We start from the raw sequence: 43,492 nt of genomic DNA, 5'->3' as shown, positions 1-43,492 counted from the left end.
CCCCCCCGCCCCCCCCCCCCCCCCCCCCCCCCCCCCCCCCCCCCCCCCGCCGCCGTCAGGAGCCCGGACCGCGCCCCGCCATCAGGAAGAAGGCGCCGGGCACGTGCGGCGCCTGCTGCCGGGCCAGCACGTCCAGGCCCGCCGTGGCGAGGAACTCCCGGATGCGCTCGGGGGTGTGCACCTGCCCCTCCTTGGTGGCGACCAGCATCAGCGCGGAGAAGAGGCGGGCGGCCCCGTCGCCGCGCGGGTCCGCACCGGTCGGCGCGATCTCCTGGATCAGCACCCGGCCGTCCGGCTTGAGCACCGCCGCGACCCGCCGCAGCAGTTCGCCGCAGGCGTCCTCGCCGATGGTGTGCAGCACGTTGTTCATCAGCACCAGGTCGTAGGGGCCCTGGTAGGGCACCGTACGGATGTCGCCGGCGATCTCGGTGACCCGGTCCGCGACCGCCAGCCGCTCGGCCGAACCGCGCCCGGCCGCCAGCACTTCGGGCCAGTCCAGCAGCGTCACGCGCGCCTGCGGGAAGTCGGCGGCGAGCCGGCAGCCGTACTGGCCGCTGCCGGCGGCCAGGTCCAGGGCGGCCAGTTCGCCGCGGCCCTCGGCCCAGGGCGCCAGCAGCCCCGTGGCGATCCGCCCGCCGAACTGCGCGATCTTCGCGCTGGCCTGGGCGAAGACCTGCCAGAAGGGGTGTTCGTCGGCGCTGTCGGTCTCGGCGATGACGCTGCCGCCCGCGCGCACCGCCTCGGCGAGCCGCCGGTCGCCCTCCCACAGGAAGTCGTGGGTGGTCGCGTCCGCCGTCTCACCGATGTAGCCGGGGCGGCCGGTGACCAGGAAGGCCTCGGACAGCGGGGTCAGCAGATAGCCCTTGTCGTCGTGGGCGACGACGTCCAGTGCGGTGAGCGCCTCCAGCAGGATGCCGGTGGCGCGCGCGTCGGCGTCGACGGCGGTGGCGACGGCGGCGGCGTCCAGCGGGCCCAGTGCCAGTGCGTCGAAGACCCGCAGCTGGATGGCGGCGCGCAGCACGGCCGAGCGGTGCGCGCCGGAGAGGATGTCGAGGAGGGGAAGGGGCGTGAGGGGAGCGTCGCCCGGGGCGGGCGCGGGGCTCGTGCGGCGGTGCTGCATCGTGGACCTCCCGAGTCGAGGAGCGAGGTGCAGTGGTCGCGCTGATCAGCGGGCGGGACACGGCGGCCGCACCGGCCGAGAGCCGGGGCGGGGGCGGCCGTGCCCGTCAGGGAGCGTGGTGGAGTGCGGGCAGCAGCACCTGGTCGACGACCGCCTCGATGGCCGCGTCGTCGGGGGCCGCGCCGGTGATCAGGTAGTGCATCAGGACCTGCGCGGGGCCGGTGCGCGCAGTGAGCGCGGTGACCGCCCTGGCGGGGATCTCGCCGCGGTCGGCGGCGCGCCGCAGTATGGCGCCGATGGCCTGAAGGCGGGGCTCGATGAGCCGGGCGCGGAAGACCGTGACGAACTCGGGGTGGCGCAGCACATCGCCCAGCAGCACCATCGCGGGCGGCCCGTCCTTGCCGCTGAGCGAGTCGGCCATGTTGCGCAGCGCCTGCAGGAGTTCGCCGCGCAGCTCGCCGGTGGCGACCGGCTCGACGGCGGGGAACACCAGGTTCTCCAGCGCGTCCAGCAGCAGCTCCTGCGGTGAGCTCCAGCGGCGGTACAGGCCCGCCTTGCCCGTACGGGCGCGCTGGGCGATGCCGCCGAGGGTCAGCCGGCCGAAGCCGACCTCGGCGCACTCGGCGATGGCCGCTTCGTAGATCGCCGTCTCCAGGGCCTTGCCCCGGCGGCGGGTGCGTACCGGCCTCTCGTTCCCCCTGGTCGTACTCACCGGACCTCCCCCGTGAATAAGGAACCTTTACGGACTCTATCAGGACGCGCTACGCTCGGGAATAAGAAACAGAATCGTTCTTTAAGCGGGCCGGCGACCGTCGGGCCCTCCTCCGCACAAGGGGCGGACAACCATGAACGGCACACCACAACGCACCCGCAACTCCGGCTTCCTGGGGCCGGTTCTCGTGATCGCCGGGGCACAGCTGATGGTGGTCCTGGACATCAGCATCGTGAACATCGCCCTGCCCAGCATCCGCGGCGACCTCGGCTTCGCCCGCTCCGACCTGCAGTGGGTCATCAACGCCTACACCCTCACCTTCGGCGGCCTGCTGCTGTTCGGCGGGCGGGTGGGCGACATCGTCGGACGGCGCCTGATGTTCGTCGTCGGCGTCAGCGGCTTCGCGCTGATCTCGCTGCTCGGCGGCTTCGCCGGCACCCCCGGCTGGCTGATCGCCGCCCGCGCCGCGCAAGGGGCCATGGGCGCCCTGGTCTCCCCGGTCACCCTGGCCCTGATCAGTACGACCTTCCCGGAGGCCAAGCGGCGCAACGCCGCCTTCGGGGTCTACGGCGCCGTCTCCGGCTCCGGCGCGGTCATCGGACTGCTGCTCGGCGGTCTGCTCACCGACGGCCTCTCCTGGCGCTGGGTGCTGTGGATCAACGTCCCCATCGCGATCGCCATCGTCATCGGCGCCCTGCTCGTGCTCAAACCCACCCCGCCGCACAAGGGCCGCCTCGACATCCCCGGCGCCATCACCGTCTCCGGCGGGCTCGCCCTGCTGGTGTACGGACTGGTGCGGGCCCCCACCCACGGCTGGGCCGACGGCTGGACGCTGGCCTGCTTCGCGACCGCCGCCGTCCTGCTGGCCCTGTTCTTCGTCATCGAGGTACGCGGCCGCCAGCCACTGCTGCCCCTGAGCATCTTCGCCGACCGCACCCGCAGCGGCGCCTACGCGGTGGCGGTGCTCATCGGCGCCTCGATGCTCAGCACGCTCTTCTTCCTCACCCAGTTCGTGCAGGACGTCATGGGCTACTCGCCACTGCGCAACGGCGTGGCGTTCCTGCCCAACGCCGCCTGCGTACTGCTCTTCTCCGGCGTCGCGGCACGCCTGGTCGCCAAGGTCGGCGCGCTGCCGCCGATGGTGGCGGGCGCCGCCGTCATGGGCAGCGGACTGTGGTGGCTGTCCGGGATGGAGGTGGGCATGAGCTACGCCACCGGCCTGCTGCCGGGACTGGTGATGTTCGGCTCCGGGCTGGGCCTCTTGTTCGTCCCCATGGCCATGGCGGGCGTCTCCGCCGTCGCCGACCGGGACTCGGGGCTCGCCTCCGGACTGCTCAACACCTCCCAGCAGGTGGGCGGTTCGCTGGGGCTGGCCGCCCTGAGCACCATCGCCACCACCGTCGCCAAGAACGAGACACCGCCCGGCCCCCCGGACCCGAAGAAGGCCCTGGCGGCCCTGGTGGAGGGCTGGGGCACGGCCATCTCGGTCAGCGTCGGCTTCGTGGCCCTCGCGCTGCTCATCACCGCCCTGGCCATCCGCGCCCGGCCCCAGTCCTTCCGCGGCCTGGGCCCGGCCGGCACGGAGGAGGTCAAGGCCGCCTCCAGCGGCTGAGCGCCGCACCACAGGGACCCGGGGTCCGGCCGGTCAGTGAACCGGGCCCCGGGCCTGTGCGAGCCCTGGCCGTCCCCTGAGCCCTCGCGTGCAGGCTCGTTGCGTCATCGAAGACGGGACGAGCCGCGGCGGCGCACCGGCCGCGCGGGACAGGAGGGGCCTTTATGGAACGGGTCGCGCTGAGTGTCGCCGTCCCCGCAGGCCAGGAGCCGCGGGTGGCACGGCTGTTGGCACGGGCGGGGGACAGCGAGGGGACCGTACCGGGACGCGGGAAGACCAGGACCGTGGCCACGTTCACCGCCCCGGGCCGCGTACTGCACATCACCGACGCCGCGGGCGGCCTGGACGACGTGGTGCACGCGATCACCGCCGCGCCCGGGGTCACCGACGGACTGCGGGCGAGCGGCGCGGTGCCCGAGCGCTCCTCACCGGCCGCGGTCGTCATACGGTCCCGGCTGACCCGCTGGGCCCACTACGCCCTGCCCTACGACGGCCCGCACCCCGTCCGGCGCCGCGCCCTGCTCTACCCGGTGCGGACCGGATTCGGGCAGGAGCTGCGCCGCGTACTGGCCGCCGGGGTCGCCCCGGGCACCCCGCAGCGGCTGGCCTCCGCGCTGATCAGCAGCACGGTCTTCGCCGCGGGGGACACCGTCGTGCGCTACTGGGAGGCCACCGCCTCGGCGGCGGAGGAGCTGGCCAACATCTCGCGCGTGGTGCCGTATTCGGGCCTGGGCGCCAAGCTCAACAAGCTCCTCGACTTCCCGCAGGACCTGACCACCGAGAGCGGGTTCCAGGCGTTCTTCACCGGCTGCGCCATGACCCGCCTGGACGGCGCGGACCTGCCCGCGCAGCCCTGAAGGGCCCGGCCCGCCCGTGCCGACGACTCGCCCCGCCCCGCCCCGCGTTCTCCCCAGTTCCGCCCAGTTGCCAGGAGGAAGTGTGTCCCCTCAGCCCGTGCGCGTCGTCTCGCTGGACGACGCCCAGCCCAACCGCCGGCGCGGCGGAGATCTGCGCATCCTGCTCAGCCCGAAGACCTCGGGCGCCACCTCGGGATTCCTGGGAGTGGCGATCATCGACCCCGGTGAGTACGTCGCCGAGCACTACCACCCCTACTCCGAGGAGTTCCTCTTCGTCGCCCGCGGCGAGATCGCCGTCGACCTGGACGGCGTACCGCACGAACTGCACGAGGACCAGGGCCTGATGGTGCCCATCGGGATGCGCCACCGGGTGCGCAACACCGGGTCCGTACAGGCCCGGATCGTCTTCCACCTCTCCCCCCTGGCACCGCGCCCGGACCTGGGGCACGTGGACACCGAGACGGTGACCGTGCCCGCCCGCGGGGAGGCCAGGTGAGCCGCACCGCCGTCATCACCGGCATCGGGGTGGTGGCGCCCGGCGGCATCGGCACCAAGGGGTTCTGGCAGCTGCTGACCGACGGGCGCACCGCCACCCGCCGCATCTCGCTGTTCGACCCGACGGGGTTCCGCTCCCAGATCGCCGCCGAGTGCGACTTCGACCCGGCGGCCGAAGGGCTCGGCGCGCAGGAGGTCCGCAGGATGGACCGGGCCGCGCAGTTCGCGGTGGTGGCGGCCCGCGAGGCGCTCACCGACGCCGGGCTGGGGTGCGGCGAACTGCCCGCCGAGCGCACCGGGGTGAGCCTGGGCAGCGCGGTGGGCTGCACCATGGGCCTGGAGGAGGAGTACGTCGTCCTCAGCGACTCCGGGCGGCTGCGCCTGGTGGACCACCGCTACGGCGTCCCGCACCTGTACGGCTACATGGTGCCCAGCACGCTGGCGGTGGAGACCGCCTGGGCGTGCGGCGCCGAGGGCCCGGTCAACCTGATCTCCACCGGCTGCACTTCGGGGCTGGACGCGGTCGGGTACGGGGCGCAGCTGATCGCGGAGGGCTCGGCGGACGTGATGGTCGCGGGGGCCACCGACGCGCCGATCTCCCCCATCACCTCGGCCTGCTTCGACGCCATCAAGGCCACCTCGCCCAACAACGACGACCCCCGGCACGCCTCCCGCCCCTTCGACAACCACCGCGACGGCTTCGTGCTCGGCGAGGGCGCGGCCGTCCTGCTGCTGGAGGAGAGCGAGCGTGCCAGGGCCCGCGGCGCGCACATCTACGCCGAGCTCGCGGGCTTCGCCAGCCGCAGCAACGCCTTCCACATGACCGGGCTCAAGCCGGACGGCCGCGAGATGGCCGAGGCCATCACGGTCGCCCTGGACCGGGCCCGCCTCGCCGCCTCCGACGTCGACTACATCAACGCGCACGGCTCCGGCACCCGCCAGAACGACCGGCACGAGACCGCCGCGTTCAAGCGCAGCCTGGGGCAGCGGGCCCGTGAAGTGCCCGTCAGCTCCATCAAGTCGATGGTCGGGCACTCGCTCGGCGCGATCGGCGCGATCGAGGTGGCCGCCTGCGCCCTGGCGCTGGAGCACCAGGTGGTGCCGCCCACCGCCAATCTGCACCACCCCGACCCCGAGTGCGACCTGGACTACGTGCCGCTCACCGCCCGCGACGCGCAGCTGGACGCGGTGCTCTCGGTCGGCAGCGGGTTCGGCGGCTTCCAGACCGCGATGCTGCTCACCCGGCCCGGGAGGCGGCCGTGACGGCACCGGTCGCATCGCCCGCGCCCGTCACCCGTACCGGCACCGCGCTGGTCACCGGGATCGGCGTGATCGCGCCCAACGGCATCGGCACCGACGCCTATTGGGCGGCGGCGCTGGCCGGGCAGAGCGGCATCCGCCCCATCAGCCGCTTCGACGCCTCCGGCTACCCGGTGCACCTGGCCGGGGAGATCCCCGCGTTCCGCACCGAGGAGCACGTGCCGGGGCGGCTGGCCGTACAGACCGACCGCTGGACCCACATGGGGCTGGCGGCGGCCGAGGCCGCGCTCGCCGACGCCGGGGCCGACCCCGCCCACCTGCCCGAGTACGAGATGGGGGTGGTGACCTCCTCGTCCTCCGGCGGCACGGAGTTCGGGCAGCACGAGATCGAGGCGCTGTGGTCGCGCGGGCCCCGGCACGTGGGCGCCTACCAGTCGATCGCCTGGTTCTACGCCGCCTCCAGCGGCCAGATCTCCATCCGGCACGGGATGCGCGGGCCCTGCGGGGTGATCGCCGCCGAGCAGGCCGGGGCGCTGGACGCGCTCGCGCACGCCCGGCGGGCGCTGCGCCAGGAGGCGCGGCTGGTGGTCGGCGGCGGCACCGACGCCTCACTGTGCCCCTACGGCCTGGTGGCCCAGCTCTCCACGGGCCGACTGAGCACCCGCGCGGACGCGGCACGCGCCTATGTGCCCTTCGACGCCGCGGCGTGCGGCTATCTGCCGGGCGAGGGCGGGGCGATCCTGATCCTGGAGGAGGCCGCCGCCGCACGGCAGCGCGGCGCGGCGCAGGTCTACGGCGAGATCGCCGGGCACGCCGCGACCTTCGACCCCGCCCCGGCCCCGGCGGCACCGGGCCGGGCGACCGCGCCCACCGGCGGCCTGCGCCGCGCCGTCCTGGGCGCGCTGGCCGACGCGCGGCTGACACCCGGGGACATCGACGTGGTCTTCGCCGACGCGGCCGCCGTGCCCGAGCTGGACCGGGCCGAAGCCGAGGTGCTGGCCGAGGTCTTCGGGCCGTACGGCGTACCGGTGACCGCGCCCAAGTCGCTGACCGGGCGGCTGTACGGCGGCGCCGCGCTGGACGTCGCCACCGCGCTGCTGGCCGTCCGGGACGACATCCTCCCGCCGGCCTCGGCCGCGATCGTGCCCGACCCCGGCCACCGCATCGACCTCGTGGTGGGCACCGCCCGCCGCACTGCGGTGCGCACGGCCCTCGTACTGGCCCGCGGCTTCGGCGGCATGAACGCCGCGCTGGTGCTGCGCGAGGCGGCCTGAACGCGGCCGGGACCCGCGCTCCCGCGCCCACGAACAGCTCAACGGCCGGGCATCACCGGCACCTTCACCGAGAACGGCACCGCTCCGGCCCAGGCCGGAGGGCACCGGCAACGAGAGGCGGACGAGCAAAGACCATGACCGAATTCACCATCGACGACCTCAAGCGCGTGCTGCGCACCAGCGCGGGCCCCGGCGACGGCGACCCCGTCGACGACCTCCACGACCACCTCGACACCGACTTCGCCGCCCTGGGCTACGACTCGCTGGCCGTGCTCTCGATCCAGTCGCGGATCGAGAACACCTACGACCTGACACTGCCCGACGACGCGCATGGACTGATGAAGACCCCGCGCGACACCATCGCCGTGGTCAACTCCGCCCTCGCCCAGGCCGCGCAGGGCGAGGCCTGCGAGCACGCGCGCACCGACAACTCCATCGTCATCAACGCCCCGTTCGAGCTGATCTGGAAGATGACCAACGACGTCGAGAACTGGCCGAGCCTGTACTCGGAGTTCGCCAAGGCGCAGATCCTCGAGCGCGACGGCGACACCATCCGCTTCCGGCTGACCATGCACCCGGACGAGAACGGCATCGCCTGGAGCTGGGTCTCGGAGCGCACCACGGACCTGGCCACCCGTACCGTCCGCTCGCGGCGCGTGGAGACCGGCCCCTTCGAATTCATGAACCTCTTCTGGGAGTTCACCGACGCCGAGGGCGGCGGGGTGCGGATGCGGTGGGTGCAGGAGTTCCACACCAAGCCCGACGCGCCCGCCGACGACGCCGCCTTCGTGCAGCACATCAACACCAACAGCAAGATCCAGATGGGGCTGATCCGGGACCGGATCGAAGCCCGCGCGGCCCAGGCCGCGGTCACCGAAGCCCGCTGACACCGGCCGGCCCGCGCGCCGCCAACGGAGGATCACCATGGCCACCACCTTGATCGTCGCCCGGCTCCGGGAACCGGGGAACCCCGAGAGCACAGCCGCCATCAGCCGGCTGTTCGCCGAGTCGGACACCACCGAACTCCCCGACCTCGTAGGGGTACAGGAGCGGTCCCTGCTCACCTTCCACGACCTGTACTTCCACCTCGTCCGGTCGGACCGGCCGCTGGCCGCCGGGCTCACCCCGCAGTACGCCAACCCGCTGTTCCAGAACCTCAGCAAGGCGATGGACGAGTTCGTCACCCCGTACCAGGACGCCTGGGGAAGCGTCCAGGAGGCCTCCGCCAAGCGGTTCTACCACTGGCAGCGCGGCATCGGCGTGGTCCGGCCCTGACACCGATCGGAAGGCGAGAACACCATGAGCGACACCGCGAACACCAGCACCAACACCGGTTCGGCGAACGGCACTTCGCACGCCTATGACGTCATCGTCATCGGCGGCGGACCCGGCGGCTCCTCCGCGGCGGGCCTGCTCGCCCGCGAAGGACACCGGGTGCTGCTGGTGGAGAAGGAGAAGTTCCCGCGCTACCACATCGGCGAGTCCCTGATTCCCGGCAGCCTGGGCGTCGTGGAGGACCTGGGCCTGTGGGAGCGGCTGGAGAACCTCGGATTCACCAAGAAGTACGGCGGCACCCTGCTGTGGGGCGCCACCGAGGGCACCTGGGACTTCCGCTTCGCCGACGGCAGCGGCTACGACTACTCCTTCCAGGTGCGGCGCGCCGACTTCGACGCGCTGCTGCTGACCCGCGCCCGCGAGCTGGGCGCGCAGGTGGTGGAGGAGGCCACCGTCAAGGACGTCGCCTTCGACGGCGAGCGGGCCACCGGCATCCTCTACACCCCCAAGGGCGCGGCCGAGCCGATACGGGCCACCTGCCGCTTCCTCATCGACGCCTCGGGACAGGGCCGGGTGCTCGGCCGCCGCCTGGGCCTGGTCGAGTGGCACGAGGACCTGCGCAACGTGGCGGTGTGGAGCTACTTCCAGAACTGCGACTACCTGGAGGGCCTCAAGGCCGGCGACGTGGTCATCGAGAACATGTGGCAGGAGGACAGCCCGCCCGGGTGGTTCTGGTTCATCCCGCTCAGCGACGGCACGGTGAGCATCGGGTACGTCACCCGTACCGCCCTGCTCCAGCGCTCCGGCCTGAGCACCGAGGACCTCTTCGAGCAGCAGCTGGCCGACTCGGTGGAGATCAAGCGGCTGACCCGTGACGCCCACCGTGTCTCGGCGTACCGCACCACCCGCGACTGGTCGTACGAGTGCACCCGCTTCCACGGTCCCGGCTGGGCCGCGGTGGGCGATGCCGCGGCCTTCGTCGACCCGCTGTTCTCCACCGGCGTCACCCTCGCCCTGCGCGGCGGGCAGACCCTGGCCAAGGCCGTCGACAAGCTGCTGCGCGACCCCGGGCAGGAGGCCGGGGTGATGAAGACCTACGAGGACGACTACCGCGAGTTCCTGGGCCACGTCCTGTCCTTCGTGCGGTTCTTCTACAACGTCAAGATGCGCAAGGAGCAGTACTGGGACGGCGCGCAGGCCATCGTCGACCCCGCGCAACTGCAGCCGCCCAAGCTCGACTTCGCCGCGCTGCTGTCCGGCATGACCGGCAAGGCGCCGGACGCGGCGGCGCTGCGCGCGGCGGCGGAGAAGACCGGCCTCAACATCCCCTCGCCCGGCGCATGAAGTCTGCGCTGCCGGTCGAGGAGCTCCTGCTGGTCTGCGGCGCCATGCTGCTGGTCGTGCGGATCGCGCACGCGCTGGCACGGCGGGCCAGGCAGCCCGCCGTCGTGGCCGAGCTGGCCGTCGGCATCCTGCTGGGCCTGGCGATCCCGGCGGGGCTGGAGGGCGAACTGCTCTCCGGCCCCGTCCGGGAGGGCCTGGCCGCCCTCGGCGGGTTCGGGCTGCTGCTGTTCCTGTTCGAGACGGGGAGCGGGGCCGCGCACGGCCCCTCGTCCCGGCAGGGGCGCAGTGTGCTGCTGGTCGGCGGCGCGGCCTTCCTGGTGCCGTTCGTGGCGGGGGTACCGGTGGCCGCGGCGATCGCCGGGGACCACGGCCCAGGGGCCGGCAAGACGGCGGCGTTCGTGCTGTTCCTGGCCACGGCCCTGGCCGTGACCGCACTGCCGGTGCTGGCCAGGATCGTCACCGACCTGGGCCTGGCGAAGACCAGGCTGGGGTCGCTGTCGGTGGGCAGCGCCGCGGTCTGCGACGGCCTGGCCTGGACGATGCTGGCCGTCGCGCTCGCCGTGGGCAGCGCCCGCGACCTGTGGAGCGGGGTGGGCGGCCCGATCGGCGCGCTGGCCTTCGTCGCCTTCCTGCTGACCGTCGTACGCCGAGGGGTGCTGCGGATCGCCGCGCGCGGACCCGTCGCCCGCTATCCGGCGGCGGCGCTGCTGTGCGCGGGCGTGCTGCTGAGCTCCTACGTCACGTCCTGGCTGGGAGTGCACGCGATCTTCGGCGCGTTCATCTTCGGCTTCGCCGTACGGCCCGCCGGTGACGTGGACCCGCTGGAGCCGGCCCGCGCGGTGCTGCGCCCGCTGGCCGCGCTGCTGGTGCCGATCTACTTCATTCTCAGCGGGATGGCCGTGGACCTGGGCGCGGTGGCCGCGGAGATCTGGCTGCTGGGCGCGCTGGGAGCGGTCGCCGTGGCCGGCAAGTTCGCGGCCGCGGCAGGAGCGGGCGCGCTGCTGGGCATGAACCGGCGCGACATCGCGCTGACGGGCGTGCTGATGAACACCCGCGGCATCACCGAGCTGGTGGTGCTCTCGGTCGGCTACTCCGCGGGCCTGCTGGACCAGGCCGTCTTCGGCGCGATGACCATCTTCGCGCTGCTGGCCACGGCGGTGACCGGCCCGGTGCTCAACCGGTGGGGCCCCAAGGGGACCCGTGCGGCGCCGGTCCTGGCGGAGGCGGCCCGCAGACCGGAAGCGGTAGGCGTCGGCATGAAGAGCACAGCACATACGAGTACTGCCGGGACAGAGGGGGAAGAGGATGGAGCTGGGACTACGGGACCGGGTGGCACTGGTCACGGGGGGATCGACGAACATCGGGGCCGCGACGGCGGTGGCGTTCGGCCGTGAGGGCGCCCGGGTGGCGCTCACCTACCACCGCCGCGAGGACGCCGCCGAGAAGGTGGCCCAGGAGGTCGAGGCGGTCGGCGGCCAGGCGCTGGTCCTGCCGTACGAACTGGCCGAAGCAGCCAGCGCCGATCGGCTCGTGGACGCGGTGCTCGCGCGCTGGGGCGCCCTGGACGTCCTGGTCAACAACGCCGCGTCCTGGGAAGGGCCGCCACCGGGCCCCAACTCACCGCCTTTCGAGGCAAGTTCGGGGTGGGAAGCGGTGCTGGACGCCAATCTCACGGGCCATCTGCGGCTGCTGCACACGGCCCTGCCCGCACTGCGGCGCAGCGACGCGGGCCGGGTGGTCAACGTCTCCAGCGTGATCGCGCTGCGCGGCGCCCAGGGCACCGCGGCGCTCGCGGCCGCCAAGGCGGGGCTGCACGGCGCGACCCGTTCACTGGCCTGGGAGCTGGGCCCGGACAACGTGCTGGTCAACGTGGTGATGCCGGGCCTGGTCCTGGACGGCAAGGAGGACCCCGACGTCCTGCCGCCACAGGTGCTCCAGGCCGTCCTGAGGGAACTGCCCACCGGGCGGCTGCCGTTGGCGCGGCACGTGGCCGACACCGTGGTGTTCCTGTGCTCCTCGGCCAACGGCAGCATCACCGGCGAGATCACCCGCGTCACCGGCGGGGCGTGAGATGCGGCACGGCACACCCGTACGGCGCGTACCGCCGGCGGCGACAGCGGCGTGCGGGGCACACGGCCGGATCAGGCATACGAGGCAGACAAGGCAGGTGTGAACGGCCGTGACGGAGACGGAATTCGCACCCGAGCTGCGCACCGCGGCCCGGGTGAAGGAACTGGCGATGGGGCACTGGGTCTCCGCCATGCTGATGACGGCGGTCCGGCTGCGGGTCGCCGACGAGATCGGCCAGGAGCCGGCCGAGGCGGGCAAACTGGCCGCGCGCCTGGGCGTGCACCCCGAGGCACTGGCCCGGCTGCTGCGCGCGCTGGCCACGCACGGGGTCTTCGAGGAGGTCGCGGAGGACCGCTTCGCGCACACCGCGCTCTCCCGGGTGCTGCGCGAGGACGACCCCGAGAGCGTGCGCTATCAGGTGCTGTGGACGGTGGACCCGTGGACCTGGCGGACCTGGCCGCACATGGAGGACGCGGTGCGCACCGGCGAGCCGGTGTTCGCCGCGCTGCACGGCAAGGAGTTCTTCGCGTATCTCTCCCAGGACGCCCCGCGCAGCGCGGAGGTGTTCAACCGGGCCATGACCCAGTCCAGCGGCTTCACCTCCGAGATGATCGCCGAGGCGCTGGATCTGACCGGGGTGCGGGTGGTGGTGGACGTCGGGGGCGGCCGCGGGCATCTGCTGCGCGTCCTGCTGGAGCGCCACCCGTGGCTGAGCGGCGTCCTGTACGACCTGCCGCCGGTGGTGGCGGGCGCGGACCCGGCGCTGCTGGCCGAGGGTGAACTGGCCGACCGGGCACAGGTGGTGGCGGGCAGCTGCCTGGACGCCGTACCGCCGGGCGACCTCTACATCATGAAGAACCTCCTGGAGTGGGACGACGAGCGCACCCTGACCACGCTGCGCAATGTCGCGGCGCGGCTGCGCCCCTGGCACCGGGTCGTGCTGGTGCAGAACCTCGTCGACGACAGCCCGGAGCCGAAGGTGACCACGGCGATGGACCTGATGCTGCTGCTCAACGTCGGCGGGAAGAAGCAGAGCCGGCGCCGGCTGTCCCGCCTGCTGGAGCAGGCAGGGCTGCGCATCAAGGACGTACGCCCCACCGCGAGCAGCCTGTTCATCATCGAGGCGGTGCGCGCGGGCGAGGCGGACGGGCAGTCCTGAGGTGCCGTGTCAGCCCTGAGGTGCCGTGTCCGGGCCCCGGCCGGGGTCCGGGCACAGGCTCCTGGACACAGCATCTGGGCCCGACGCGCCACAGGTGAAGGGCCCCGCGCCCGCCCTGAGCGGCGGCGCGGGGCCCTTCCGGGTGTGGGCTCAGTCGGCCAGCACCGCGAAGACCATCCCCTCCGGGTCGCGGATCACCGCGATGTCTCCGGCGGGGACGGCATACCGGCCGATGACGGCCCCCCCGTGCGCCGACGCCTTCCCCAGGGCGTCCTGGTCCGCCGCGCGGAAGCACACCGTCCACCCCACCCGCTCCTCGCCGGGCCCGGCGGCCCGTACCGTCGTACGGCCCGTCCGCCCCGGCACGGCGAAGTCCCGCCCCAGCACGCCCCGGTAGAACGCACGGGCCCGCCGCGGGTCGTGCGTCGTGAGCACGCTGTGCGCGAACGCGCCCGGCTCGTCCAGGACTTGGGCCCCCCGGTGGTCGCGCGCCTGCCACAGCCCCACCACGGCCCCCAGCGGATCGGCGATCAGCGCGAGCCGCCCCTCGGTGAGGATGTCCAGCGGCCCCAGCAGCAGCGCGCCCTCGTGCCGCGCCACCGCCTCGGCCGCCGCGTCCACGTCGTCGACGGCGAGATAGGTGTTCCACCCCGCCTGGAGCCCGCCGTGGCCGTCGAGATCGCCGATGCTGCACACCTGCCGCTTGTCCAGCAGGCACATGGAGTACGGGGCCGAGCCGTCGCTGGCCTGGTCGAAGTCCCAGCCGAACAGGGCGCCGTAGAACCGCAGGGCCCGGTCGCGGTCGGGGGTCAGCAGATCCACCCACGCGGGCTCGCCGTGCGGATGCTCCAGGACCCTTGCCTCACCAGCCATGCGAACCTCCCTGTCGGTGTGTTCGATAATCCCGCGCCCCTCTCAGGAAACGCCCAAGTCCCGCTCACGGACTGCTCATCGGCCCCTTGACGACCAGCCGGCAGCCGACTACCGCGCTGCGCCCGTCAAGCGCCCCGCCGGTACCACCCCGGCCCACCCTTGCGATCCGGCCGTGTCCGCCCAGTGTGTGGACACCCGACGACGACGGTGTGAGGCTCACAACCATGAGTGTGTGGCGGCGGCTGGACACCCGCGCGGGGCGCGCGGCCCAAAAGCCGGCCATGGCGCCGGCCGTGCGGAACCTCCGGTGAACGCGCGCGAGCGAGGCCGGGCGGCGCCGTGCGCCCCCGCCGGGACATGGCGGCGGGCCGCGCTGCTGGCCGTACGGGCACTGCGCGCGGCGGACGCCGGGCGCCGGGTGTGGGACCCCTGCGACTCCACCGGGCTGCGCGCCGCCGTACTCGCAGACGAGGGCTTCCATGTGACGGTCGGTCACGGCGCGGGGCCGCCCGTCGCGGCGGCGGCGCCCCTCTTCCCCGAGCCACCGCACAAGGTGGACGCCGTGCTGCTGATCGGACCCTCGTGGACGGCGGGCGAGGCGTTCCGCCACCGCCGGCTGCTGCGGGGACTGCGCCGCTCGCTCGCCCCCGGCGGCGTACTGATCGCGGCCGCCCCCCTGCCGTACGCGCCACCGCACCCCGGACTGACGGCCCTTGACCCGCTGGACGGCGGCGCGGCCCTGCCGGTGCTCGGCGGCGACCCGGCGCGCGGCCTGCTGACGGTACGCAACACCGCCGGGTGCCCGGACCCGGCCACCGAGAGCACCCCCTCCCCCGTCCGGCTGCGCGCCTACCACCCCTGCGAGCTGTACGACCTGCTGGAGGAGTGCGGGTATCTCCCGCTGGAGGAAGGTGACTTGAAGGGGTACGAGGAGTCCGTGGCCGGGCCGTCACTCGCCGCGGACACGGCGGACACCTGTCACCCCTCCGCCGAGGACCCGTACACCTGGGCGGTGGCCCGTGCCACCCCGCCCGAGTCCCCGGACGCGCCAGGGGCGGCGTACGCCCAGCTCCCCAGCGGGCTTCTGGACCTGCGCTGGACTCCGGACGAGGCCGACTGGCTGCGGCCCGATCCGCGCACCGTGTGGAGCGAGGTCATGGCGCGCGGGGCGCACCATCTGGCCGAGACCGCCCGCTCGTTCGCGGCCGAGGACCCGTTCGGCGGGGTGCGGGCCGCACCCGTCCTGTCCGGGCACTTCGGCCTGCCGGTCCGCCCCGGCCAGGTGACCTTCGGCGCCGGAGCCGCCTCCCTGCTGCGCGACCTGACCGCGCTGGCGGACGGCGGCCCGGTCCTCGTCGGCCGCTACTGCTCCCCCGGCCTGCCCGGCTGGGTACGCGGCGCGGGCAGCGCGCTGCGGGTCTTCGACGACGACGGCGACTGCCGCGGCTGGCCGGACCAACTTCAGAGCGTACGGCCCGCGTTGATGGTGATCGACCGCCCGACCCTCACCGGCACGGCACACCCCGTCCTCACCCTGGGAGCCGCGCTGGAGGCGGCCGAGCAGCTGGACACCCTGGTCGTCGTCAACGAGACCTACGCCAACTACCTTCCACCCTCGGAGAGTTCGGTCAGGCTCACCTCGCGCCACCGCAACGTCGTGGTGGTCCGCAGCCTGTCCAAGGGCTACTGCCAGGCAGGGCTGCGGGCCGGGTACGCGATCGCCTCCGCGGCACTGGCCCGGCGGATACGGGAGGCCGTCCCCGCCCTCCAGTGCGCCGAGCTGTCCCTGTACGTGGCGCTGCGGATGCTCGCGCTGCGCGACCCGGTGCACCTGCTGCGCCGCAGGGCCGCCATGACCCGCCCCCTGGTCGCCCGCCTCCTGCGCGCGAGCGGCATCCCGTCGGTGTCCGGGCACCCCTCCCTCCCCTGGCTCACCGGCCCCAACTCCCCGGGAACCTGGCGGCGTCTGGCCGACCGGGGCGTGCTCGCCCAGCGCGTTCCCGCGACGGCCGGCCCCGGCGAGCGGGCCGCCCCCGGCCTCCTCAAGGTCGCGGTCCCGCTGTCGGACCGCCGTATCCACGCCCTGCGGCAGGCGGTGCGGTGAGCGGCGATCGTCCCGTGCGGGCGCGGCGGCGCGGCGACGGCCGGTGCGGCGCCCCGCACCGGCGCGATCACGTGGCGGCGGCCCTGCGCTCCCATCCGGCCCGGTCCAGGGCGTACTCGACCTCGCCGTGCTCGGAGCCCTCGATGGCCTCCGGCCAGTCGCCGAAGTAGGTACGGACGCAGGCCAGGCCCGCCTTCTCCATCACACGGCGCGAGCCCAGGTTGACCGCCATCGTGTTCGCGGTCACCCGGTGCAGGCCGGGGTCGGCGAAGCCCTCGCGGATCAGGGCGCGGGCGCCTTCGGTCGCATAGCCGTTTCCCCAGGCCGATTCGCGCAGCCGGTAGCCGAGTTCGACCACGGCGCTGCTGTGCTCGTCCAGCGGGCAGAACTCGAACCACCCCAGGAACGCGCGGGTGGTCTTCTCCTCCGCCGCCCAGAACCCGGGCTCCCCGGTGCACGCCCAGCGGCGCATCAGCCGCGGCAGGACCCGGTCCCGTACCTCTTCGCGGGGCGTCGGGCGGCCGCCGTTGATGAACCGCATGACTTGGGGGTCGCTGTCGAGGCCGACGACATGGTCGAGGTCGGCCTCGGTGAACCGGCGCAGCGCCAGCCGGTCGGTCTCCAGGAAGTGGGGCATGCTCCGATCCTCCGCACGGCCGGGGCCGGCCGCCACCGGATATTCACCCTCGCCGTCCTGAGGCGTCCTGAGGCGTCCTGAGGTGGCGTCGCTCGCCAGGACCGCGGCGAGCGGCAGCGTCAGAACGCGGCGATGGACGACGGGGCGCGTTCGGCGCGGCTGAGGGCCCGGAGGACGGCGGTGGTGCCGTGGCGGCGTACGGCCAGCCGGGACAGCAGGCCGATCACCGTCCCGGCGGCGCCGGACGGCAGCGGCGGCGCCGGCAGACGCACGCTGACCGCCAGGTCGTCGCAGTGCACCGCCAGCTCCATCATGCGGGTGATGAGCAGATCGTGGAGCGTCAGCGACCACGGGCCCCACAGCGGGATGCGCACCGGCCGGTCCGCCGCGTCCAGAGTGCCCGCCAGCTCCCGCAGGGCGTCCTCCGCGCGCGCCACCAGCGCCGCCGGTCCCTGGGCCGCGATCCGCTCACCGCCCTGCCTGATGCGGACGTTGATGGCGTCCTCCAGGGCGGCGCCGATCCACTCCACCCGCTCGTAGTGCTCCAGGAGGGAGACGGTCCGCTCCTGGGGTACGGGGGCGGCCAGCGCCTCCTCGACGGCCAGGATCTGGTAGATCAGGTGGCCGGCGAGCGGGCCCACGCCGAACTGCGGCAGCGCGCTGGGCCCGTCCCAGGCGTCGGCGACCGCCGGTTCGCGCAGCAGGTCCACGGCCGAGCGGGCCATGGTCAGGAAGTCGTCCGCGGTGTCCGTCACCCTCGCCCCCTCCGCGTATGCGGGCAGGTAACCAGCCTGCCACACAAGGGAGTTGCCCCCGCACACGCCGACGAGCGGCTGTGGCGTACGAGGGGGCGAGGTTCACCGGCCGGGACTCAGCGGCGGGGCATCCGGCCCTCTCGGCTCACGGCGCCGTGCCGATGACGACGGTGGCGTCGAGTTCGTCGCAGGTGACCGTGCGCGGGCGCAGGCCGCCGCGGGCGAAGGCGTCGAGGGTCCGCGGCGCCTGGCGTTCGCTGGTCTCGATCAGGAGGCGGCCACCGGGCGCCAGCCAGTCGAGAGCCGCGGCCACCACACGGCGTTGCAGGTCCAGGCCGTCCGTGCCGCCGTCCAGCGCGATATGCGGTTCGTGGTCGCGGGCCTCGGGCGGCAACAGGCCGATCGCCCGGGTGGGGACGTACGGGGCGTTGGCGATCAGGACGTCGATACGGCCGCGGAGGGCGGCGGGCAGCGGGGCGTACAGATCGCCCTCGTGGACGTGACCTGCGGTGGAGGCGAGATTGCGGCGGGCGCAGCGCACCGCGGCGGGGTCGATGTCCGCGGCGTGCAGTTCGGCCTGCGGCAGGGCGGCGCCCACGGCGGTGGCCACCGCACCCGAGCCGCAGCACAGGTCCACGACGACGGGCCGGTCCGGTGCGCGCCGGGCGGCGGCCCGGTGGGCGAGGGCGGTGGCGTGGCGGGCGAGGAGTTCGGTGCGGCGGCGGGGTACGAAGACGCCGGGGTCCACGGATATCCGCAGGCCGCAGAACTCGGCCCAGCCCAGGACGTGTTCCAGCGGCAGGCCGCAGACCCGGCGCTGCACCAGGGCGTCCAGTTCGGCCGGGGAGGACGCGGCGGTGATCAGGAGGTCCGCCTCGTCCTCGGCGAAGACACAGCCGGCGGCCCGCAGACGGGCGACGAGAGCGGCGGGGAGAAGCGACGCGGGGGAAACAGGAGAAGCAGAAGAAGCAGGGGAAAGCTGAGAAAGCGGGGAAACGGAAGACGGTGAAACCGACATGGGAGCCTTTCGGGATGCCGATGGGCGCTCCCGCGGTCACCTACGCCGGGCGGACCGCACAGACTCGAAGGGAGAGCACCCAGCCTGAACTGGCGTTAATGGGTCTCACCTCCTAGGTCGTGCACTGCCTGAGCAATCCACCTTACCCGATCCCCCCGGTGCGTGATCACCGGTTTTCGGTTGATCCCCGAATACGGCTATCGCGGCCATTACTGCCATTTCCGCCATTGCCGCTATTACCGCCATTACGGCTACGGCGCATCGGTGCAGCGAAAACCTCTCGCGGAGCACACCGGACCATAGGTAAGAATGTCTCCGCTTCACTACGCACCAGGAGATTCATGCACAAGCGCCTTCCTCTGCTCGCCCTCTGCCTCGCGGCTCTCGCTCTGGGCACCACGGCGTGCGACGCGTCCGGCGATGTTGACGACAACCGCGCCAAGGCCTCGGCCTCCCCGTCCGCCACCGCCTCCGCGTCGCCTTCCGTGAGCGCGTCGGCCAGCCCTCGGGGGCGCGGGCTGAAGGGGGTGCCGGCCAAGTTCTTCCTCAAGACCCTGCGGGACAACTACCCGGACCTCGACCGCATCAGCGACGAGAAGCTCGTGGCCCATGGCGACGCGCTCTGCACGATCCGCGGTGCGGCCCTCGGCGAGCAGTTCAAGAAGACCATGCGGGACCTGGACATCGACAACAAGCAGGCGTCCCGCATCACCGGCGTCGCGCACAGCTGGTGCCGGGACAAGGACGATCAGCTCTTCAAGCGCTGACGCACAGCGGTACCGCACCACTGCCGCTGCCCCCTCTATTCCCGCTGCCGCCGCTATGGCCGCTGCTGTCGCTGCTGCCCCTATCGCCGCTACGAAGCGATCAGTTGGCGTACTTGGGAGGCCCTGGGGGCGCCCAGCCGCTCATAGATGGTCAGCGCCTCCTGCCAGCAGGCGCGGGCGCGGTCGGCGTGGCCGATGCGCCGCAGGGCGCGGCCGAGGACGGTGAGGGTGTGGGCCCGCCGCCGCTCGCTGCCCGTGCCGCGCAGGGCGGCCAGGGCTTGTTCGGCCAGGCCCGCCGCCTGCGCCGGGCGGTCCGCCGCGAGGTGGATCTCCGCCATCCGCCGGTAGGTCATCCCCGCCCACAGGCGCTGACGGCTGTCCTGGAAGATGACCACGGCCTGGCTCAGCTGGCGCAGGGCGTCCTCGGTCCGGCCCGCTTTCATGAAGGCCACGCCGAGGACGTACAGGCCGTTGGCCAGCCGCAGGGTGCCGCCCAGGTCCCGGAAGATCACCAGGGCCCGCTCGGCCAGGTCCACGGCCTCCTCCAGGCGGCCCGCCCCCAGACAGACGCGGGAGAGGTTGCACAGCGCGCTGGCCTCGCCGTTGCGGTTGCCGTAGCTGCGGAACGCCTCCAGGGCCCGTACCAGATAGGCCTCCGCGTCGGCGTACTGCCGCCGCCCGCTGGCGATCATGCCGCTCTCGTTGAGGGCGTGGGCGCTCAGCATCGGGTCCCGGCAGCGCAGCCGGATGGCCATGGCGGCCTCCACATCCCGCTCGGCCTTGTCGAACCGGCAGGCCAGGAGGTGGACATGGGCGATGTTGACCCGCAGCCTGCCCTCGGTGCGGGCGTCGCCCGCCGCTCGGGCGGCGGTGAGCAGATCGGTGGTGACCTGCTCGTACTGGCGGGCGTCCGCGCCCGATTCGGCCAGGTCCTTGGCGGTCATCAGCAGTCCGGCCGCGCGGCCCAGCGTGGGGCCGCGGCCCGCGGCGCGGGCGCAGGCCAGCAGGCATCTGGCCTCGGTGAACAGCCAGTCCAGCGCGGCCTCGTGGCTCTCGAAGGCCAGGCCGGGGTGGTGCGGGGGGTCGAGGTGGGCGCTCAGCGGGTCGCCGGGACGCATGATCGCGTACACCTGGGCGGCGGTGGCCAGATAGAAGTCCAGCAGGCGGGAGCGGGCCGCCTCCCGCTCCGCGGGCTGTTCGTAGCGTTCGGCACAGCAGCGGGCGTAGAGGCGCACGAGGTCGTGGAAGTGGTAGCGGCCCGGCACGGAGGACTGCAGGAGCGAGGTGTCCACCAGGGCTTCCAGCAGATCCTCGGTCTCGTCGGCCGCCTCGCCGTCCATGCCGAGCAGGGCGGCGGCGGCCGGGAGGGAGATGTCGGGGCCGTCGGCCAGCCCCAACAGGCGGAAGGCGCGGGCCTGTTGACCTTCCAGCTGGCGGTAGCCCAGCTCGAAGCTGGCCTTGACCGTCAGGTCTCCGGCGCGCAGTTCGTCCAGGCGGCGGCGTTCGTCGGCGAGGTTGTCGGCGAGGGTGGCGACGGTCCAGGTGCGGCGGGCGGCGAGCCGGGAGGCGGCGATACGGATCGCGAGGGGCAGGAAGCCGCAGGCGGCCACCACGTCCATGGCGGCGGCGCGTTCGGCGTCCACCCGCTCCTGGCCGACGATGCGGGTGAAGAGGGCCAGGGCCTCCTCGGGGCACATGACGTCGAGGTCGACGAGATGGGCGCCGGCCAGGTCGACCATGCGGGCACGGCTGGTGATCAGCGCGGCGCAGCCTTCGGTGCCGGGGAGCAGGGGGCGGATCTGGGCGGCGTCGCGGGCGTTGTCGAGCAGGGCCAGGATGCGCCGGCCCGCGAGGGTGGAGCGGTACAGGGCGGAGCGCTCGGCCACTCCGCCGGGGATGGCCGCGTCGGGGGTGCCCAGGGCGCGCAGGAATGCGCCGAGGACCGCTTCGGGTTCGACCGGGGAGGGGCCGGCGCCCTGGAGGTCGACGTAGAGCTGGCCGTCGGGGAAGTGGTCGCAGGCGGCGTGGGCGACGTGCACGGCGAGGGTGGTCTTGCCCACGCCGCCGATGCCGGCGACGGCGGAGACCGCCATCACGCTGCCTTCTGTGGAGGCGAGCCGGCGGCCGAGTTCGCCGACGACGGCGGTGCGCCCGGTGAAGTCCGGGACGGTGGCGGGGAGTTGGCGGGGCCGGATGTCGGCGGGCTCGCCCGCGCCTTCGTCGAGGGCGGCCGCCGGGGTGTCCAGGTCGGCGTCCGCGCGCAGGATGCGCTGGTGCAGTTCGGCCAGCGACGCGCAGGGGTCCACGCCCAGTTCGTCGGCGAGCAGCCGCCGGGTGTCGGCGTACACGGCCAGCGCCTCGGCCTGCCGTCCACTGCGGTACAGGGCCAGCATCAGCAGTTCGCGCAGGCGCTCGCGCAGCGGGTGGGCGGCGGTCAGCGCGGTCAGTTCCGAGACCGCCTCCGCGTGATGGCCCACCTCCAGGTCAAGCGCCAGACGGCTCTCCAGGAGGGTGAGGCGCCACTCGCTCAGGCGGGTGCGCTGGGTGTCGCAGTACGGGCCCGGCAGCCCGGCCAGCGGCTCGCCGTCCCACTGGCGCAGGGCCGCGTCCAGCAGTTCGCGGGCCCGGGCGCGGTCCCCGGCGAGCCGGGCCCGCTCCGCCTCGTCGGCGTACCGCTGCGCGCGGGCCGCGTCGAGGTCGAGGGTGCCCTCGCCCTTGGGGCGGATCGCATATCCGCCGGACTCGCTGGCCAGGGTCTCCGCGTCCGGGCCCAGGGCCTTGCGCAGCCGCGAGGCGTAGGTGCGCAGCGCCGCGAGGGCGGCGTGCGGCGGCTCGTCCCCCCACAGCGCGTCCACCAGCTCGCCCGCCGTCGCCGTACGGCCGCCCCTGAGCAGCAGCGCGGCCAGCAGCGCACGCTGCTGCGGAGATCCCGCCTCCAGTCTCTTCGTCCCGCGCCACACCCGGACCGGCCCCAGCACGGCAAACCGGAGCCGCGACTCGTGCTCCACACCATCGGCCATGGTGCCCCCGCCCTGCACATGGTGGCTGCAACCGCCAGTCTCCCTTGTCAGGCCCCAGTGTCAACAAGGGTCAGGGGTGTACTGGCGCTCTGGGCAGCACAGTTCGTCACGTCGCGGCATCACGCCGCGATGTCGGGTGTCAGCGACTCGCCCCAATTCGGCGCTCCTGGTGCGTAGTTGGTCGTCAGCATGAGCTTCCCCCGTCCGTCCGCGACCGCTGTCCGCGACCGCACCCTCAGGCGCCTTCACGCGTCGGAGCCGTCCAGCGCTTTCAGCCCTTCCCGTTCAGCTCTCCCAGCATGACACCGGCCACTGACACTCCACTTCCGGCCGACCGCATCCACCCGATCACATCAGCCCGACCGCATCCCTAAGGAGCGTGCGCCGCGCCTTCCGTATCCGCTGCGCCCTCGGGCTGGAGAAGTCCCGTCAGTACGCGGGCGATCACCCGGTCGAAGAGCGGACCGGGGCTCTCCCGGGGAGCGCCGCCCCCCTCCTGCGTGGCGAGCGCGGCGGCGAGTTGGGGGTGCTCCCCCGCCGCCACGACGTGCGCGAGATAGGCCGCCTGCGCCTCCTGCCACTGCGGCAGGCTGCGCCCGGCGCGGCGCTGGGCGATCTCCGCTCTGGCGAGCGCGGCGACGACGCTCCCGCACACGGCGATCGCCTCGAGCTTGGTGCGCGCGGGGACATCGAGGCCGGCGAGGGCGGCCAGGGCGCACTCCAGGTAGTCGACGGCGTTCGGCCCGATGGCGTCCTGCAGGCCCGAGAGGTCGAGCAGCCAGGGGTGGCGCAGATAGATGTCCCTGTTCTGGCGGGCCAGTTCGAGCAGGTCCGTCATCCACACTCCCGTACCGGCCCGCGAGCGGTCGCACTCCCCGTTCACCGCGTCGACCATCAGCTCCAGGATCTCGTCCCGGGTGGCCACGTACCGGTACAGGGAGGCGGGCCCGGTGCCCAGGGCGAGCGCCACGGCCCGCATCGTGACGGCCGGGAGCCCGTCCGCGTCGGCCAGCGCGACCCCCGCGGCGGCAATGCTGTCGCGGGTGTACTCGGGCGCGGGGCCGCGCCCTCCGCGCTGGGGCCGTAGCCAGATGCTGTGCCCGGATGCCTGGGGCAACGGACCCTCCCTTTCTGCGAACGCCGTATGCAGTATCTTAGGAGACAGGAACTGCGAACACCGATCGCAGTAAGACGAAGGGGACCGATATGTCCGCACGAGACACGGACACCCGCACCGACCGCCCTGGCACCTGGACCCCGACCCGGTACGCCCACAACGGCGCCGTCTCCCTCGCGTACGACCGCTTCGACACCTCACCCCCCGCAGACCAGTCACCGCCCCAACCCCTCCTTCTGATCATGGGACTTGCCACCTCCCGCCAGTGGTGGCCGACCGGGCTGATCGAGGCCTTCGCCGACGCCGGGTTCGCCGTGGCCCGCTACGACCAGCGCGACGCGGGAGAGTCCACGCGGATGCCGCAGACCCAAACCGGCAATCCCTTCAAGGCCCTGTTCGGCAAGCGCGGGGAGGCCTACACCTCCGAGGACATGACCGACGACGCGATCGCCGTCATGGACGAACTCGGCTGGGAGCGGGCGCACATCTTCGGGCACTCCCTGGGCGGAGCGATCGCCCAGCGCATCGGGCTGCGCCACCCCGACCGGGTGCTCAGCGTCACCTCCTCCGCGGCCGTGCCGAGCGACGCCGCGGGGCTGAGCGTGCTGCGCTACCTGCGCTTCGGCCTGCTGTCGAAACTGGCCCGCACGCGCTTCCCCGAAGGGCGGGAGGGCGACATCGAGGCGGCGCTCGCCGTCTGGCGGGGCGTGGCCTCGCCCGGCTACCCCTTCGACGAGGCCGCCGCGCGGGCGTGGGTCGAGGCCGAGGCGGACACCGGGCCGCGCGACCAGAAGGCGCAGAGCCGGCAGATCGGCGCCCAGTGGCACGGCCCGAAACTGCGCGAGCTGCGCCGCCCGACACTGGTCCTGCACGGCGAATGCGACCCCATCCTGCGGGTCAGGGCCGGCCGCGACACCGCCCGCACCGTCCCCGGCGCGCGCCTGGTGGTCCTGCCCGGCGTGGGCCACGACCTCCCGGCGGCCCTCTGGTCCACCGTCGCCCACGAGGTCCGGACGACGGCCGCTCGCGCGTCGCACTGACCACGGCGGCGCCCCCGGGCCGAGGCTTCGTCACCTCAGGAGGGGTACCCGTGACCGCATGCGCTGGGGCGTCCTGGACACCGGATCGAACTCCGTACACCTGCTGATCAGCGATGTGGTCGGCGGTGTGCCCTTACCGGCCCACACCGTCAAGGCCAGACTCCGGCTCGCCGAGCACGTCGACGCCGAGGGCCGGATCGGCACTCCCGCCGTGCGGCGGCTGGCCGAGGCGGTCGGCGAGGCCCGCGAGGCCGCGCGCCGGTGGGAGTGCGAGCGGCTGTTCGCGTACGCCACCGCGGTGGTCCGCGACGCCCCCAACCGGCCCGAGGTCCTGGGTGCCGTCGAACGCGAGACCGGCCTCCAGCTCGCCGTACCGCCCGGCGAGCTGGAGGCCGAGCTGACCTTCCTGGCGGCACGCCGGTGGGTCGGCTCCCAGGCCGGCCCCATGACGCTGCTGGACATCGGCGGCGGCTCCCTGGAGGTGGCCTTCGGGCGCGGGGCCCGCCCCGACATGGCCCACTCCCTTCCCCTGGGCGCCGGGCGGCTGACCCGGGAGTTCCTGCCGGGCCGGGGCCGCCCCGCGCCCACCGCGGTACGCGACCTGCGCCGGCACGTCCGTACCACGCTCAAGGACTCCGCGACGCGGGTGCGCTGGGAGGAGCCGCGCACCGCGGTCGCCACCTCGCGGATGTTCCAGCAGCTGGCCCGGCTGTGCGGCGCCCCGCCCGCGCGCCATGGCCCCTTCGCCGTACGCACACTGGCGCGTCCCGACCTCAAGCGGGCCATCGGACAGCTGACGGGACTGACCGCCGCCCAGCGCGCCGAACTGCCGGGCATCTCCGCCGCCCGCAGCCGCCAGGCCCCGGCCGCGGCCGTCGTCGCGCATCAGGCGATGAAGCTGATGGGCATCGCGTCGGTCACCATCTGCCCGTGGGCGCTGCGTGAGGGCGTACTGCTGCATCACATCGAGCAGGGCGACTACGACGGCCGGCCGGTCGCCGCCCCCCGTCAACTGCCGTACGGGACCGGCTGGTACGACCTCGGCCGCGACGCCGTGAACGGCAGCGCGCCCCCTCCTGCGGTACGCCGCACGGCCGGTCCGGCCCCACCCGGCGAATCGCACCGCAAAGAGTCGGTTTGACCTGCCGACACGCGGTGACCCGCACAGGGACTGGTTCCCACGAAGGGCTGGATCATGGCGTGGCTAGCCGTGCTCACCCCTGCGCTCATGCTCGGCATGGTGCTGGCGCTGGGTCGCTACGAGGAGCTCATACTGACCGTCGCGCAACGGCGCGAGGCGGGGGGCACGCCCCCGGGCGGCCGACACCGGCGCGGCGGACCGCGCCCACAACGTCCGCACCGCCACCCGGCCGCCCGCCCCACTGCCTTGACAGCGGCCGCCATCCGCCGCGACCTGGCACTGATCTACGCCAGGCACCCCGACCTGTACTACGCGCGGCGGCGCTGCCACAGCATCACCTCACCCCCCGCGCCGGGGCGGATACCCGCCCTTTCCCCACCCGAGCTGGCAGCGCCGCCCAACTCCCCTACCCTGCCCGCTCCCCCGGACCCGTCACCGCCCGCCGCCCCGGACGGCGACCGGTCCACGACGGCCGCCGGCTCTCGCCATCACCCCGCCGCGTAGGAGGGGCGGACCAGGCCCGGGGCACACCGCACACGCCCGCTCCCGCCGCTCACTGCTGGTAGATCCACCGCCGCACCACCGAGAGCAGCTGGTCCGAGTCCACGGGCTTGGTCACGTAGTCCGAAGCGCCTGCCTCGACGGCTCGCTCGCGGTCGCCCTTCATCGCCTTCGCCGACAGGGCGATGACCGGCAGCCCGGCGAGCCGCGGCATGCGGCGGATGGCGGCCGTGGTCGCGTACCCGTCCATCTCCGGCATCATGATGTCCATCAGCACGAGCACCACGTCCTCGTGCTGCCGCAGCACTTCGATGCCTTCGCGGCCGTCCTCCGCGTACAGCATCGACAGGCCGTGCTGCTCCAGGACGCTGACGACGGCGAAGACGTTGCGGATGTCGTCGTCGACGATCAGCACCTTCTCCCCGGCGAATTCGGTTGCCGCCGCCGGGCCTTGCACCGTTGATTGCGCCTTCTGCGACGGGGCGGCGGGCCGGCCTCTGCGCTGCGCTGCGGGAGCGGGCCCGTGGTCGTCATGAACGGACGGCTGCGGCGACCGGAGCGGCAGATAGAACGTGAAGGTGGAGCCGCGGCCCGGCTCGCTGACCACATGGATCTCACCGCCGAGCAGTCGCGCGACCTCCCGGCTGATCGTCAGCCCGAGACCGGTACCGCCGTACTTACGGCTCGTGGTGCCGTCCGCCTGTTTGAACGCCTCGAAGATGACCTCCATCTTGTCGGCGGCGATACCGACGCCGCTGTCGGCCACCGAAAAGGCGATCACCTCGTCCGCGGGGGCGCGCAGCACGCCACGCTCCAGCAGCTGCTCGCGGACAGCGTCCGGGAGGTCGGCGGTCGCCGCCGCGATGACCAGTTCCACCGAGCCGGAGTCGGTGAACTTCACCGCGTTGGACAGCAGATTGCGCAGCACCTGCAGGAGCCGCTGCTCGTCGGTGTGGAGCGTGGCGCTCAGCTCAGAGGAGACCCGTACGGAGAACCTCAGGCCCTTCTCCGCCATCAGCGGCCTGAAGGTCGCCTCTAGGTAGTCCACGAGCTGGACGATGGCGATATCCGCCGGGCAGACGTCCATCTTGCCCGCCTCGATCTTGGACTGATCGAGTACGTCGTTGATCAGCTGGAGCAGATCCGCGCCCGCCCCGAAGATCGTCTCGGCGAACTCCACCTGTGTCGGGGAGAGGTTCCCCTCGGCGTTGTCGGCGAGCAACTTGGCAAGAATGAGCAGCGAGTTGAGCGGGGTGCGCAGTTCCGTCGACATGGTCGCGACGAATCTCGACTTGTACTCCATCGCGATCGCCAGCCGCTCGGCGTGCTCCTCAAGAGCGTGCTGGGCTTCCTCAATCTCGGTGTTCCGCAGCTCGATCATCCGGTTCCGCGCCTCGAGGTCGGCCGACCGCCGCCGCAGCTGCTCGGTCAGCTCCTGGGACTCGCTGAGCATGCGCTGGGTCCGCTGCTGCTCAAGCAGCACGGAACTGCTGTGCTCGATCAGATGCACCACCGCTTCGGGGATGTCCGAACTGCGTTCCCCCAGCCAGCGCTGGGCCTCGGCGACCCGTGTCGCGGACAGCAGATCGCTCTCGGCGGCACGCTCTTCCATGACGGCGAGCCACTGCTGGAAATCCGCGTCCTCGTCGACCCAGCCCGCCAGCCGCCGCCATTCCCGGATCAGCGCCTCGTGCGCGATCTCCGCGGTGTCGGGTCCGCCGGGCCCGATGACGACGAGCCGCTGCTCCGGCTCCGCCAGAAGCTGCGCGATATACCAGTCGGCACCGAGATGGGAACGCTGAGCGGTGGCACGGACGGCACTGGCGGAGCCGCCCCGGGCCCTGACCATGGCCAGCAGTACGCGCCGGATGCGCGACTCGTCCAGCGACTGCGCCAGGAAGCGGTACGCCTTCTCCGCATGCCGGTTCAGTGCTCCGGACACCCCGGCCAGGCTGTGATAGCTGTCGAAACTGATGCGCCGCTCGTGCTGCATCGGCCACAGTTCCGTGAGGGCGAACTCCAGCAGCGGCAGACTGCCCGCCGACCGGCCGGCCTCGGCAGCGATGGCCTCCGCCAGGCCCGGGGTGAAGGTGACGCCGGTCAGTTCGGCCGGTTCGACGATCACACGCGTCAGGGCCGCCTCGTCCAGCGGCGAGACATTCAACTGCCGGTCCTGCAGCCGCGGACCGATATCGGGCATTTCCAGGAGATCGGGGAGGAAGTCCGCCCGCAAAGTACACACCAGGCGCACATGGGAGTGCTGCAAGGTGTCCGGAGGCGGGAGCAGTTGCTGGAGAAAGTCCAGCGGCTTCTCACTGCCCGGCCCGCCGCTGAGCACCTCCTCGAACTGGTCGCCGACCACCGCCAGGCGCCGCCCCGTCAGTACGGTCAGTTTTCCCGCGACCGACCAGAACCCCTCCTTCCGCAGCGAACGGACCCGCTTCTCCAGCTGTTCCAGCGAATGCCCGCCCCCGGGCCGCTCCACGTCCAGCAGAGCGCGCGCCACGGCCTCGTACGGAGAAGCTCCGGGGCGAAAGGACACCACCGACCACCCGTCCTCCGCCAGGGCGGGCTGCAAACCCGCCGCGACCAGCGAGGACTTGCCCACCCCCGACGGTCCCGTCACCACGACGAACGGCTGTGCCTTGACCATGTCGCGCAGCCGTTTCACCTCCCGCTCACGGCCGACGAAGACACCGGCCTGCGCATCGGCGGCGGTGAAGGCCCGCAGTCCCCGGTACGGGCACGGCGGCAGCACGCTGCGGTCCAGCGCCTCGGGCCAGGCCGCCGCGATGTCCGGCAGCGGGACGGCATAGGCATCCCCCGCGGCCCCGCCCCTGCTCGCCACGACGAGCATCCCGACCACGGCATCGCCCCACTGGTCGCAGACGACAACGGGCGCTCCGCTGTATCCCGGCTGTGCGCGCAGCGCCGACTCGCCGTCCGCATCCAGCTGGATCAGACCCCCGCCGACCGCCCCGCGCAGCACGCACGAACTCCATGCCCCGTTCACCTCGCGCGGGGGATGGCCCGGATACCCGAACAGCGAGGCCTGGACCTCGCCGCCCAGACCGCTGCGCGCGTCCAGCAGCCGCGCCGCACCGGCCCCGGTCGGCACGCCTTCCCCGCCGACGACCACCAGTCCCGCCACATCGCGCCCTCTGGCGCCGCCCGAAGCCGGCGGGTCCCAGGCGCCGATCCGGCACGTGCGGACCGGCCCGCCATCGGCATCGCCCAGCAGTACGAACTCCACCACGACCCGCGCGTCCTCGGGCGGACGCGCGGGCTCGTCCTTGCGGCGTCCCAGCGCCGCGTTGACGACATGGGCACAGGTCACGATCCGGTTGCCACCCACCACGAACCCCACGCCGACCGGGGCTTCGGACGCGCCGAGCTGCACCTTGACGATGAACCCCTCGCGATGCATCCCCATACAGGTCAGGGGCGGTTCCAGACCAGCCGGACAGCGAAGTTCACCTCCGCCGTCCCCTTGGCGATGATCACCCCCGTCTCACCGCCCATCTTCAGCCCGAACTCGATCTCCGCTTCATCCGGCCCGAGTTCCCGGACGCTCTCGGCAACCCTGACCAACGTCGGTTTCACCTGATCCAGCGCTTCCTGCACCGACACCTTGCCCCGCGAAACCACCCCACCCCCCGCCGCCAACTCCAGTTCCCCGTCCATCAGATCACCGTCGACCTCGAACACGACCGACTCGTCACTGCCGTCCCCCACAGCCATCGTGAACCGCTGCCCCACAACGCCCTCCCCCTGACCCACGGTGCCCGAGCGCCACCGATCTGCCCATCCTGGAGCACAGCACACCCACCACGCAGGAATACGGCCATGAATCAGGGCCGACGGCTGTTTCCGCATGGAAGACGTGGACGTCTCACGTCTCCCAGGGCCCGCAGCGCGTAGTCCCTCGATCAGTGCGCCTTGCGCATGAACAGGGAGATCGCCGCCGCTGGGCGCTGGGGGAAGAAGGAAATCCTGGAGCGGGCCGACCGACTTGCCGACCGCGCCGTTCGCATCTGGCCGGCTCCGCTGGCGGGTGACGTCACGCAGACCGACGAGCGTTCGGAATGGAAGCGTCTGCGCAAGGTGCTGGCCTCGCTGCCTGCGGGCAGTTGGACTACGTACAAGGATCTCGCCCAAGTCACCGGCGCGGGCTCCGCGCAGACGGTCGGCAGCTACCTGGCCTCACGCGTGGATCTGCCGAATGCCCACCGGGTTCTGCGGGCCAACGGCACGCCCTCGCCGGATTTCGCCTGGCTCGACGGCCGTACGGATTCACAGCAGGAAGCCTTGGAACGGGAGGGCGTGCGCTTTGAGGGAGGCGTGGCCGATCCGGCACAGCGGCTGTCCTTGGAGGCCCTGGCCGCCCTTGCCGGGCTGCACGATCCGGCGCGCGGCGCAGAGGACCCGGAATCGGCTCGGCCTCGTACTGACCCGAAGGAGCGGGCGGACCGCTTCCACACGCTGTAGGCCCGCGCTGCTGACGGAGCTACGCGACCGACTGTGCGCAAGACCCGGTGCGAGCCTGACGGTCACCGATGCCGAACTGCCCCGACGGCGGCCGAGTTTCCCCTGAATGCGCTCCGGGGCAGTGGGTGTGCGCAGTTCGCCGAGACGCTGGAATGGTTCCGGCAGCAGAGCCAATGACACGGGCCCGGCGAAGCCGAACGCCGGATGGGCCCGCACCGGTCCGGCCGCGCGAAGCCGACGGCGGTCGCCCTGCTCGCGCCGGACCTGTGCGAACCGGTGTGCCCTGTACGCGAGGTGTAGCCGCTCCTCATGCGTGTCCGCTGTGTGGTTGTTCTGGCGTACGAACGCCGCCGCGGATCGCGGCAGCGTCACAGGCCGTGCTCGTCGAGGATGCGCAGCAGGTTGCGCTTGCGCTTTTGAGCAGTGCGCAGCTCGGTGATGCAGGTGGCGAACTGTCCTTCCGTGCCCAGGCGTTGGTGGCAGGCGCGGGCCCGTAGGAGGAGGCGGGCGATTTCCTGGTAATTGGCGTTGCCGGTGATTTTGGTGCGGGGCTCGACGGCGCGCAGGTAGACCGGCAGGGCGTCGGCGGGGCGGGTGTCGCGGATGTGGTCGGCCAGGGTGAGCCACTGGTGCGGGGTCGCGCCGTACTTTTCGGCCGCGGTCCATGCCGCGTCCGGGTCGCCGTCGTCGAGCAGGACGTCGATGAGGACCGAGCCGCCGTACCGGCCCGTTGGCCGCTCGCGGGCGTCGGTGCGCAGGAGGGCGAGCGCGTCAGCGCGTTCGCTCGGCCAGCATGTCGCGGTCCGGGCGATGGTGCGCAGTTGCCGGTAGGCGTCGAGGGTGCGCAGGGCGTGGAAGCGGTCGCGGCGCAGGGCGACGGCCTCGGGGAGGCGGCCGGAGCGTTCGTAGCGGCCGGTGAGGTAGTCCACAAGGTCGGAGTCGGTGGTGGCGGGGCCGGGGGTTTCGGCCAGGCCGCGCTCGGCCCATTGGAGGGCCTCGGCGGGGCGGTCGGCGGCATCCAGCTCGCGGGCGATGGCCAGGTGGGTGGCACCGGTGGGCGCGAGGTCCGCGGCGTACAGGGCGATGAGGGCGTCCAGGTCGCCCTCGGCCCGGACCAGGGATTCCATCAGGTACGTCTCGGCCCAGCCGGAGGGCTTGCGGCGCCACGCCTGCTCGGCGAGCTGCCGCACCCGGGCCAGGCCCGCTTCCCCGAGGACATCCCGGTAGTCCAGCAGGTCGATCTCCGGCACGTCGTGGTCGCTGTACAGGAGGTGGGTCACCAGCCACTGGGCGGTGCTCTCGGGGTCGCCCGGTGCGCAACGGCAGGCGCGCAGATGGGCTTCGGCCAGGCCGTCCGCGACGGTGCCGAGCGCGCCGTCGGAATCGTCCACCTCGCCGTACACCTGCCCGAGCTGCCGGATCGCCTCGCGCGCCAACTCGACCGCGGCGGCCGCCTGTCCGGCGTCGGTGAGTGCGTCGAGGGCGGTGACCGCCTCGGCGGCCTGCTGGGCGTAGGCGCCGGCGTCCTCGTACTCGACGCAGCCGTAGCGGGAGAAGGGGCGGGGGTCGAGAAGGTCGGTGATCCGGTCGCCTACGGCGGTCACGTCGGCCTGTGCCGTGGCGGCGCGCAGTTCCAGGCGGCGGCGCAGCTCCCGGTCGGCGGCGAGCTGTTCACGGACCAGGGCGAGAAGGTCGGAGCGGGAGAGGGAGTCCAGCCAGTCCTCCAGCCGCCGGGCACGGGCCTTGCCCGCGGCCCGCTGCTCGGGGACCCGTTCCGCCTGGGCCAGCACGGTCAGGCCCACCGCCACGCAGTGTTTGCAGAAGTGGCCGTCCTGGCCGTACGGACAGTCGCACACTCCGTCCAGGCCGCCTCGCGGACCCGGAGCACCGAGGGTCAGCGTCACTTCGTACTCGCCGGTGCCGTACACGGCCGCCGTGACCGTGTCCCCGTCGAAGCACAGTTCGCGCACCGCGTCCCGATACCCCAGCCCCCGCTCGAAGGAACGGGGACCGGCCAGAGACCGCAAATCGTTCTCGCCGAAGCCCAGCACTGTCATATTCCCATTGAAGCGGACCACGGCACGGCCAAGAGACCGATACGGCCCGCGTACATCACAGGCAGCCCGTGGCGATCGGTACGCGGTACCCAACGGCACCGTCCAAGTACAGCCTCGACGCCGTCCCGCCCGACACCAACCGATCAGTGGGGCCGGCATCTACGAGCCGGTAGCCGTAGGGCGCAAGGCCTTCCGGCGGGCATTCCGGTAGATGCGCTCGTAGGCCATAGGGAAGAGCGGCGGGTTGTGACGAGTCAGGACGCGGGAGTCTGTTCTCAACAGCCCGGAGCCGTGTCCGCGTGAGCTCCCGCGGCTCGCCCCGCCGGTGTCCCCGCCACCCGCCACCCGCGGCGCTCCAGATGCCATTGCGCCGGCCGCATGCCGGCGCCAGAGAGTGCCCGGAGTACCCAGAGCACTCCCGAAGGGCTCCCGGAAATGAGTGGGGCCCATCCGGAGATGGGCCCCACCTGCACTGCACCGTCGGGACGACAGGATTTGAACCTGCGACCCCTTGACCCCCAGTCAAGTGCGCTACCAAGCTGCGCCACGTCCCGTTGCTCGGTTGATGATACACGGCCGGGAGGGGAGAAAGCCAAGGTCAGGGGGGTGGGGGGCAGGTTTGGGAGAGGAGGGTGGCGATGCGGGTGAGGACAGGGGGTGGCGGGGTGAAGGGGACGCGGAGGTGATGGGGGTGGGTGGCGTCGGCGGAGAAGGCGGGGCCGGGGGTGAGGGTGAGGCCCTCGCGGGTGAGGCGGGTGGCGATGGTGTCGGCGCGGGCGGTGGTGAGCTTCAGCCAGAGGGCGAGGCCGCCGGGTGGGGTGGTGAAGGTCCAGCGGTCGTCACCTGTGAGGAGCGAGGCCAAGTGGTCGCGCTGTAGGCGGAGTTCGGCTCGGCGGCGGTGGAGGACGGGCTCGGTGTCGGCGAGGAGTTCGGCGGCGATCAGCTGTTGCATCGGGGCGGCGGACAGGGGGGCGGAGAGGGGGTTGCGCTGGAGTTCGGCGATGAGGGCGGCGGGGGCGCGGATCCAGCCGACGCGCAGGCCGCCCCAGATGGCCTTGCTGGGGGAGGCGATCAGTACGGAGCGCCGGATGCGGAGGGAGGGGGACGTTCGCGTATGCGGATCGGGCTCGCGCAGGTCCAGGTCGCGCATGGTCTCGTCCACGATGACGGTGACCCGGTGCCGGGTGGCCAGGTCGGATACGGCGCGGCGGGTGGCGGCGGGCATCAGGGCGCCGGTGGGGTTCTGGAAGTCGGGGACCAGGTAGGCCAGTCCGTCGTGTGCTGCCGCGAAGGCGGCGCCCAGTTGGTCCGGGTCCCAGCCTTCGGTGGTGACCCGGCAGCCGATCAGGCGCGCGCCGGCCGCGCGCAGCGCGTTCAGCGCGTCGAAGTACGTGGGGATCTCGACGGCCGCGGCGCGCGGACGCAGGTGGGCGCAGAGCAGGGCGAGCGCAGCGCGCGCCCCTGAGGTGACCAGGATCTGTTCCGGGCGGGTGGGCAGGCCCTCGCGCGAGTAGCGTTCGGCGACCAGGGAACGCAGTTCGGGCAGACCGGGATCTGGCTCGCCGTCCTCGGTCAGCAGTGGCCCGGCCCGCTCCACGGCCCGTACGGTCGCGGCGAGATAGGCCGCCCGCGGGGCGGCGGGCACGGCTCTGCGCAGGTCGATGGAGCCTGCCGTGCCGCGCGCGGCGAGCGGGGCGATGGCCTCGCCGGGCCCGGCGGCCCCGGCCGGCAGCCGTACCGTGCTCGCGCTGCCGTGCCGGGTGCTCACCCATCCGTCGTCGCGCAGCGCGGCCAGTGCGGCGGCGAGCGTGCCGCGGCTGACACCGAGGGCCGCGGCGAGGCGGCGTTCGGCGGGCAGGGCGCTGCCGGTCCGCAGCCGCCCGTCGAGCACGGCTTCCCGTACGGCGTCGGCCAGCGCCCTGATCAGCGGGACGCCGGGCCTGCGCCAGGGGCCCAGCGCTCTGACCAGCTGTTCGTCTCCGATCCGCACTGGTCCAGTTTCCCATGATTGGACCAGGCCACCCGGCCCCGCCCGGCCTAGCGTGATCGTGTGCTCCCGGGCGCCTCCCGCGTACGGCCGAGGTGTACGTGCGCAGGAGTCCGGGGTGTACGGACGTAGGGGCCCGAGGCGTACCCGGTGGGCACCCCGCGTACGGACAGCGCACTCCCGGCACGCCCACCGCGGACGGCGGCGACGCGCCCGGGGCGCGCCCCCGCACCGCACACACGCCCGCCGCGCGAACCCAAGGAACGGAGCCCGCCATGCACCCCCAACTAGCCACCGACCTCCAGCAGTTGTCCCGCCTGCTCAAAGAAACCCGCCAGCACGCCACCACCTTCCTCGACAGCCTGGACCAGCGCCCGGTGCTCCCCCGCTGGCAGCCGCCCGCCGCGGCGCCGCTGCCCCTGGACGGGGCCGGGCTGCGGGCCGCCCGGGAGGAGTTCGCGGCGCGCTGGGAGCCGGGGCTGTCGGGGAGCGCGGGGCCGCGTTACCTCGGGTTCGTCACCGGTGGGGTGACGCCCGCGGCACTCGCCGGGGACTGGCTGACCGCGACCGTGGACCAGAACTCCATGTCCTCGCTCGACCCCGCCGGCCAGCACCTGGAGTACGAGACGGTCGGCTGGCTGCGCGAGCTGTTCGGCCTGTCAAACGCGCACCAGGGGACCTTCGTCAGCGGCGCCACCCTGTCCAACACCGTCGGCCTCGCCATCGCCCGCGAGTGGCTGGGTGAGCAGCTCGGCGTCTCGCCCGCCGAGGACGGGGCGGGCGCGCTGGGCCGGGTGCGGGTGCTGTCGGGCAGTGCGCACTCCAGCGTTCCCAAGGGTCTGTCGATGCTGGGCCTGGGGCGGAAGGCGCTGGTGAAGGTGGCGACGCTCCCGGACAGGGAGGCCGTCGACCCGGTGGCGCTGGAGGGCGCGCTGCGCGAGGCGAACGGCCCCTGCGTCGTCGTGGCCAATGCGGGCACGGTCAACACGGTCGACTTCGACGATCTGCGGGCCGTCGCCGAACTGCGCGAGCGGTACGGCTTCTGGCTGCACGTGGACGCCGCCTTCGGCGCCTTCGCCGCCCTGTCCCCCGAGCACGCGCACCTCGTCGCGGGCCTGGACCTGGCCGACTCGGTCTGTGTGGACCTGCACAAGTGGCTGAACGTGCCGTACGACAGCGCGGTGCAGTTCACCCGCCGCCGCGACCTGCAGGCCCGGGTGTTCCAGAACGCGGCGGCCTACCTCGGGCCGCTGGGCGACTCCCCCGACCTGGTCCATCTCACCCCGGAGAACTCCCACCGCCTGCGCGCGCTGGCGTCCTGGTTCACCCTGCGCGCGTACGGCAGGGAGGGCTACCGGGAGATCGTCGAGCGCGGTGTGTCCTGCGCTCGGGCCCTCGGGGACGCCGTCGAGGGCCTCGCGGGCCTGCGGCTCCTGGCCCCCGTCCGCCTCAACGTCGTCTGCTTCACGCTGGCCCACGACCCGACCGCCGAGCGCCTCACCGCCCTCACCGAGGACCTGCGCGAGGAAGCGTTCCTCACGCCGACGGTGTACGCCGGGGTCCCGGCCCTCAGGGCCGCCTTCAGCAACTGGCGCACCGGGGAAGCCGACACCGCGCGAATCATCGCGGCACTGCAGCGCGCACTGCGCGAGCAGTGAGGCTCCGCCCGACGAAGGCAGCCCCGACGAGGGAAGCCCCTCGGAATCGGGCCCGGCCCCCGGGAGCAGGACCGTCTCCCGGGGACGCGAGCCCGACTCCTACGACTCACCGTGCGTCACGGACCAGCCAGACCCCACACCCGTAACGCAACGGCCGACGCGGGCCATCCGCCCCCGCCCCACGACACACCGGCCACCACCGATCAGTCAGCCCCCACTCCCTCCCTCTGCCCCTGCCCCTGCCCCGCCAGCATCGGCAGTAGCAGCGCCGCGGACCAGCTGAAGTTCGTCGCGTTCAGCGGGTCCCCGGTGAGCGGGTCGTAGTTCTCCATGATGGGTTGAGCACTCGTCAGGCCCTTTGCGTGCAGGAGGAGTTGGCGCGTCAGGGCGCGGGCATCGGCGGCGTACCCGTAGCGGCGCAGTCCGGCCTGGGCGAAGTGGGCCTGGTCCAGCCAGACCGGACCGCGCCAGTATGTGCGCGGTGCGAAGTACGGTGAGCTGGCGGAGACCGTCGGGAAGGGCACGGCGGTCGCGAACTCCGCCGGGTCGGTGAGCCGGTCCCGTACCGCGGCGGCCTGCGCGGGCGAGGCCGTGCCGGACCACAGCGGGATCGCGCCCTCGATGCCCCGGCCGCGCGCGGTCAGCCGCGTACCGCTGCCGAGCGCGGTGTCGTAGAACCAGCCGGTGGCCGGGTCGTACATCCGCTCCCGTACGGCCCGGTCCGTGGCCGCGGACCGCGCCGACCAGCGCGCGGACTGCCTGCCGTGTCCCAACTCCCGCGCGATGAGCGACAGATAGCGCTGATCCGCCGCCAGGTAGGCGTTGAGGTCGACCGACTCCTGGGTGAGGGAGTGGCCGAGCGGCCGCCCCGAGGCGTCGTGGTTGACGACGGTCCCGGCGCCCAGGGCCGCGTCGAAGCGCGGCGCGTTGTCCATGCCGCTCTCCCAGGCCGCGGCCTGCCGGATGTCCTCCTGGGTGGCGTTGGCCGTATCGAGGGTGGCGCCGTACTCGGCCAGGCCGTTGCGGTCGTGGTCCCGGTTGCGGTACCACCACGCCTGGTACGCGGCGAGCCGGGGGTACATCTCGCGCAGGAACGCCGTGTCGTGGCCGCGCCGGTAGACCTCCCACACCGCCCAAGCGGCCAGCGGGGGCTTGGAGTTGCGCTCGTTCCAGTTGCCGCCGCCGCGCGCGGGGTCGTTGTAGAAGACGGCGTCCGGGAGCATCCCGGCGTCCTGCGGGCGGGCCGCGGAGCCGGGGCGTATCTGGTGGTCGAAGAGCGCGCGGATCTGGTCGGCCGCCAGGCGGGGGTCGAAGCGGGCGGTGCCGACCGCCTGTTTCCAGGTGTCCCAGGCCCACAGTCCGCCGGCGAACCACTTGTAGGAGAGGGACGGGGTGATGCCGTCGTGCGCCAGACGCCCCGCCGGGGAGCGCCAGTTGGTCACCAGGGTCTGCAGGGCCTTGACGGCGGTGCGGCGGTACGGGGCGGGGACCCCGCTCGTCACCCCGGCGACGTAGCCGCGCCAGCGCGCCCGCCCCTCGGCGGCAGCCTGCTCCGGTCGGGCCAGGGCCGCACGGATCGCGGGCGCCTCGCGGCGGCGCTCGGCCGCGGTGAAGGTGTAGGACTCGGTCCAGTCCAGCGCGTACGCGCCGCCGGGCCGCAGCGTGAAGGGGGCGGCGAGGTCCGTGCGGTAGGAGTCGCCGTCGAGCGTGGTGCGCACCGGCCGCCGGTGGGTGACTTCGAAGCGCTCGGTTCCGTCGGTGAGGTAGTCCCACTTCGCCCTGACCTTGGCGAAGGTGACGGCCACGCCGCTGCCGGTGGCCGTCAGCGAGGGCGCCTGGCGCATGGGGGCTTCGGCGGGGCGCAGCAGGGTGCCCGTCCAGCCCGCCGCCAGGGTGCGGGGCGCGGCGCCGGTGTTGGCCACCCGGGCCCGCAGGAGCGCGCTGCGTCCGGTGGCGAAGCGCAGCTCCAACGTCAGGAGAAGTCCACTGCCCAGGTCGTAGCGCTGGTTCAACGCGCCGGGCAGTGAGGTGAGTTGGGGGCGGGCGCCCGCGGTGAGTTCCAGGGTTCGTCCGTGCTCGGTGAGGTGCAGCCGGCTGAAGGTGCGGCTCAGCCACCACGGGTACTCCTGGGCGATGTGCAGCGGCCCGGTGAATCCGCCGAGGGTGGTGGGGTCGCCGGGGTCGGGCAGGGCGTAGGCGTGCCAGGCGCCGCGGTCGGCGAGCACGTTGACGGGGTTGAGGTCGCCGCTGCCGCCGGGGAGTGCCGTGGTGGGGGCGCCGCGCAGGTCGAGCACGTTCGCGTACGGCTCGGAGGCCTGGTGCGAGGCGGGCTGCGCGGCGGAGGGGGCGGGGGCGAGGGGGACGGCGGCGAGCACGAGGCCCGCCGCCGCGCACAGCAGTCGGCGCACTGTCACCCCTTGGTCCCGCCGGGGCGCAGCGGGCCGCGGCAGGAGTAGTCGGAGGTGGCGGCGGTGCGGTCGTCCCAGATCCGCGGGGTGGTGTAGTCGCAGACCATGTCGGCGAGGTTGTTCAGCGCGGGCCGGGCCCGTTCCAGGAGGAAGTAGTCGACGGTGCCGGCCATGGCGCGGCGCACCTGGTCAGGTGAACTCCCCTCGTCCAGGCGGGCGGTGATGCGTCCGGCGCAGTCGAAGCGGGGCAGGCTCGCCTGCGCGCCGGTGCGGCAGGAGGGGGTGAGGCCGGTGGCGGTGCGCAGTGCGCGTTCGGCCTCGGCGGGTGCCGCGGCGCTGAGCCGTGCGGGCTGGGTGTACTCGGTCTTCGGTACGAACAGGTCGTCGTGGCGGGCGATCTGCTCGTCCAGGTAGCGGTCGTAGGCGCGCTGGAGTTCCCCGTCGCCGCCGAGGCGTTTGCGGAAGGCGTCGAATCCGGGTACGTCACCGGCACGCAGATATCCGTACATCTCGCCCAGCAACTCGGGCCGCTGGGCGCCCAGTTGGGCGAAGAAGGCTCCGGCGTAGCTGTAGAAGCGGAAGCCGTCGCGGTCGTAGCGGGCGTGCAGCAGCTGATGCACCGTCATGCGCGGGCCGCCGCCCTGGGTGTCGCGGATGACGGACCCGATCAGGTCCTTGCGGAGTTTGACGCCCTCGTGCCGGGTCGAGCCCGCGAGGTACTCCGCCATGCCCTCGTCGAAGGCGGTGGTGCGGTCGCCCTCGTACCAGGGGCCCTCGCCGAAGAAGCCGGGGACGGCGAAGCGGCCGTTGAGGTAGTGGACGTACTCGTGGCGGAAGAGCTCTTCGAGGGTGAGGCGGGAGTCCTCGGGGACGCGGCGCTGGTAGGTGTAGAAGGTGGCGCCCTTCTCGATGTAGATGCCGCCGTTGTCGGTGCCCATGCCGTAGAGGTAGGGGTGGAAGGTCTCGTAGTCGGCGCGGGAGGCGTACAGCTTGATGTTCAAGGTGGTGTTGGGGTCGCCGGGCAGCGCCGCGCCGGTGCCCAGGATGCGGAAGAACTGGGCCTTGACCTGCGCGGAGGCGTAGTAGAGCCGTTCGACGGTGGGGTTGTCCAGCGAGGTGCGGACCTGGATGCCGCCGTCCTCGTAGCGGTACCCGCGCGGAAAGACCTCGGGCTCGACGTCGGAGCGGCAGGCGCGGTGGGCGGCGCACAGTTTGTGGTACTCCAGCCAGGTGGCGAGGGAGAGCCAGGGGGCGGACAGGCGCCCGTAGCGCTGGGTGACCTGCGGGTACAACTCCTGCAGTTGGCGTACGACTTCGTCGCGCAGCGCGGGCAGGGTGCTCAGCCGCCCGTATTCGGCCAGGCCGTCGCGGATGAGCCAGGTGTGGGCGGGGGCGAGGTGGGTGTGGTCGGCGAAGGCGCGCAGCGCCGCGCGGTAGCTCCCGTCGGCGGTGACGGCGTCGGTGAAGCCGCGGTCGTTGTTGGTCAGCCCGCGGAAGTTGATGACCAGGGCGTCCAGGGCGCTGGTGCGGTGGACCTGGCTCTGCCACTGGTCCGTACGGCCGTCGACGGTCCGCAGCAGCTTGGTGAGCAGCGCGGTGAAGTACTGGCGGACGCCGTCGGTGTCCAGCACGATCAGGAACTCGTGCATGGTGCCGCCGGCGAGCGCGCTGTCGTCGAAGGCGTGCGCGTTGGCGATGAAGGCTTCGGCGGCCCGGCGTACGGCGCCGCGGAACTCCGCGCCGCCCAGGTCGATCTCGTCCCGGTACCAGTCGTGGTAGACGGCGGCGTGCAGGAACCACCACAGCTCGTACAGATGCCCGGAGTTGGTGCCGTCGTTGCCCGGCGCAACGGCGGTGATCCGGGCCAGTACCGCCTGCGCGTGCGCGGGGGTCAGCACGCGGGCGAGGTCACTGTCGTACGTCCACACCAGCGTGCGCAGACAGTTCTCGACGGTGACCGCCGGGTCGGACAGGAACTCCACGAGCTGACCGGGCGTCAATTTGCCGACGTCCGCCCGCGTACAGGGCACCGCTGCGCCCTGCTCGGCCCGGCCCCGTACGACCTCTTCCACCGCGCCCCGCGGCGCCTTGCCCAGCAGCGCGCCGTCGGGGGTGAGAGGGGCGGGGACGGTGGCGGGGGACACGGCGGGGGCGGCGGCCAGCCGTGCGGCGTGGTCCTCGGCAGGCGGCCGGGCCTGCGCCGGCGTCACGGGTGGCGGCTCGGCGGGGGCCGCCTGAGCGGGCGCGGGCGCAAGGCCGATGAGCAGCGCCAGCAGGGGCAGGGCGCCCAGCGCGGCGTACCGCCGTGGGCGTCTGTGTCGTGACATGGGTCTTCCTCCAGAGGTCCGGATGGGATGGAGAAGAACAGGGCGGGGATGCGGTCGGTACGCGCCGGAGTGCTCACCCCTTCACCGCCCCGCCGAGCAGCGCGGCCACGAACTGCCGCTGGAACAGCAGGAAGACGGCCAGCAGCGGCAGCGTCGCCAGCAGCGATCCGAGCATCAGCCCGGAGTGGTCGACGCGGGTGAGCCCGGTGAGGGTGTTCAGCGCCACGGGCACGGTGTAGCGGTCCGGTGTGCCGAGCATGAGCAGCGGCCAGATGAAGCTGTTCCACTGGCCCATGAAGGCGAGGATGACCAGCGTCGCCAACTGGGGCCGTACGCACGGCAGTACGACCCGGTAGAAGGTGCGCAGCTCTCCGGCTCCGTCGACGCGCGCCGAGTCCAGCAGCTCGTCGGGGAAGCGCAGGAAGCCCTGGCGCATCAGCAGGATGCCGAAGGAGTTGGCGAGGAAGGGCAGCAGCACCGCCTGGTAGGTGTTGATCCAGCCCAGGCTCGCCATCATCTGGAACAGCGGTACGAGCAGCACCTGGAAGGGGATCATCATGGTCACCAGCACCGCGGCCAGCAGCAGCCGCCGCCCCCGGAAGCGGTGCTTGGCCAGCCCGTAGCCGCACAGCGCCGATACCGCACAGCCGACCGCGGTGTGGACGGCGGCCAGGCCGAGGCTGTTGAGCAGCGCCCGCCCGAAGCCGACGGTCCGCTCCAGGCGGGCGAGGTTGTCCAGCAGGTGCCCGCCGGGCAGGAGGGGCGGGGGCGAGCGGAAGAGGTCCGCGCTGGGGTGGGTGGCCGCGATCGCCATCCACAGATACGGCACCACGCTGACCAGTGCGCCAAGCGCGAGCAGCAGCCGGAGTACCTGCCGGACGGCCGCCCGCCCCGGAGCAGCGCCCCGCCGCCGCGCCGCCCCTGACCTGCGCCTCATCGCCGCTCCCGCCCCAGCACGCAGTACTGCAGCAGGCAGAGCGCGCCGATCACGGCGACGACGAGCCAGGCGATGGCGGCCGCGTAGCCGAAGTCCATCTGCTGGAAGCCGGTCCGGTACAGGTACAGGACCGGGGTGAGGGTGGCGTCCGCGGGTCCGCCCCTGGTCAGCACGTAGTTCTCGTCGAAGAGCTGGAGGGTGCCGACGGTGGAGGTGATCAGGCAGAAGAGCAGCACCGGGCGCAGCTGCGGGAAGATCACCCGGGTGTACGCGGCCGGCGCGCCGGCGCCGTCGAGCGCGGCGGCCTCGTACTGCTCCTTCTTGATCGTCTGCAGGCCCGCGAGCAGGATGACGGCGTTGTAGCCGGTCCACCGCCAGCGGGGCGGCGGCGCGTGCCGCCGGGAGTCGGTGGTCGCTGCGCAGGGCCATCCCGGGCCGCTATCGCGTAAGGCTTCGGCCGGTGGCTCCGGCGACCGTGCGGGCCACCGAGCGCAGGGCGGGTGCGGGCGCGTCACCGTGCAGCAGGACGCCGGTGACGGTGGCGGTCAGGATGTCGCGCGCCGTGCTCTCGTCCTTGGTGTAGGTCACCGGCGGTATGTGCGGGGCGAGTCGGGCGAAGACGGCGCAGGCCGCGGTGGGCTGGGCGGCGACCCTGCCCTCCTTGGTGGCGCTCACCAGGCCGTCCCAGCCCCGCTCGTAGTGGATCAGGTCGCGGTCGGCGAGGTCCTTCATCAGAGACAGGGCGCGTACGGCCTCGCCGCCGCCGATCGCGACCTCGCCGTCCCGTGTGAAGCAGCCCTGTCCCTGCTGCTGGAGGAGTTCGGGCAGCGGTCCGGGGGTCGAGGGGTCCATGACCAGCGCCTTGCGGCCGGTCCGCTCCTTGATGCGCACCGCGGCCCGTACGAAATCGGCCCAGAGCGCCAGCGCTCCCGGGGTCACGCCCGCCGCCCGGAAGTGGTCGCTGCGGCAGTACAGCGCGCAGGGCCCGATGTCCCACGGCAGCCCGTACAGTCTGCCGCCGCGGCCGGTCACCGTCCGCCAGGAGGCGGCGTCGAAGTCGCGGGCGTGGCGGGCGCCGGGCGCGGCCAGATCGCACAGGGCGCCGGGGAAGTTCTCGGTGTAGCCGGGCAGCCGGGAGCCCTCGACGGTGAGGATGTCGGGCAGGCCGGTGCCCGAGCGCATCCCGACGGTGATCTTGTCGTACGCGTTGCCGTAGCCGATGTCCGGGACCTCGACGGCGGCGCCGGGCCGGGACCGCTCGAAGGCGCGGCCCAGGCGGCCGAGCGCCTGGGCCGCGACATCCCAGGACCACACCGTGATCCTGCCGCGCGCGGCGGCGGACGGGCGGGCGGGCAGTTCGCGGGGCGTCCGGCGCCCCACACCCCCGATGGCGCAGCCCCCCGCGGGGGGGGGGGGGGGGGGGGGGGGGGGGGGGGGGGGGGGGGGGGGGGGGGGGGGGGGGGGGGGGGGGGGGGGGGG

General features: G+C 73.1%; 34 protein-coding genes, 1 tRNA gene and 3 pseudogenes. 19 read left to right on the top strand and 19 right to left on the bottom strand.

What is annotated here, in order from left to right; genetic code table 11:
• Nucleotides 1-55: 55 nt before the first annotated feature.
• A complete protein-coding gene (locus AC4IJH_RS34140) occupies nt 56-1,120 on the bottom strand; it encodes a methyltransferase (RefSeq protein WP_490855829.1) in 1,065 nt (354 codons plus the stop codon).
• A 106-nt stretch (nt 1,121-1,226) separates the two neighbouring features.
• On the bottom strand, nt 1,227-1,832 hold the full coding sequence (locus AC4IJH_RS34135) for a TetR/AcrR family transcriptional regulator (protein ID WP_490855828.1): 606 nt from the start codon (nt 1,830-1,832) through the stop codon (nt 1,227-1,229).
• Between the two features lie 133 nt (nt 1,833-1,965).
• Here AC4IJH_RS34135 and AC4IJH_RS34130 point away from each other — a divergent pair, with 133 nt between their 5' ends.
• From AC4IJH_RS34130 to AC4IJH_RS34075, 12 genes and pseudogenes are all read left to right on the top strand, one after another.
• Nucleotides 1,966-3,444 (top strand): MFS transporter, encoded by a 1,479-nt coding sequence (locus AC4IJH_RS34130; protein WP_490855827.1) that lies wholly within the window; start codon nt 1,966-1,968, stop codon nt 3,442-3,444.
• Between the two features lie 164 nt (nt 3,445-3,608).
• Complete coding sequence (locus AC4IJH_RS34125; protein WP_490855826.1) at nt 3,609-4,301, top strand: SchA/CurD-like domain-containing protein; 693 nt, start codon at nt 3,609-3,611, stop codon at nt 4,299-4,301.
• An 82-nt stretch (nt 4,302-4,383) separates the two neighbouring features.
• Entirely contained in the window at nt 4,384-4,797 is a 414-nt protein-coding gene (locus tag AC4IJH_RS34120; RefSeq protein ID WP_490855825.1) for a cupin domain-containing protein, read from the top strand.
• Nucleotides 4,794-6,059, top strand: a complete 1,266-nt coding sequence (locus AC4IJH_RS34115; RefSeq protein ID WP_490855824.1) for a beta-ketoacyl-[acyl-carrier-protein] synthase family protein — start codon at nt 4,794-4,796, stop codon at nt 6,057-6,059. The genes AC4IJH_RS34120 and AC4IJH_RS34115 overlap by 4 nt, the downstream gene beginning before the upstream one ends.
• Complete coding sequence (locus AC4IJH_RS34110; protein WP_490855823.1) at nt 6,056-7,330, top strand: ketosynthase chain-length factor; 1,275 nt, start codon at nt 6,056-6,058, stop codon at nt 7,328-7,330. The genes AC4IJH_RS34115 and AC4IJH_RS34110 overlap by 4 nt, the downstream gene beginning before the upstream one ends.
• Before the next feature lie 134 nt (nt 7,331-7,464).
• Nucleotides 7,465-7,644: pseudogene (locus AC4IJH_RS34105) on the top strand (phosphopantetheine-binding protein); the annotation flags it as partial.
• Between the two features lie 156 nt (nt 7,645-7,800).
• Nucleotides 7,801-8,217, top strand: a complete 417-nt coding sequence (locus AC4IJH_RS34100) for an SRPBCC family protein (RefSeq protein WP_490855830.1) — start codon at nt 7,801-7,803, stop codon at nt 8,215-8,217.
• Nucleotides 8,218-8,254: 37 nt separating this feature from the next.
• Nucleotides 8,255-8,605 (top strand): TcmI family type II polyketide cyclase, encoded by a 351-nt coding sequence (locus AC4IJH_RS34095; protein ID WP_490855822.1) that lies wholly within the window; start codon nt 8,255-8,257, stop codon nt 8,603-8,605.
• A gap of 24 nt (nt 8,606-8,629) precedes the next feature.
• Nucleotides 8,630-9,949 (top strand): NAD(P)/FAD-dependent oxidoreductase, encoded by a 1,320-nt coding sequence (locus AC4IJH_RS34090; protein WP_490855821.1) that lies wholly within the window; start codon nt 8,630-8,632, stop codon nt 9,947-9,949.
• The gene (locus tag AC4IJH_RS34085; RefSeq protein WP_490855820.1) at nt 9,946-11,343 is read left to right on the top strand and encodes a cation:proton antiporter; all 1,398 of its coding nucleotides are present in this window, start codon (nt 9,946-9,948) and stop codon (nt 11,341-11,343) included. Before AC4IJH_RS34090 ends, AC4IJH_RS34085 begins: the two co-directional genes overlap by 4 nt.
• On the top strand, nt 11,255-12,019 hold the full coding sequence (locus tag AC4IJH_RS34080) for an SDR family NAD(P)-dependent oxidoreductase (protein ID WP_490855819.1): 765 nt from the start codon (nt 11,255-11,257) through the stop codon (nt 12,017-12,019). Before AC4IJH_RS34085 ends, AC4IJH_RS34080 begins: the two co-directional genes overlap by 89 nt.
• Nucleotides 12,020-12,128: 109 nt before the next feature.
• Nucleotides 12,129-13,178 (top strand): methyltransferase, encoded by a 1,050-nt coding sequence (locus AC4IJH_RS34075; protein ID WP_490855818.1) that lies wholly within the window; start codon nt 12,129-12,131, stop codon nt 13,176-13,178.
• Between the two features lie 150 nt (nt 13,179-13,328).
• Here AC4IJH_RS34075 and AC4IJH_RS34070 read toward each other — a convergent pair whose 3' ends face one another.
• Nucleotides 13,329-14,051 (bottom strand): VOC family protein, encoded by a 723-nt coding sequence (locus AC4IJH_RS34070; protein ID WP_490855817.1) that lies wholly within the window; start codon nt 14,049-14,051, stop codon nt 13,329-13,331.
• A gap of 307 nt (nt 14,052-14,358) precedes the next feature.
• On the opposite strand from AC4IJH_RS34070, the gene AC4IJH_RS34065 reads away from it, so the two are divergent.
• A complete protein-coding gene (locus AC4IJH_RS34065; protein WP_490855816.1) occupies nt 14,359-16,155 on the top strand; it encodes an aminotransferase class I/II-fold pyridoxal phosphate-dependent enzyme in 1,797 nt (598 codons plus the stop codon).
• 67 nt (nt 16,156-16,222) lie between these two features.
• Here AC4IJH_RS34065 and AC4IJH_RS34060 read toward each other — a convergent pair whose 3' ends face one another.
• From AC4IJH_RS34060 to AC4IJH_RS34050, 3 genes are all read right to left on the bottom strand, one after another.
• Complete coding sequence (locus AC4IJH_RS34060; RefSeq protein ID WP_490855815.1) at nt 16,223-16,792, bottom strand: GNAT family N-acetyltransferase; 570 nt, start codon at nt 16,790-16,792, stop codon at nt 16,223-16,225.
• Between the two features lie 119 nt (nt 16,793-16,911).
• Nucleotides 16,912-17,547, bottom strand: a complete 636-nt coding sequence (locus AC4IJH_RS34055; RefSeq protein ID WP_490855814.1) for a maleylpyruvate isomerase N-terminal domain-containing protein — start codon at nt 17,545-17,547, stop codon at nt 16,912-16,914.
• A gap of 145 nt (nt 17,548-17,692) precedes the next feature.
• A complete protein-coding gene (locus AC4IJH_RS34050) occupies nt 17,693-18,565 on the bottom strand; it encodes a putative protein N(5)-glutamine methyltransferase (protein ID WP_490855813.1) in 873 nt (290 codons plus the stop codon).
• A 341-nt stretch (nt 18,566-18,906) separates the two neighbouring features.
• Between AC4IJH_RS34050 and AC4IJH_RS34045 the strand changes: the two genes are divergently transcribed.
• A complete protein-coding gene (locus AC4IJH_RS34045; protein ID WP_490855812.1) occupies nt 18,907-19,332 on the top strand; it encodes a hypothetical protein in 426 nt (141 codons plus the stop codon).
• Between the two features lie 89 nt (nt 19,333-19,421).
• Here the strand turns inward: AC4IJH_RS34045 and afsR are convergent, their stop codons facing one another.
• Nucleotides 19,422-22,352, bottom strand: coding sequence for an SARP-family global regulator AfsR (gene afsR, locus AC4IJH_RS34040; RefSeq protein WP_490855811.1), 2,931 nt, complete (start codon nt 22,350-22,352; stop codon nt 19,422-19,424).
• 370 nt (nt 22,353-22,722) lie between these two features.
• Nucleotides 22,723-23,469, bottom strand: a complete 747-nt coding sequence (locus tag AC4IJH_RS34035) for a TetR/AcrR family transcriptional regulator (RefSeq protein ID WP_490855810.1) — start codon at nt 23,467-23,469, stop codon at nt 22,723-22,725.
• 89 nt (nt 23,470-23,558) lie between these two features.
• On the opposite strand from AC4IJH_RS34035, the gene AC4IJH_RS34030 reads away from it, so the two are divergent.
• Genes AC4IJH_RS34030 through AC4IJH_RS34020 form a run of 3 tightly spaced genes read left to right on the top strand, consistent with a single transcriptional unit; the run spans nt 23,559 to nt 26,154 of the window.
• Entirely contained in the window at nt 23,559-24,509 is a 951-nt protein-coding gene (locus AC4IJH_RS34030) for an alpha/beta fold hydrolase (protein WP_490855809.1), read from the top strand.
• A gap of 58 nt (nt 24,510-24,567) precedes the next feature.
• Entirely contained in the window at nt 24,568-25,650 is a 1,083-nt protein-coding gene (locus tag AC4IJH_RS34025) for a Ppx/GppA family phosphatase (RefSeq protein WP_490855808.1), read from the top strand.
• 54 nt (nt 25,651-25,704) lie between these two features.
• The gene (locus AC4IJH_RS34020) at nt 25,705-26,154 is read left to right on the top strand and encodes a hypothetical protein (RefSeq protein WP_490855807.1); all 450 of its coding nucleotides are present in this window, start codon (nt 25,705-25,707) and stop codon (nt 26,152-26,154) included.
• 49 nt (nt 26,155-26,203) lie between these two features.
• Here AC4IJH_RS34020 and AC4IJH_RS34015 read toward each other — a convergent pair.
• From AC4IJH_RS34015 to AC4IJH_RS34005, 3 genes and pseudogenes are all read right to left on the bottom strand, one after another.
• Nucleotides 26,204-27,679 (bottom strand): annotated as a pseudogene (locus tag AC4IJH_RS34015) (ATP-binding protein); the annotation flags it as partial.
• A 123-nt stretch (nt 27,680-27,802) separates the two neighbouring features.
• Nucleotides 27,803-29,578 (bottom strand): annotated as a pseudogene (locus AC4IJH_RS34010) (ATP-binding protein); the annotation flags it as partial.
• Between the two features lie 11 nt (nt 29,579-29,589).
• Entirely contained in the window at nt 29,590-29,910 is a 321-nt protein-coding gene (locus AC4IJH_RS34005; protein ID WP_490855806.1) for a CU044_2847 family protein, read from the bottom strand.
• Between the two features lie 186 nt (nt 29,911-30,096).
• On the opposite strand from AC4IJH_RS34005, the gene AC4IJH_RS34000 reads away from it, so the two are divergent.
• Nucleotides 30,097-30,639 carry an MGMT family protein gene (locus AC4IJH_RS34000; protein WP_490855805.1) on the top strand — a complete coding sequence of 181 codons (543 nt, stop codon included), beginning with the start codon at nt 30,097-30,099 and terminating at the stop codon, nt 30,637-30,639.
• Between the two features lie 368 nt (nt 30,640-31,007).
• Here the strand turns inward: AC4IJH_RS34000 and AC4IJH_RS33995 are convergent, their stop codons facing one another.
• The 3 genes from AC4IJH_RS33995 to AC4IJH_RS33985 form a co-directional block, all read right to left on the bottom strand.
• Nucleotides 31,008-32,696: an SWIM zinc finger family protein gene (locus tag AC4IJH_RS33995; protein WP_490855804.1), complete on the bottom strand. Its 1,689-nt coding sequence runs from the start codon at nt 32,694-32,696 to the stop codon at nt 31,008-31,010.
• 480 nt (nt 32,697-33,176) lie between these two features.
• Nucleotides 33,177-33,250 (bottom strand) — tRNA-Pro (locus AC4IJH_RS33990).
• 44 nt (nt 33,251-33,294) lie between these two features.
• Nucleotides 33,295-34,686 (bottom strand): aminotransferase-like domain-containing protein, encoded by a 1,392-nt coding sequence (locus tag AC4IJH_RS33985; RefSeq protein ID WP_490855803.1) that lies wholly within the window; start codon nt 34,684-34,686, stop codon nt 33,295-33,297.
• Between the two features lie 272 nt (nt 34,687-34,958).
• On the opposite strand from AC4IJH_RS33985, the gene AC4IJH_RS33980 reads away from it, so the two are divergent.
• A complete protein-coding gene (locus AC4IJH_RS33980) occupies nt 34,959-36,341 on the top strand; it encodes a pyridoxal phosphate-dependent decarboxylase family protein (protein ID WP_490855802.1) in 1,383 nt (460 codons plus the stop codon).
• A 203-nt stretch (nt 36,342-36,544) separates the two neighbouring features.
• Here AC4IJH_RS33980 and AC4IJH_RS33975 read toward each other — a convergent pair whose 3' ends face one another.
• The 5 genes from AC4IJH_RS33975 to AC4IJH_RS33955 form a co-directional block, all read right to left on the bottom strand.
• Nucleotides 36,545-38,755 (bottom strand): MGH1-like glycoside hydrolase domain-containing protein, encoded by a 2,211-nt coding sequence (locus AC4IJH_RS33975; protein ID WP_490855801.1) that lies wholly within the window; start codon nt 38,753-38,755, stop codon nt 36,545-36,547.
• Nucleotides 38,752-41,076: a collagenase gene (locus AC4IJH_RS33970; RefSeq protein ID WP_490855800.1), complete on the bottom strand. Its 2,325-nt coding sequence runs from the start codon at nt 41,074-41,076 to the stop codon at nt 38,752-38,754. The genes AC4IJH_RS33975 and AC4IJH_RS33970 overlap by 4 nt, the downstream gene beginning before the upstream one ends.
• A 73-nt stretch (nt 41,077-41,149) precedes the next feature.
• The gene (locus AC4IJH_RS33965) at nt 41,150-42,013 is read right to left on the bottom strand and encodes a carbohydrate ABC transporter permease (protein WP_490855799.1); all 864 of its coding nucleotides are present in this window, start codon (nt 42,011-42,013) and stop codon (nt 41,150-41,152) included.
• A complete protein-coding gene (locus AC4IJH_RS33960; RefSeq protein WP_490855798.1) occupies nt 42,010-42,528 on the bottom strand; it encodes a carbohydrate ABC transporter permease in 519 nt (172 codons plus the stop codon). Before AC4IJH_RS33960 ends, AC4IJH_RS33965 begins: the two co-directional genes overlap by 4 nt.
• Nucleotides 42,452-43,393, bottom strand: a complete 942-nt coding sequence (locus AC4IJH_RS33955) for an ABC transporter substrate-binding protein (protein WP_490855797.1) — start codon at nt 43,391-43,393, stop codon at nt 42,452-42,454. The genes AC4IJH_RS33960 and AC4IJH_RS33955 overlap by 77 nt, the downstream gene beginning before the upstream one ends.
• Nucleotides 43,394-43,492: the final 99 nt, after the last annotated feature.

The sequence above is a fragment of the Streptomyces sp. UF-297 genome (genome assembly GCF_058245575.1).
Note: the sequence above shows the minus strand (reverse complement) of the source record. Positions and strands in the feature narration are given on the sequence as shown.

What these genes read in the sequence shown, in the direction of transcription:
- AC4IJH_RS34140 (WP_490855829.1), bottom strand. Translation starts at nt 1,120, where the DNA reads ATGCAGCACCGCCGCACGAGCCCCGCGCCCGCCCCGGGCGACGCTCCC.
- AC4IJH_RS34130 (WP_490855827.1), top strand. Translation starts at nt 1,966, where the DNA reads ATGAACGGCACACCACAACGCACCCGCAACTCCGGCTTCCTGGGGCCG.
- AC4IJH_RS34125 (WP_490855826.1), top strand. Translation starts at nt 3,609, where the DNA reads ATGGAACGGGTCGCGCTGAGTGTCGCCGTCCCCGCAGGCCAGGAGCCG.
- AC4IJH_RS34100 (WP_490855830.1), top strand. Translation starts at nt 7,801, where the DNA reads ATGACCAACGACGTCGAGAACTGGCCGAGCCTGTACTCGGAGTTCGCC.
- AC4IJH_RS34095 (WP_490855822.1), top strand. Translation starts at nt 8,255, where the DNA reads ATGGCCACCACCTTGATCGTCGCCCGGCTCCGGGAACCGGGGAACCCC.
- AC4IJH_RS34090 (WP_490855821.1), top strand. Translation starts at nt 8,630, where the DNA reads ATGAGCGACACCGCGAACACCAGCACCAACACCGGTTCGGCGAACGGC.
- AC4IJH_RS34085 (WP_490855820.1), top strand. Translation starts at nt 9,946, where the DNA reads ATGAAGTCTGCGCTGCCGGTCGAGGAGCTCCTGCTGGTCTGCGGCGCC.
- AC4IJH_RS34080 (WP_490855819.1), top strand. Translation starts at nt 11,255, where the DNA reads ATGGAGCTGGGACTACGGGACCGGGTGGCACTGGTCACGGGGGGATCG.
- AC4IJH_RS34070 (WP_490855817.1), bottom strand. Translation starts at nt 14,051, where the DNA reads ATGGCTGGTGAGGCAAGGGTCCTGGAGCATCCGCACGGCGAGCCCGCG.
- AC4IJH_RS34060 (WP_490855815.1), bottom strand. Translation starts at nt 16,792, where the DNA reads ATGCCCCACTTCCTGGAGACCGACCGGCTGGCGCTGCGCCGGTTCACC.
- AC4IJH_RS34050 (WP_490855813.1), bottom strand. Translation starts at nt 18,565, where the DNA reads ATGTCGGTTTCACCGTCTTCCGTTTCCCCGCTTTCTCAGCTTTCCCCT.
- AC4IJH_RS34045 (WP_490855812.1), top strand. Translation starts at nt 18,907, where the DNA reads ATGCACAAGCGCCTTCCTCTGCTCGCCCTCTGCCTCGCGGCTCTCGCT.
- afsR (WP_490855811.1), bottom strand. Translation starts at nt 22,352, where the DNA reads ATGGCCGATGGTGTGGAGCACGAGTCGCGGCTCCGGTTTGCCGTGCTG.
- AC4IJH_RS34030 (WP_490855809.1), top strand. Translation starts at nt 23,559, where the DNA reads ATGTCCGCACGAGACACGGACACCCGCACCGACCGCCCTGGCACCTGG.
- AC4IJH_RS34025 (WP_490855808.1), top strand. Translation starts at nt 24,568, where the DNA reads ATGCGCTGGGGCGTCCTGGACACCGGATCGAACTCCGTACACCTGCTG.
- AC4IJH_RS34020 (WP_490855807.1), top strand. Translation starts at nt 25,705, where the DNA reads ATGGCGTGGCTAGCCGTGCTCACCCCTGCGCTCATGCTCGGCATGGTG.
- AC4IJH_RS34000 (WP_490855805.1), top strand. Translation starts at nt 30,097, where the DNA reads ATGAACAGGGAGATCGCCGCCGCTGGGCGCTGGGGGAAGAAGGAAATC.
- AC4IJH_RS33995 (WP_490855804.1), bottom strand. Translation starts at nt 32,696, where the DNA reads ATGACAGTGCTGGGCTTCGGCGAGAACGATTTGCGGTCTCTGGCCGGT.
- AC4IJH_RS33980 (WP_490855802.1), top strand. Translation starts at nt 34,959, where the DNA reads ATGCACCCCCAACTAGCCACCGACCTCCAGCAGTTGTCCCGCCTGCTC.
- AC4IJH_RS33970 (WP_490855800.1), bottom strand. Translation starts at nt 41,076, where the DNA reads ATGTCACGACACAGACGCCCACGGCGGTACGCCGCGCTGGGCGCCCTG.
- AC4IJH_RS33965 (WP_490855799.1), bottom strand. Translation starts at nt 42,013, where the DNA reads ATGAGGCGCAGGTCAGGGGCGGCGCGGCGGCGGGGCGCTGCTCCGGGG.